Raw genomic sequence first — 57671 nt, forward strand, 5'->3', positions numbered from 1 at the left:
CACATCTTTACAAACAGGTTCGCCCTGGTGCTGATTACAAATGGTCACTACAACTGCTTAAAAAATTCAAAGAGCAACACCCTGAAGTACCAACAAAATCAGGTCTAATGATGGGCTTGGGTGAAACCAATGAAGAGATTGAACAGGTAATAGTGGATCTTAACGCCCATGGTGTGACGATGCTGACCTTAGGCCAATATCTGCAACCTAGCCTTAACCATTTAGCGGTTGAGCGCTACGTGCCACCAGCAGAGTTTGACGAGCTAGGCTTAAAAGCAAAAGCATTAGGCTTTGAGCATGCAGCCTGTGGTCCATTGGTACGTTCTTCATACCATGCAGATCTACAAGCTTCAGGTAAAGAAGTGAAATAGCTTCATATATCAGCTGTCAGTCTTTAGCTGTCAGCTGATAGCTAAAGACTGACAGCTAAAAAGCCTACCAATTCTTCCCTAGTGAGAAAAAGACCGTTATTTCATCCTCTTCTGCACTATTCATCAACGTTGCATAACCCACGCCAATAACAGCAGGACCAAAGGTCGTATCGGTGCCTAAATAAATACTTGCCGAGGCAACTAGCTCCTCGATATCAATTGATTCATTCAACTGCCATACATTACCCGTTTCAAGGCTAGTACCAAGATAAAGCGGTAACCCCGTACCTCCAGGTATATCACGCCCTAAGTCATATTGATAAACAATCACTGCGAGTGCCTTATTGGCACCAATAATAGAGTCTTTTTGGTAACCTGAAAGGTTTAAGAAGCCACCTAATTCAGAGTAACGAATGGAAAGATCATTATCCGTCAACACAGTCCCATAGGAAGCAATACCAACAAAAGTATGATGACCAAGCCCTAAAGCTCCTCGCCAATCAATATTTAGCTCAACAGAGAGTTCCTTTTGATTATCAAATAGGGAATGAGAAAAATCATCTTTACGCGCGGTGACATCAACTTGAAATTTATTACCTTGGGTAGGAAAGTTAATACTATTTAACGTATCATAACCCAAGGAAATATAAGCCCCTAAAGAATCATAACGTAGCTCTTCATAGTCATTACCTTCAAAACTTACATTGCCGACTTCACCTACAATACCCAATTCAGAGATACCATAATCGCTATAATGATAACCAAGCCCCAATCGCAACTCAGCAAAACGGTTACTTAACTCAGAGTGCTGTTGCCCGGTACTAATTTCATTTTCAGTAAACTTATCCTCTTTAAGCTGAAGACGGCTACGAGAAAAAAAGCTTTGGTGCTTATCTAGTGGCTGGTAGAACTCTGTTGAGATAGCACTTTCCCAGCCTAACGACAATTCATTTTTCCATTGCCCACCATTATCGGTAATGTCTGTTAATAGATAAGCAAAGTCGAGCGAAAACATCGAAATTGTGGAGAAATCCCCCTGCCAATTAAAACCAAATTTCAGGTAATTCGGTCCCCAATACTTTGCTTTTGTGGTCAACGTTATTTTTCGTCCTGCAGGGGTATCGGTAAATTCTGCATTGACTGATTCAAAACGATCTAATGCATAAACTTTGTCGATGGCAGATTCGAGCGCCTCTTTGCTAACCACATCACCGATCTCAATAGCAAAATGCTCTTCAATGATAGCAAGGTCAACCTTTGACTGATTGTCGTATTCAATTGCAATAACAGGCTGAAAAAGAGGTTGCATCCAGACTCTACTTTTTTGCTTTTTAGCAAAGAGGTATTGCTCAAATTCTTTATCGGTTACCCCTAATTCACTAAACTTACTTTGACTTGCCAATGCGGCCGCTTCACCCTTTGCTAATGCGACAGCGAGAATAGAAAAATCAGTGGTGCTCAATTCATCAATATCAGGACGAATCAGTATATCTTGATCGCTAAGCAGTGATTTTTGATTATCAGTCGTTGTGATGGTAAGAATATTAGATAATTGATTAAGCACATCGACGGTGCTGTTTATCTGGCTTTGTTCTAATAATGGCGAGCCAATATCGACAGCAATAATGATATCAGCGCCCATTTCACGTGCGACATTAACCGGCATATTATTGATTATTCCACCATCAACTAATAACCGCCCATCAATTTCAGTTGGCTCTAACGCACCAGGGACAGTTGAAGAGGCCTTCATCGCTTGAGTAATACTGCCATGGTCCAAGACCACCGCTTTAGCACTACTGATATCAGTTGCTACCGCACGATAAGGAATCGCTAAGTCATCAAAGCTATCAAACTCTCCTACCGCATCCGTAGAGAGCTTTAGCAGTTGCAATGCGGATTGCCCTAACAATAAGCCTGATGGCATCTTTAAGGTGCCATCACTGTACCCCAAACGTACGGTTATATTGTATTTATCACGCAGCTGTTTATCTTCATAGAGTAGATCTTCACGAGGGATAAAATCGGAGTAACCTTTATCCCATTGTGTATTAAACATGATCTCTTCAATTTGGTCAGGGCTAAACCCCAACGCATACCAACCACCAATATAAGAACCAATGCTGGTACCAACAATATAATCGATCGGTACTTTATTCGCTTCTAATACCCTTAATACACCAATGTGAGCAGCACCTTTCGCTCCACCACCGCTGAGCACCAAGCCCACTTTAGGGCGTTCATTTGCAGACACTGTAGAAAGAGAAAAGAGAAATAAAAAAGCCAGTAAAAAATTCCGTTTTATAATATTAGCCACCTTTCATTGCCCCCATCATATCCCACATAGGGGTAAATATACCTAATGCTAAAATCAGTACCATACCAGCAACAAAGCAGATCAAAATAGGCTCTATTTTAGCGGTCATGTTTTTAAGCTCATAATCTACTTCACGTTCATAAAAGTCAGCGGCTTCATTGAGTAATTCATCAATTTGTCCGGTCTCTTCACCCACGGCGATCATCTGTAATACTAATGGGGTGAACAGCCCTGCTGCCGTTGCGGTTTTGAGTAGCTGCTCACCTGATTCAATGCCACTACGCATACCTAAAATTTTAGTTTTAAGGTAGCTGTTATCGACGGCATTGGCGATTAAATAAAGCGCATTATTGAGGGGCACACCAGCACTAAGCATCATTGCAAAACTACGTGAAAAACGCGCTAATAGTGAACGTTCAACAACACTGCCAATAATAGGAATTTTTAACTTCCATTTATCCCATGAGTAAGCACCTTTAGGTGTATTGAGCCACAATTTTATACCCACAAAAGTTGCAATTAAAATGCCTAACATCCATCCCCAATAATCAACAAAAAAGGAAGAGGTACCTAACAGTACTTGGGTTGTCCAGGGTAACTCGGCATTAAATTTTGCAAACATACCGGCAAAGGTTGGAATAACATAAATATTTAAAATAACCATTGCGATAGCCAATGCAATCAAAACAAAGGTTGGATAGCGCATTGCGCTTTTAACACGCTTACGCGTCTCTACCTCTTGCTCTAAATATTGAGCTAGCTGTAAAAAAACACGATCTAACTGACCGGTATTTTCACCCACCTGAATTAATGAAACGTAAAGTTGTGAAAATACACGCGGATGTGCGCCCATTGCAGCAGAAAGAGAGTTACCGTTACGCATACGGTTCAATACATCTTGTAAAGAATCAGCCAGTAACACAGAGTGAGTTGATTCTGCTAAGCCATTAATCGCGCGTAATATAGGAATACCCGCTTTAGTCAGTGAATATATCTGCCGAGTAAATATAATTAAATCCGTGGCTTTAACCTTGGAGGCAAACACTAAACTGAGATCTAAGCTCTCCCCGCCTGATTTTTGCTCTTTGATAGAATTAGGTAAAATCCCTTTTTGCATCACTTGATCAGCTGCGGCATCCATCGAACTCGCTTCTACGACGCCTTTGACAGTGGCACCTTGTTGATCGCGTCCTGCATACTTAAAAGTCGCCATTAGTTATTAGTATCTGTAGATGAAGCATCACGCGGTGTCAGCGTTAATCCCGCTTCTTTTGATAACGAATCTGTTGCAGGTTGTTGACGTATGCCAGTTGATTTATGTACCTTATCAAAACGGTCAACGAGCTTAAACACCTCAACGAGAGAGGTGATTCCCTGTTTCGCATAATCAAGCGCGGCAATCGCTAGAGGTTGGAAATAAGGAGACTGCTGTGCTGCAATAGAAAAAGCTTCTGTATCATCAAGACGCAATGCAGATACCATGGCATTATCAATCTCAAGTAACTCAAAAACACCGATACGCCCGCGATAGCCTGTAAATTGGCAACGCTGACAACCCGGAGAAGTGTAAAAAGAAGTATCAGTTAACGGTTCATCGGTTAACTGCTCTAATAATATTTGCTGTTCGATAGGTGTTTTCTGTTCTGTCTTACAGTTTTCACATAAACGACGAATCAAACGCTGTGCAACGACGGCACGCAATGCACTTGCGACTAAGTAGCCCGGAGCACCCATATCTAACAGTCTTAATGTACTACTTATGGCATCGTTGGTGTGAAGCGTAGAAAGTACTAAATGACCGGTTAATGCACCACGTAGTCCAATCTCCATCGTTTCACTGTCACGCATCTCACCCACTAATAAGATATCCGGATCTTGACGCAGTGCAGTACGTAAAACGGTAGAGAAATCTAAGCCTATTTTACTGTTAACTTGCACTTGGTTTACCCGTGGTAAACGGTATTCAACCGGATCCTCTACGGTAATAATTTTACTGCCCGGCGCATTTAAGGTATTCAATGCAGAATACAGCGTGGTCGTTTTACCACTCCCCGTCGGACCGGTGACTAAAATTAATCCATTCGGTCTCTTTAGTTGTAACTCTAAGCGTTTTTTAAGATCACTAGGAACACCGATTTCATCAAAGGAGAGGACACCACCCGATTGGTCGAGCAGGCGCATAACAACAGATTCGCCCTCTTGAATCGGCATCGTTGAAACACGAATATCAATACTTTTATTTTTAATTTTGATATTAAATCGTCCATCTTGCGGTAGACGTTTTTCTGAAATATCCAATTGTGCCATTAATTTCAAGCGTAATACTAAGGCGCTCGCGATGCCGCTTTCAGGCAATAACGTTTCCTGTAAAACACCATCTACACGCTGACGAATGCGTAATACTTTTTCATCGGGTTCAATATGGATATCTGACGCACCAACTTGCACGGCATCTTCAAACAGGGATTGTAATAACTTAACTACCGTTGCATCAGAACCTTCGCCGCCTAACTCTAATCCACTGACATCAAACGCGGAGTTTTCACCATGTTCTTCGCTAAGTTTAACCGCGAATGAGGCGATCTCTTTGGTACGACGATAAACGCGATCAAAAGATTCAATGAGCTGATCTTCACGCGCTAACATCAACTCAAACTCTCGTCCTTTTAATAGCGTAGATAATACGTCTAAACTATGAAGATCTGCTGGATCTGAAACGACCAACGTGATCTTGTCACCATTATCATGGATCGCTAAAGCACGTAAACGACGCGCATGTACCTCTGGAATAAGCTGTACTGCATTATGATCTATTTTTACTTTAAGCAGGTCGACAATTTCAATGTCGAGCTGTCTAGAAAGAAAGGTGAGAATCTGCTCTTCACTGATATAACCAAGATGTATGAGTGTCGCGCCTAACTTTAAACCAAGGTTGCGTTGCTCTTTTAATGCATTACCTAACTGTGCTTCACTAATCAACTGCTCTTCTACAAGAAGGTCACCTAAACGTTTTTTGAGTTGCGGTTTCATCGATTCCCTTACTGATTTGCTAAATAGGTTAAGCGTTGATTAATATATTTTTTAGCATTGCTGGAAAGGTCAATCTGTAGCAATGCTTTGCGATAGTTTTCAACCGCCAGCGGCTCTTTACCCAATTTATCTTGGGCAATCGCCAAGGACATTCTCCAACGACCATTATTAGGTCTCTGTGTTAATAACCCTTCAAATAAAACTTCTGAACGCGCATAGTCTTTAAATTTTTGCGCTAAAATGGCATAACTAACATGGTAATCCAGATGCCCTTCAACCGCAGGAGGCGACTGCTGTAAATAAAGATAAGCTTTCTTCTGTTGATCATTTTTTAATGCAATACGCGATAACATTAAATTAAAATCGGAGTGCTCTGGGTACTGAACGGCTCCTTTTTGTAACAAGCTTTTCGCCTGTCCCTGTTCACCAATACTAAAATAATAAAGCGCTAAAGACTCACGTACATGATGCAGATCTGGCTTAACATTTAACGCCTTAATTTTCTCTTGAGAGGCTAATTGCTTATCACCTTTTGCGAGTGCTTTTTCTGCACTTTTTAGATGAATATCAGCGAGCTCTGATGTTGTTAATACCGATTTTTTAATCTCTAAATGCGCTGTTTTTTTAGGCTCAACCTGTGCTTTTGTTTTTTCAGCAACTGGCTTAGCAGGAGTTTGTTTAGCGGGAGTCGTGACTTTGTTAGGGGTTGCTTCCTTAGGTGTCGTAACCTTCGCTGTGACGGGTAATTCAGGTTGAACCACTGGCAAGATTTTTACTGCAACTTTAGGAGTGTCATCCACTTTCTTTTGAGTTACCGCAGTAGAAGTCGTTGCAGGTTCGAGCTCTTTGGTAACAACAGGCTCTGATGTTATTGGTAAAGCGGTATCAACAGGAGTCAAGCGTGTCTGATTCGGCTGTTCGCTATTGTTTGCTGCGCTCTCTTTATCGTAAATAAGAAAAGACAAACCGATCGAAGAAGCCAATAACAGGCTAATCAATGCAAACAGTAATACCTTCTTTTTTTGTTTCTTTACTGGTACAGAAGAGAGCATCGGTGACTCATCATGATTCGCCTGTAACCCTTTATGCATCTTATTTATAATGCTCATAGTAGCCCTTTCCACCATAATAATAGTGTCGTATTAAGCACAATAAATGAGAGTAATAATAACCACCATCCAGTTAAGGTTGGCAGCGCATATGCATCTTCAGTATCAGCAACCGCCTCTTTAACAAGTTTGTTAGTGATTTTATAATGTTGCTCGCCATAACTTAGCATTAATATTTTATGGGAAAGTATATTGATTAAACGTGGAATACCACGACTGGCTTGGCTTATTTTACGGCAAACCCTAGTGCTAAAAAGGCGTGCACCACGGTAACCGGCTTGTTTCAAACGCTCTGAAATGTAATGCTCAATCTCTTGCTCTGACAGTGCACGCAGTTGATAAGAGAAGGTGATACGTTGACGTAATTGGCGTAACTTAGGATCCGCTAGACGCAGATCTAACTCAGGCTGCCCAAACAGAATCACTTGTAATAGTTTATCCGCATCAGTTTCAAGGTTAGAAAACAAACGTAACGCCTCTAAGGTAGAATCAGGTAGCGCTTGCGCCTCATCTACTAATACCAGTACTTTTATCCCTTCATCTCGCAATGTTAATAAGCGTTCTTTTATCTTTTCAGTCAGCAAGAATTGCTCATCAAAATCGGCTTTATCAATGCCTATTTTACTGGCTAATAAACAACGCAATTCATGGGCACTCAAATAGGCATTATCAATAATACAGAGGTGGTATTGCTCAGACAGTTCTTGCTGAAGTTTATTACACAACAACGTTTTGCCTGTGCCTACTTCGCCGGTTATTTTCAGAATACTTTCGCCAAAAGAAAGCGCAGTGGTGATCACCTCTAACGCTTCTTTATGAGGAATAAAATCGATATAAAAATGGGGATCCGCGGTTAAAGAAAAAGGTGCTTTTTCCAATCCGAAATGTGTTAAATAGCTCATTTAGATGGATACCATTTTTCAATTAAATCAGATGATTTTTGAATCTCTTGTTTCCATGTATCCTGCTTGACCACTTGCGGTTTCACCAGAATCACCAACTCGGTTTTATTATTCACTTTCTGTCGATTAGTAAATAACTCGCCTAACCAAGGAATATCACCAAGAAAGGGAACTTGAGAAACAAGATCTTGCTCGATGGTTTTCATCAAACCACCGATAACAATCACTTCACCAGAGTTCGCTTTTACCACCGTATCAGACTCACGGACGTCACTCTTTGCAACAGGAATAACTAAATTGCCATCTGTGCCACCATAACTAATGGTTTTGGTTTGCTCTTCAACATCAATAATTGCCGGGTGAATATGTAATAGTACCGAGTCATCATCATTTATCTTAGGCGTTACATCCACGGAAATACCCGAGAAAAATGGCGTTAATTCAACCGTTGGACTTGAGGTCGTTGCCGTTCCGGTTACCGTTGTGGTTGATATATCGGTAACAAAGTATTCATCGCCACCGACTTTAATAATCGCTTTTTGATTATTCATCGCGGTAATACGTGGTTTCGACAGTACGTTCACATCACCTTGCGTCGCAAGCAAAGAGAGCACACCGCTAAAGTCACCACTTTTTACGGTTAATGCACCACCACCACCAATGGTATTCTGGATAATACTGTCGGCAAGCTGAGAGGTTGTATTAAGTAGCACGTTAGCGCCAGTGTCCGCAGCTGTACTCCAATTGACCCCTTGTTGGTACTCATCACTAAGGGTCACTTCAATCAATTGCATCTCTAAGATAACTTGTCGAGTTAGGTGATCCGTCTCTTTTTCTAAAAACTCACGAATAGTGCGAATTTCATTAGGATAAGCACGAATAGTGATAACACCTGACATCGGGCTAACAATCACATCACGGCCATTTTTATTATCTAATAGCGTATTGATTTTTGTCTCTAGGTAAGCCCAATAGTTTGTACTGGTTACCGTGGTTATTTTAGTGCCATCTTGCAATCCGTTTGATGAAAACTCACCACTAAACTCTTTACTCGTATTATTATCTAACCCTTGAGAATAACCACTTGAACTGTTCGATGAACTATCTGAGTCACTGTCACTACTGTCATCGTCAGTGTCATCCGTTAAATTACCTGCCAGTACCGTAGTACGAGATCCGCCCATACGATTCATAAATAGGTAATCAAGGGTGAAACTTGCAATACGCATCCCAGAAGGATAAATATGGTAAACACGCCCTTTTAATTTAACTTCATAACCATACATATCTTCAATGACACGTATTGCTTCTGGCAAGGTCACCTGTTTCAATGAGAGCGTTATCTCCCCTGAAACATCAGGGTGAATCGCAACGCTAAAATCAGAATCATTAATCAAAGAGGCAAAAAATATACGTGCATCAACATCACGCGCCGAAATATCGATACGTCTCTCTTCGACCGCAATATCTTGACTCAATTCACTTAAATCTGCATACAGCTCATCTTCAATATCTTCAGGAAGAATTAGGTCAGAAATGAGTTGGTCATCGGATGCTTGCAATACCTCTTTCTGTGCAGCAGCATCATTCTTTTTGGTTACTTGGCATGCCGTTAACATTAAAATACAACAGCTAATTGATATGATTTTTTTCATCTTTCTATATTCCATAATACACTCGCCTTAATGACTAAAGCGTTCATTTTGTGAGTATAAGGTTAATGTATAAGTTTTCTTTTGATACACGAGTAATACTTTATCGGTATCTATATGCGTAACTTGATAGCCATTCACCCACTGTCCTTTTTGATATTCTTTATTATTTATAATCGCTTTTGGCTTGCCCGCTTTCATGACAATACTTTGTAATTTAGGTACTGCTGCACGATAGACTTTGCCCTGCTTTTTTTGCTGGAAATTCAGTGGCGCAGTAGGATCAACTAAAGCCTCACTCTGTGCAAATAAATTTAAGCTAACAAATAAACCAAGAAAGATAACTTTAACCACTGACTAAATCCTGTTGATCACTTAATGTGTAAATTTGAATAGTAACTTCCGCGAGTGGATAGTCACTTACCTTGTAATCTAGAGAGTACCAATAAAACTTCTCTTTTAATGTTTCAACATTTAATAAATATTGATAAATAGCGTTGTAATTTCCTTGCAGGGTAATCTCTAACGTATGCTGATAAAACAAACTTGGGTTTACTGCTTCTGTGGCTTTTTTTGAAGCATTAAAAACCTTTACCGGTAATGATTTTAAGCCACTTATTTTCACCCCGGGATTTTTGCTTAGCACTTTAGTGAGTGCAATCGCCATTTGTTGAGCATGAATAAACTTAACTAACTTATCGTCTAACTGTTGATTAAGTTGCGCTAAGGTTGATTCCGCAAAGGCTATTTTATTATTAATCTCTTCTAGTGGGTCCTGCTGTAGACGCCGAGTTATCATCTCTATCTCATTGTCTAGTACATCTTGCTGCTGATAACTTTTCTGTAACTCACTATTAACTCTACGTTGCTGAATTGATGCAGGATCTAATATCCAAAAATAAGTGATTAAAAATGAGCATAAAATCACCGCTACAAACATAATAACTCGTTCACGCAAGCTCAGGTTATTAAATGATTGTGTCATTTCCGCGTAGCTAAATTTACTCATTAGCCGCCCCTTTAGTATCACTATTGGTTAGCTTGAAACTAAACACTCCGTCTGCTTCCTCAATAGATAGTGCTTTGAAGGCGACGCCAGATAACTCTTTGGTCACTTGTAGGTTCGATAGCCACAACGGCACTGAGTTACTGTGCTTTGCATCCCCCCTAATATTTAATACACCTTTGTGCATAGCGAAGTGATTAATGGTTAAATCATCCATATTTGCGTAAGACAAGCCGCGCATTAACGCAGAAAAACTCACTAAATCTTCAACATCAATACCAGCAATACTCGCAAGAAGACGTTGCTTCGCAGTGACTTCATTCTGTAATCGACTATGCAGACGCAATTTATCATCAGGCGCACGCTTTTTTTGTAACTCTACGACTAATTGCTCGAGCTTAACTTGTTGCTCAGAGATAGCTGTTTGCTGATCTGCTAATTTTTCTTGTAGTGATTGAGTCTGATAATTAGCAATAAAGTAACTCGCTAAAGAAACTGAGATGCAGATAATAAAAAAGCCTATAAACTGAGGAAATGTTGCTTTTTCACGTTTCGGGTAACAACTCGGTTGATACAGATTAACCTGTGTTTTCATTATTGTTCCTCCCCCATTAACGCACCATAAGCGATAAGTGAAAGAAAATCATAGCCTTCATCTTCAGCATAAGGGAGTACATTTCGAGCCAAATATACGCCTAACTTTTCCGACAGTAATTTTATATCCGGGCAAACTACGGCAAGATATAACGCTCCAATGGTATTAACACGTAATTGAGAGCTAATATAGTCTAGTGCTCTTTGTATCTCTAAACTTAAGCCGTCGACCAATGCGTCTTCAACTTGTTCTAGCGGCAACGGTAATAGCTCATTAAAACCGCGCAAACGATGCGTAAAGTAAAGTTGCCCTTGTTTAACAACCGTTAATACTAATTCGTTTTGCTGTTGAGATAGCAAAATATTTGCCTCTTCATGCACACCTAATAAATGCGTTAAGGCAACTTCCTCAATAGTGATGCTTTGCAGGTGACAGCCGGCTGCTAAAATCATATCTCGGATCATCAATACACGGGTTCTCGGCAGGCATATCGCAGTAACCTGCTCTCCTTTGCGAGGTTGAAAAGGAACATCAATGTAATCAACAACTTGATCAAAAATACTTTCAGAAATAAGATCTTTAATACTAAAAGGTAAGGTGGTTAATAATTCAGACTCATCAACTTTCGGCTTTTCAATGTCAAATGTTTGGTAAAAATCACGACCTAATACAACACTCACTTGATTACCTGAAAGCTGTAGTTCACTGACCAATGCGCTAAAAATCTCTGCCCATTGTTTTTCCGACTGCACCGTTTTTTTAGCAAGCAGCGTCACCTTGCCCTGATCTAAGTGGCAAATGACAATCTGTTTTTCGCTCAGATAAAGGCTGATTTTGGTTTGATTCTTTTTGGTGAACAAATTTTTAAGCATGATAAAGGTTAATTTCTCTTTGTTTTATTGAGACTTAAACGACAAATAATAGAAGAATAATAATCGAAAAACAGATAAAGTATTATTTTTATTTTTAATATATATAAAGTTCGCCATAAAATGGAACAAAAATCACTTTCTGATTTACAGCAAAAATTACAGGAACTTATCTCTCCTTCTCCTGTTCAGGTCATTAACCACCCAATACTAACCGCTAAGAATATCAATGTCAGTGTAAAAAGGGATGACCTTTTGCATACGCATATTTCAGGTAATAAATGGCGTAAATTAAAATTTAATCTGATCGCAGCAAGAAAATCAGGAATAGATCATATTGTCAGCTTTGGTGGTGCTTACTCAAATCATATTCATGCACTCGCTGCTGCCGGTTATTATTTAGGGTTCAAGACAAGCGCAATCATTCGAGGGGAACCTCACTACGCGAATAATCCAACCCTTAAACAGGCTCAACGATGGGGGATGCAACTGCATTTTGTCACCCGCCAAGAATACAGAGATCGTGCTGATTCAGCCTACCTACAAAAACTACAGCAGCGTTTTTCTGATGCTATCATTGTACCAGAAGGAGGTAGCAACGCGCAGGCGATAACAGGGGTTAGTGAGCTTTGTCATGAAATAAATACTCAGACTGAAAAGAATGTCGATCACATTATCACAGCGACGGGTAGTGGCGGCACCCTAGCCGGCTTAATCGCAGGGTTTTCAGAGGTTAACAACAATCAGACGAAGGTAACCGGTATTGCTGTTTTAAAACAAGCAGAGTATTTGAATCAACAAGTCGTCCAATTATTAGCGCAGGCTAACAAAAAAATAACCGTTCCTTGGCAGCTACATACGCAATACCATGGAGGAGGTTATGCAAAGGTATCACCTCCATTAGCGGAGTTTTGTTTAGCCTTTGAACAACAGACGACCATCCCTATTGAACCAATTTATACAGGCAAGATGTTTTATGCGCTGTTTGAGTTAATTAAACAGGATTACTTTAGTGCTGGAGACAATATTATCGCCTTGCATACCGGTGGTCTGCAAGGACTCCAAGGGTTACAGCAACAAAAAGATAAACGTAATAAAAAATAGCCCAACTAGTGCTTACTCTTTGCACAGATACAATGGCCTCGCGATAGAAAAAAGCGGGCCTTGCCCTGCAAAAATGCCCATTTTAAGCAAACATTTCCATTCATCAATATTCTCAACCCCAACTGCGATCACTTTAGTTGGGCTGTTTAAGCAACTGGCCATTAAGCTTTGTAACGCGGTTTGATTGGTTTTACGAAGATTAATATCACGCACTAAACCAGGGTGAAGTTTTAAGTAATCTATTGAAAAATCTATAATATATGCGGTATTCACAATCGATTTTCCGACATTATCGATAGCGATTTTACAGCCAACTTTCTGTAACCCAATTAAGACATTACGCAGGGTGTCGTAATTATCGACGACAACTTGTTCAGCGATCTCCACGACGAGGTTAGATCTTAATACTTTACGTAATTGCAATAATTCAAAGGTAAACCATTTCATCCGTCTTCTATCTAATAGAATGGCACTACTCAGGTTAATCGCAATCGGCGCACTTCTATCGCCACGATCAGATAACAAGGTCAGCACTTTTTGCAGCATTAAATGTTCAAAGTGATGCTGTAAACCACACTTTTCAGCCATCGGAAGGAATACACCCGCAGCAATCACCTCGCCATCATAACCTGTAATACGTGGCCACAGCTCAGAGTAAAGTTCTCTGTTACCATCTCTCAAAACAAGGGGTTGGCGATAAATTAATAATGTATCTTTCTCCAGAACCCCTTCTAATAATGATCGCCATCTCACCGTCCCTTTTAGCAAACTGGTCTGTTTAACTTCTTGTTCCTCTAAGAACCACCCGCTACTTTTCTGGTGTTTAGCAATTAAAGAGGCACGATTTAGATCTTCCATAATCGACTGCGGTTTTTCACCATAATAAAAATTAACCACACCAATATGGAAAAATTCATCAATATCGAACTCTTCAGGCAACTGTAATTGCAGCAGTAATTTAGTTAACTGTTTTGCCGATACCTCCGCCTCTTCATAGGACATTTGTGGAAGAATGAGTGAGAACTCCGCTTTATCGGTTCGCCCATAAAAAGGGTCGACATAGCGAGTCGTAAACTCCTTCAATAATTCCGTCACCTGCAATAAGAATTTATTACGCTTTTCTTTCCCGTAACGCTCCTGAATCGCTTCTAATTCATTAAGTTTAATTTGCAATAATGCACTTGAAAAGATAACCGCATCAACCGCCGTGGCGTCTAATTGATTTTCAAAGGCTAAGCGGTTACCGATACCAGTAGTTTCATCTAAAAATGCTTTACTACGAATATGTTCATCGAAATAGCTACGCTCCTTCTTACTTTCATCAAGCTTTTTGTTAAGTATATCAAGTGCTTTACTTGCTGATTTTGGCCACTCACCTGCGGAACCAACTCGCGCAGTTGAGTTATTTTGCAAAATATACTTAGCTCTCTTTTCCAATAATTCAGCACCTCTAAACTGCTTTTTTATCCAATGCATAGAAAAGCCGAGTAGTAATAAGCTAATTAAAATAGCGGCGCTAACGCCCAATAGGGGAACAACAGTAAACTTCAATGAATCGAAGGGTTGGCGGGTATGTAAAATAAGCGCGACATCTGGATAACGGTCCAGTTCATATTGATAACGTATTAGTAAATTATCAGGGAAAAAGTGGCGATTTTCATAATAGTTTTGAAATAATACTTTATCTTTATGCTTGATCTGCAAACGGACAATGCCTGATGCATCTAAAAGATCTGGCAACCAAACATCGAACTCTTTTCTTTCGACATGCTTATCAAGCTGCGACTCAATCACCTGAACCACACCATCAATTTTATTATGGTGATACTGCAGAGTGAGTGATCGTAGGCTAAAAAGTCCTCCGACTAAAATAAGCGCGATACAGCTTAATACCACCGTGGTGGTGATAAAGGTAAATTTATCCGTAAATTTCATTTAATCCCTGAACGCTATAATAAAATATTGTGTTTAATAATAAGTTTGACAAATTAATCTTGTGAAAAGTGTACACTATCATGAACTAGAAAAAGTCAATAACAGGAACAGTAAATGTCAGTCACAAATAACGTATATTCAAACCCAAGCCAGCTATTACAGCGTAATGAAGCACTTTTTGAGGGTAAAAATATTTTAGTCGCGGGTAACATCGATGATAACTACCCGCTGCATTTACAATCTCTTGCTAACTCAAGTACCTTTTGCTTTAGCGACTATCGTTACTTTAGTGCACTTAATGATCGCCTGTCAGAATCAACTCGATTATTTACCGATAACTACCAAGGCACTGAAGATAAAAATAAAAAATTTAATTTGCTTCTTATCTTTGTCCCTAAAGCCAAGCAAGAAGTTCAATACCTTCTTGCAAATTTAACGCCTCACCTAGAGCAAGGCGCCGCAATTATTTTAGTTGGCGAGAAGAAAGTTGGCATTAAAAGCGCAGGTTCGTTACTAAAACCCTATGCTAATAACGTTAATATTATCGATTCTGCCCGCCATTGTTCACTACTATATTGTGAATTAGCGCAGCAAGTTGCCCCGTTTAAACAAAGCGATTGGGTTAAAAACTATACCGTTACAGTAAATGATACAGCACTACAGATCTGCTCTCTACCCGGTGTATTTAGTCATGGTGAGCTTGATAAAGGGACTGAACTATTATTACAAAATTTGCCTAAGAACCTAAAAGGAAAAGTACTTGATTTTGGTTGTGGTGCGGGTGTTATTGGCTGTTATATCAAAAGCTGCTTCCCTGATTCCGAGATAGATATGGTTGACATAAATGCTTATGCTTTAGCCAGTGCCAAATTAACGCTGACAAAAAATAAACTTAACGCTAATGTTTTTGCTTCAAACGTCTTTTCAAACATAGAAAAAGTTTATAACACGCTGATTTCTAACCCTCCTTTCCATTCGGGTAAGAAAACCAATTACGTAGCAGCAGAAACTTTTATCAATCAATCACCTAGCCACCTAACCAAGCAAGGGACATTGTTGATCGTAGCCAATAAATTCCTTCGTTATGAGCCTTTGTTGACAACTGCTTATAGTTCACTTAACACACATCAACAAAACAATAAGTTTAAACTCTTGATGTGCATCAATAAATAATCAAATGTTACGATTCATTTCACTTTAATAATTTTATATTTTTTGATACTGTTTCTAGGCTTCAAGTAGATTAAGTTGCAAACACAATTTCTGACACCTTATTCCTTTTATTCTGGAGACATTTATGTCTGGCATTCTTGCTATGATTCTTGCGGGCGGGGAAGGTTCGCGCCTTTACCCGTTAACGTCCACGAGAACAAAACCTGCTGTACCTTTTGGCGGTAACTACCGACTTGTTGATTTTGCATTAAATAACTTTGTTAATGCAGATTTAATGAAAATATATGTGTTAACGCAGTTTAAATCTCAATCATTAAATATCCATCTACGTAAAGCTTGGCGTTTATCTGGCATCTCTAACCGATTCATCGAACCTATCCCAGCTCAGCAACGTGTTAATAAAAACTGGTACAGCGGCACCGCTGATGCCATCTATCAAAATGCACGTTTCATAGAAAAAAGCGCGCCTGACCATGTTTGTATTTTTGGTAGTGATCACATCTATAAAATGGATGTGCAGCAGATGGTCGAATTCCATAAAGAAAAACAGGGCTCTTTAACCGTTGCCGCTATTCGAGTATTAAAATCTGAAGCTTATCATTTTGGCATTATCGAAATTGATGAAGAGGGTCGCATGATTGGTTTTGAAGAAAAACCAAAAGTAGAAGATGCGAAAACAATCCCAGGTGACCCTGAGCATGTACTTGCTTCAATGGGTAACTATATTTTCAAATCTGACGTATTACTCAAAGAGTTATATGAAGATGCCAAAGATGAAGATTCAAGTCATGACTTCGGTAAAGATATTATTGGTAAGCTTTACCCTAAAGGTGACGTATTCATCTACAAGCTGAGTGATAACTATATTGAAGGCGAGCCAAAAACGGCTTACTGGCGTGATGTAGGTACTATCGACTCATACTGGGATGCACACATGGACCTAATCGCAGATGATACGCCGTTTTCGTTATATAACAAAAAATGGCCACTGCATACCTATCATCCACCACTGCCACCAGCAACATTCCGTGACACTTCTGATACAGTAAGTGATGTTTCGAAATCGTTAATTGGAGCAGGTTCATATATTAATGGTGCAAAGATTGAGAACTCAATTCTTGGTTTCCGTTCACATCTATGTAAAGGCGTGGTTGTTAAAGATAGCGTTTTCTTAGGCAATGCAAAAATAGGTGCGGGCTCTCGACTTTACAAAGTTATTCTCGATAAAAATGTTGAAATTGCTCCCGGTACAGTCATTGGTGAAAACCTAGAAGAAGATAGAAAGCATTTCACCGTCTCTGATAATGGTGTTGTTGTTATCGCGAAAAACACAAGAGTTGGTTTTTAACCCCCACTACTTATATAGGTTTTAATATGGCAAAAGTTTTATCTATGATTTTAGCGGGTGGCGAAGGCTCTCGACTTTATCCTTTAACGCAGTCTCGCACTAAACCTTCTGTGCCTTTTGGCGGAAGTTATCGTTTAGTGGATTGTGTATTAAACAATTTCGTGAACTCTTCTCTGTTACGTATTTATGTATTAACACAGTTCAAATCACAATCACTTAATGAACACCTTAATAAAGCATGGGCATTAAACAGTATTACCGATACCTTTATTGATGCGATTCCTGCGCAAATGCGTACAGGCAAGCACTGGTATAGCGGTACAGCAGATGCGATTTACCAAAATCTACAGTTTATTGCGTCAGACGAAGCTGATTTAGTGTGTATTTTTGGTAGTGATCATATCTACAAAATGGATATCCGCCAGAAAATAGCTTATCACCAAGAAAAAGAAGCGGTATTGACCGTTTCAGCGATTCGCTTACCAAAAGAGCAAGCGTACCACTTTGGTATTATCGAAGTAGATGCTGAAGGACGCATGATCGGTTTTGAAGAAAAACCATCAGTTGCAGACGCAAAAACAATTCCTGGTGATCCTGACCATGTATTAGCATCAATGGGCAACTATGTATTTGACTCACAAGCACTACAAGCAGAGTTAATTCGTGATGCTGCAGATGCAAATTCAAGCCATGATTTCGGTAAAGATATCATTCCACAACTTTACCCACAGGGTAAAGTGTTTGTATATGACTTCACAACGAATACGATTGATGGCGAAGTAGGTGAAACTTACTGGCGTGATGTAGGTACTATCGAGTCATACTGGGAAGCAAATATGGATCTGGTTAAAGCAGAGCCAGCAATCTCTCTTTATAACCGTAAATGGCCGATGCATACTCACTACCCGGCTCTACCACCAGCAAGCTTCCGTGATAGTGAGCAGTTTATCTGTACGATCCGCCAATCTTTGATCTCTGATGGCTGTCACATTTCAGGTGCAACGATTAAAAAATCAGTACTTGGCTCTAACTGTTTTGTTGGTACAAATACCAATATTTATGAGTCTGTCTTATTAGGCGATACGAAGGTAGGCAGCAACTGTATTTTGACAAAAGTAATTGTCGATAAAGATGTGAAAATTGCTGATAACATACAAATTGGTGTTAATTTAGAAGAAGATAGAAAACGTTTCACTGTTTCCGATGAGGGCATTGTTGTTATCCCGAAAGGCGCTAGGATTGGTTTTTAATCAATAACAAATTTTACACTCAATAAGCCACAGTTCACTGTGGCTTTTATTTTTTATCCCAAAAAATATTTTTATCTCTGTATTAGCATTTATCACCCAATTAGGTGATACATCATATTAATTTTATAACCTTACTAACCTACGTTATAATCGCTAGCACATGAATTTATTAATCTTATTTGGTACTAGAAGGAGTTTCCGTTGGATAATCGTAAATTAAAGATTCTTTTTGTCTCGTCAGAAGTAGAAGAGTTCTCAAAAACAGGGGGGCTTGCTGATGTTGCAAAATCTCTGCCTATCGAATTACGCAACCTAGGCCATGAAGTTAAAATCATCACCCCTTTCTACCGTACTATTAATCATCGTGAACATGCCCAACACCGCTTCAATTTAACCCTCAATACTGATTACTCTCGTCCTGATGTACAATTTCAAGTACAACAATTAGATCTTGACGGTATCCCAGTGTTAGCTATTGATAATGAGCACTATTTTGATCGTGCTGGATTATATGGTGAAGATAATCATGCTTACCAAGATAACGGCGAACGTTTTGCTTTTTTCTGTTTAGCTGCGTTACAAACCTGTGAAGCGGATGATTTCACTCCCGACATTATCCACTGTAATGATTGGCATACCGGCTTAATTCCTTACCTGCTTAAAACACGCTACCATGATCATTACCGTTTTACGCATACAAAAACCGTACTAACAACACACAACGCATGCTATCAAGGGATTTTTGATAAATCACAACTTAACCTCATTCCCGAAGTAAGTTCTTGCATGGACGAGCGTGTTCTAGAAAATTATAACTACATCAATTACCTTAAAGTTGGCCTTACTTACAGTGATAAAATTAATACCGTTAGCCCTAATTATGCTAGCGAATTACTTACGACCTTAGGTTCACACGGTATGTCGAATCACTTCTTATCACGCATACACGATTTCGAGGGTATATTAAACGGCTGTGATTATAATGATTGGAATCCTGAAACCGATACCTATATCCCCGCTAATTTCAGTGCCGATGATTTAAGTGGCAAAGCAATCTGTAAAGAAGCACTACAGAAAGAGGTCGGGTTACCGGTTAGTGATCATCCTGTATTTGGTATGGTATGTCGTTTAACAGACCAAAAAGGCTTTGGTTTAATCATTCCTATGCTAGATAGATTATTAAAACATAACCTACAGCTGGTCATTGTTGGCTCCGGAGATCCTGCAATCACAGGGCAACTTAATGCCATTATGAGTCACTACCCAGATAAATTTAAATTTATCGATATCTACAGTAACAAACTGTCACATATGGTTGAGGCTGGCGCCGATTTCTTCATGATGCCTTCTATTTTTGAACCCTGCGGTTTGAATCAATTATATAGCCTTGCGTACGGTACGTTACCGATTGTACGTGGTGTAGGTGGTCTAAAAGATACCGTACTCGATTATGATCAAGATCCAGAGCATGCAAATGGCTTTGTATTTTATGATCCAAATCCTAATCAATTACTCAATCTATTACGCCGTGTTTTACTGCTTTACGTCGAGCACCCAGAAGAGATGTTGCGCCTGAAAACACAAGCGATGCGATCACATTTCTACTGGTCTGATGCAGCTAAACATTATGCTCATCTTTACTACAATGCACTTTATAAGCACCAGAACTGGTAATCACAGCAGAGCGAATAAGCGATAGCAATCCAAAAGCCAATCATTTGTTGATTGGCTTTTTCGTTTATATTTTATAAAAAAAACAATTCTTATTCCCCCCTATCCGTAACACAAAAAATAGATAGCTAAAATAATAGCTTATCGATTAATTAACAATAATTGAATATTTTCAACGCTTATCAATATTGATTTTTTGTTCAAAAAAACAACTTATTTTGATCCATTTGAAAGAAAAGTGCGTATCCAATTAGACACTAATCAATGGAGAGAGAAGATGAGAAATGCAACTAAATTAATTTTAGCGTCGGTTATAGCAACGACATTAACCGCGTGTAACAGTAGCAACAGTAATGATGACGGTATGAGTTATTTACGTGTATTTCACGCTTCTCCAGATGCACCCAAAGTAGATGTTTGGTTAGATGGTGAAAAAGCATTAGAGGGCGTTGATTATCAACAGAGTTCTGGTCAAGTTAGTGTTTCCTCTGGCGCACATACTGTACAGATAGAAGCGATTTTACCCGATAAAACCACTGTGACGGTATTACCAGAGACGGCTTTAGATTTAATGGCTGATACTGAATACAACGTCATTGCGACTGGCAAAGCGGCATTGCTAGGTAGTGGTGAAGAGATGGCATTTATGCCATTAATTGTAACGCGTGACTACATGGTACCAACAGGTGCACGAGTACAAGCCATCCATAGTGCTCCCGATGCTCCCATGGTTGATGTATTTATCACCGCCTTTAATGCAGAGTTGAGCGCTGCAACCCCATTCGCAGATGATATTGTCTATAAAGACAGTACAGAAGCCGTCGAAGTACCCGCTGGCGACTACCAAATTCGAATTACTGACCCGAATGATAGCAGTGTTGTTTATTATGACTCTGGAGAAGTTAATGTACCTGCAGGCTCAGACTGGGTCGCATTAGCAACCAATAATACCGCAGGTGGAGATGCACCTGTTGCACTAGTCATTGATACAGGTAGTAGCACAGTCGTTGCCCATGACATTAATACAGGCAGTGATATACGTGTGGTACACACTATTTCCGATGCGCCCGCAGTTGATGTGTGGGTAAATGGCGATGTACCAGCAATGGATAGTGCGCTGTATAATTTAGACTTCAAAGCATTTACTGACTATCTAACACTTCCTGCAGCTGAATATACCTTTAATGCTGCGCCTACTGGTACAACGGATGTTGTTGATGCATTAACGTTAACCACAACATTAGATAATGCAATGAGTTACACGGCAATTGCCATTGGCAATTTAGGAGATGCAACTGAAAATGATGAGTTATACGTAGTTGTAGATGATAAACGTCGCGTTGCAACAGAAGCAAAAGTACGTGCTATTCACGCATCGACGCTAGCAGGTAATGTTGATATTTATGTTAGTAGTGATGATATGGTAAGTGATGATGATACGATGATTGCTGATATAGCCTATAAAGGTGATACCACTCTTTTATCTATCATGGCTGGAGAAGCTTACGTGATGGTAACCCCTGCTGGTGATATGAGCACAATCGCTATTGGTCCTGTGATGTTAGATTTTAAAGCAGGCACCATTACAACATTAGTCGCAATCGATGATCCTGATTCATCAACTGATGTTAGTGTAATTAGTATCGACGATTAGTTTTTACTTTATTAATAAACAGCCCGATCGGGCTGTTTATTAGCACGACCTTTACTTTCAATATCACCTTCCTACCTTTCGACAATATACAATCCCGGTCACTGTTTCGCTTGACTGAAAAATGACCGATAATTGCATTGTCGTTATTGCACAAAGACGTGACATATTTAAGTAACGTAAAACAGCGAATAACATTTTAACTATTATCTATTTAACAAAAAAAGGCAGTAACACATACTATGTGTCACTGCCTTTGTATTATTTAAGCTTTTATTACATTGAAAACTAAGCAGCTACCGCCAGTTTTGCATCCGCACTTTTTTTCAAGAACGCGTAACTAAAGCCAGTTACTGCAGTACCCGCTGCAATCGCCACTAAGTACATTAATACCGGTGAAATAGCATTTGGAATCAACAGTACAAATAGGCCACCATGAGGTGCTAATAACTCTGCACCAAACAACATAGATAAACCACCTGTTAGTGCACCACCCGCCATACAAGCAGGAATAACACGCATTGGGTCTTTAGCCGCAAATGGAATAGCACCTTCAGAGATGAAACATAAACCTAATACAAAGGATGCTTTACCCGCTTCCTGTTCGCTCGCTTCAAACTTTTTCTTTGCAAGGAAAGTTGCTAAGCCCATGCCTAATGCAGGCACCATACCCGCCGCCATGATTGCCGCCATCGGGCCGTAAGACTGAGAAGCTAATAGACCAACACCAAATGTGTAAGCGGCCTTATTAACTGGACCACCCAAATCGAAACACATCATGCAACCAAGTACCACACCTAACATCACTGCATTGGCAGATCCCATGTTGGTTAAGAACTCAGTCAATCCAGTCATAATCGCAGCAACCGGGCCACCAACAACATAAATCATCACTAAGCCAGTAAACAAACTCGCGACAAAAGGAATAATTAATATCGGTTTAAGTGCTTCCATCGATTGTGGAAGTGAGACTTTATCAGCGATAAATTTTGCTGCATAACCGGCAATGAAACCTGCCGCAATACCACCTAAGAAACCAGCACCTAATTGGCTTGCTAACATACCGCCAATCAAACCAGGAGCTAAACCAGGACGATCCGCAATAGAGAATGCAATAAAACCAGCTAATACAGGAATCATTAATGCAAAGGCAGCACCGCCACCGATATCCATTAAGGTTGCAGCAATAGAACCTTCCTCTTTAAACGCTTCAATACCAAATACAAATGATAAGGCGATTAATAGACCGCCCGCGATAACCACCGGTAACATGTGCGAAACACCCGTCATAAGGTGTTTATAGACACCTTTTTTCTCTTCTGTTTGCGCTGAACTTGAGTTACCTGTCGCTTGAAATGGTGTCGCTTCAGCAAAGGCTTTATTAATCTCTTGCTGAGTTTTCTTAAGCGCTAAACTGGTACTTGTTTTATACAGGCGCTTGCCATTAAAACGATCTAATGGCACTTCAATATCAGCAGCGATAATCACTAAATCGGCATCGCTAATATCTTGGTCTGTTAATTGGTTTTTCGCGCCTACCGAACCACGTGTTTCTACTTTAATAATATGACCAAGTGCTTTGGCTTGGTCATTTAATGCTTCAGCCGCCATAAAGGTATGAGCTACACCGGTTGGACAAGCAGTAATCGCTACGATTTTTTTAGGGCCATCAGTATCTCCACTTGCAAGTACAACAGCACCACGACTTGCATTAGCAGCGGTTAATGGTTTTGCTGCGTCAATCGCATTTTGTAGCCATGCTTGTGGATCGCTTGTGCAATCAGAAATCGCACTTTGATATACTTTTTTACCGATAAAACGAGTGCTATCAATATCGCTGTTTGTTGCAATAATAATGACATCGGCGGCCTCTATTTGTGCCACAGTTAAAACCTCGACGGGCATCACTGTAGATTGACACTCAATCGTTGCTTGCAGATTTAATTTCGCACTTGCTTGCTTTAATAGTCCAGCAGCAATAATACTGTTTGCAACGCCACTTGGGCATGCAGTTACAATAGCTATGTTTTTCATAATAAGTCCTTTAGGTATTTATTAAACGTCATTACACGTTTGATGAAATAGGATTAATTTGCGTTATCTGTTTTTGTAATTCTGTTACTGCATCAATACTGGGTACGCCAACGCCTACCTGTGAAACAGCGAGTGCTGAAAGTGCGGTGGAAAAAGTGAGTGTTCGCTCCGCTTGCCATCCTTTCATATGACCCCAACACAAACCTGCTACTAACGTATCACCAGCGCCAACCGTGCTCACAACTTTCATTTTTGGGGGCTGTGCGTAACGCCATAAATCATTCGCTTGCTCATCTTTTGTCAACCACATCACGCCTTGTGAGCCTAATGAAACAACAATATTTTCAATACCTTTATCAGCAAGATCCGTCGCTGCTTGCTGACAAGCTGCAGGTGACGCTAAATCACGACCAACAAATTCAGCAAGTTCTTCATCATTAGGTTTAATTAACCAAGGATGCGCTTCTAAACCCGCTGCCAACGCAGCACGGCTACTGTCAAAAATAACTTTCTTACCCATGTTATGCAGTTTGGATATCCAGCTTGCACACAACTCAGGAGAAATACCCTTTGGTAAACTACCCGCCAAGACAAAAAACTGATGCGTTTTGGCAAGCTCAAATAAGCACGTTTCAAATTCAGAAATCGCTTCTGCAGAAACGTCAACACCCGGGAAATTAATATCGCTTACTTGACCGCTTTGCTCGACCAGTTTGACGTTAATGCGCGTCGCGCCATCGACACGAATAAACGCATCATTTACATTAAGATCCGAAAATAACTGACAAAAACTTTGTTGGTTATCGCGACCTAAAAAACCAGTTACGGTTACTTCAGCACCCAACTCAGAAAGTACCTTGGCAACATTCACCCCTTTACCTGCAGGGTGTAAAGAACCTTTATTGGCTAAGCTCACTGAACCAACGTTTAGCGTATCAAGACTTCCCGTTAAATCTAAAGCGGGATTAAGCGTGATTGTGACGACCTTATTGGTCGCGGACTCTAACTGACTCATAATAATTACCCCTCACTCAAGCCTGAAGCGATCGCTTCACCGATACCAGCAAGTGCCTGTTGTGCATCATCGCCATCGGCACTAAATGTTAAGGTATCTCCATGTTTAACGCCTAAGCCAATCACTTTCATTAAGCTCTTCGCATCCACAAATTTTGCTTCACCATCAACATTCTTAACGGTAATTTTTGAGTTATATTTCTTAACCGCAGCCACTAACATTGCACTTGGGCGAGCATGTAAACCGTGAGCGTTATTGATTTTAAATGAGCGGACATTAGCGTCATCAACCTCAGTTAATAAGGCATCTTCTTCCTGTTCGAACAGCTCAACTAACTGCTCTGCAGTAGAGGTTAATAATTTAGCCTGCTGTTGTTCAAAAACGAGCTGACTAATTGTTGTTAGCAATGAACGGTGGGTGCCATTACAAGCAGCAATAGCAATTAATCCAACGATTGGTAAATCATTAAACTCACATGACTCAGACGTTGTTAGAATAGACATCCCCGAACGCTTAACACCTTTATTGCTACTTACTAGCCAAACCCCCTGACCTAAATGAGTGGGTGCTTTAGTCACGATCTCCGCAACAAATTTACTTTCTACATTGCCACTATTTTTTAATAAGCCACCAGCTACCGCGCTCATCTGAATCATGTCAGTTACCGGAAAGTTTAATTGCACTAATTCACTATTAAAATCTGCTTCAAACTGCACATCGCCATTTAACAGTGCGATGATGTCATCTTTGCTTTTAGCCTGTTTTAACTTCTCCTCTACCCCATCAGAGGAAAGCACCTTAGTGAGTTGCTTTAATATTCCCAGATGCTGATCGGATTTTGCTGCAATACCAATCGCGACATAGGCGATGTTTCCATCTCCCCAATTCACTCCTTCTGGAAAATGATGTACTGCAACACCGGTTTTATTCACTAAATCTCGAGTATCAGTAGTGCCATGAGGGATGGCAATACCATTACCCAAAAATGTCGAGTTTTGTTGTTCACGGTTTAGCATGCCTTTAACGTACTGTTCAGACACTAAGCCGTTGTTGGTAAGTTGCTTCGCAATCGCTTCAATCGCGCTTGTTTTGTCATTAGCAACCTGTTGTAACGTAATGTCATTGTTGGTTAATTTCAGCATCGGGTTTAGCCTCTCGCTTGGTTTGTAAATGGTTTCAGGTTTGCTTTATCCGTTACGCTTAATTAGGTGTTTACATGCTACCAACATCAAGCTGAATCGTTTCAGCAAATAATCCAAAAAAATTTCAGCAAATGTTTTCTATTAAAAAAAGTAGCACTAACTGACTATTTTTCAATAAAAGCAGCATAAATATCACGCTTTCAAACTTTGCTGAATCCTTTCAGCTACAATACTGAATCGATTCAGCGTATAATGCAAGTGATAATTCATTTAGATCTAAATTTGTATGATCTAGCCGACAAAAAAGGATCTTCATCATGACGTTAGATCAAATAGCCAAACTTGCAGGTGTCTCTAAAACGACAGCAAGTTATGTGATTAATGGCAAAGCAAAGAAATACCGTATTAGTGAAAAAACCCAATTAAGGGTAATGGCCGTTGTTGATAAACACAATTATCAACCTGACCACGCAGCCTCAGCATTACGAGCAGGTAGCAGTCGATCTTTTGGATTGATCATTCCAGATCTTGAAAACAGCAGCTATGCAAAACTAGCTAAGCTATTAGAAAGTAACTCACGAAAAGCAGGTTATCAGATCTTGATCGGTTGTTCTGACGATGATCCTGAAACAGAGAAAAATGTCGTTAAAGCATTACTCAGTCGCCGTATTGACGCCCTATTTGTGGCTAGCGCACTACCCGATGGCAGTGACTACTATCAGAAAATACAGCAACAAGGCACGCCGATCATCGCACTGGATAGAGCCTTAGATGACGAATACTTTGGTTGTGTGATCAGTGAAGATTTTGATGGATCCTATGAGTTAACAGGATCACTTATTAACCAAGAAGTTAAATCGATCGGCTTGATCGGTGCCCTACCAGAATTAAATATTTCACGTCAGCGTCATGCTGGTTTTGAAGCGCAGGCGAAACAACAGGGGCTATTAAGCATTAGCGGCTATGGCGATCACTTTAATAGTGAAACGGGCAAAGCTATTTTTGAACAGTGGGTAAAAGAAGGCACCCTGCCAGACGCTATTATTACCACATCATATATATTACTCGAAGGTATTTTAGATGTGCTGATTGAGCAACCAGAATTAATGACTAAGGTAAAGCTAGGTACTTTTGGTGATAATCGTTTATTAGATTTTTTACCTATAAAGATTAATTCATTATCGCAACAATATGAATTAATTGCAGATAGTGCGCTTGAACTGGGTTTAAATGCATCAGCAAAACGTTATCAAGCGGGCATTGAGTTAATACCACGCAAACTTATTATTCGTTAAAGATAAGCTAAACAAAAAAGTCGCGATAGCATTACCTGCCATTGCGACTTTTTAATTAGCCCGATATATCTGTGAAAAGAGCTAAGGTTAACCTTTATTTAGCAGGAACAAGGCGATAATTTGGGCCAACCTGATCAGCCGTTAATAGCTTCAGCTTGCTCACATCAGCACCAGCCCCTTCAAATTGGTAAAAACCGTTTACCATTTTATAACTTGGCTTTTCTGTTGAAATACCCTCAGGCAATACTTCAAAACCTTCTGTACTACCAAAATAATGTTCATTGCTATAGGTAGGGTTAGTTAACTCAGCCGCCGGATCTGCACGTAATGCTTGCAAAGAACTTTCCTCATTGAAAACAACATTATCGGCAAATGTTACTTTGTCACCGCTATAGATCGTTTCAACAGTACTGTTATCAAATAAACTAACACGATGGCTTTGGTTTCCGTGCACCATACCAAACTCCACATCAACCAGAGTATTGTTTGTTACGTTAATATTTTTTGGCGTCCACTGTTTATTAAGCTCTTTGCCCTTTACTGACTGATCAAGTTTCTCGTTATTTGCAACATCAATAATACCCGTATTGATTACTACACCACCACGCACATCAGCATTACCAGCGATCTTACCGCCAGAACCACGTAAACCAGTTAGGTAATTATTACGAACGATATGATTTTCATCATAAACTCGAATGCCACCGGTATCATCTTTCAGGTTACCAATAACCACATTATCTTCAACGACATTCCCTTTACCGTGGCGTAGTGAGATCATCGATGCACTTTCGAAAATGGTGTTACCCGCAATACGGTTCTCGCTAGACTTTATTGAGATCAACTCACGCTCACCGTCTGAATCTACCAGTAAGTTATTGATGAATTGAGTACGTGAAGGCCACTGGCTACTTTTAGAGTCGCCGATACGAATCGCTTCCCAACTATTACCGTTGTAACGGATCGCTTTTTTAATATCTAACTCGTTATATTGATTTTTTTTCTGAGAGTAAAAGATATTGTCCGAAATAATATGATTATCGGCTTTATCATCAATATTTTTTTGCACACCAATCAAAGTGCCACGCTTATGCTTACCTTCGAAACGGTTATTGGTTACTTGTGCATCTTTACCCCACAGCGATACCCATAAATACTTTGGATACTCACTACGGCGCTGATCAGGCTGATACGCGTAATCTTCATTAAAATAATAGAACGTTGAATTCTTTAGGCTGTTTTTGTTGCCTTGTAATCTAACCGCACCAAAACGTTCAGCAGGACCGCCATCAGTAAAGACTAAGCTATCAAGGGTAATGCCATCACCTTTTGCGACTATCTGAATAAGCCCTGTAAATAATGTTTCACCCGCTTGCTCTGCTTTAATTGTTACATTATCGGCATTAATAGTAACAATACCGAGATCCGCAAAGCGACCCGTTGGGATGGTAATTGTTTCACCATCTTGTGCATTACTCATCGCTAATTTTAATTGTGCAACGGCTTCTGGCGTTGCAAGTTGAATAGACTCAAGATCAATCGCAGGACGGTTTAAGCCTGCAACTAACTGTTCGCTACTTAAGGTACTAAAATCGGTGATTGAATCAGACAGAGGTATCGCAAGCAGTGTTGGTTTTACAGCACTATCTGCTTGTACATAAAAACTAGAGAGTGACATTGCAGTGGCTAAAGCAAGTGCAATAGGGGTAAATTTTTTCATGGGGAGGCGCTCCTGATATAGGGTTGCTTTGGGCAACCCTAATAATATTAAAACCAGTTTGCGCTAATTAATCTAACAGCCTAAAAAAGCTATTTCATCCTTAAAATTTTTGTAAAAGAGTAACCCTTTACAGAAAACTATTCCTTGTCCTTCTTAATGACTGATATTTACGTAATTAATTAGGCAACTAGTATCACGATAAATTAAAGTTTTGGGTAGATTAGGTAAGCGTCACGCTCAGCCCAAACTTGAGAAAGATTATCGATGCCAGCGTTGCTGAAACCAATCTCTTTAATCACTTCATCATAGTGGTTAGTACCCCAAGCAAGATCCGCTTTTCTGTATACTGTAAGCATACGGTATTTCTGGAAACGACCTTTCTTCACGTCATTATCTTTATGTGGCCAATCTTTTGCGTCTGAGAACTGAGCAATGTAGTCAATACCTACTTTAATGCTACGTCCTTTATATTCATGGTTCCAAATATCGATATCTAACTTAGCACCTAACTGTGCAAGGTAAGACATTGCATCTAGGTTGAAGTAGCTGTAATGGTAACCACGTGTACGTGCTAACTCTTCCGATTGTTGACCTTTACGGTTTAACTGATCACGGATACGCCATTTAGTTGTTGCAACCGCCATACGCGCTATATCTTCACGACCAATGTAGTAGGCAATACCAGCAATTTGAGCTTGCATCCACGTACCGTGGTTGTTTGGAGAGTATAGCTCTGCAGTACCTTGCTCTGATGTGATTAACCAGTCTAGGAATTCACCTAACCAAGCTTTCATCGCAACATCATCAGCTTCAGTCCAATGCTCAGAAGTTTCAAGTAATGCTAAGGCATCAACAAGACGATCTGAAAAACTACGAGAATCGATCATGCCACTACGACGTTGATCATCAACACCAGGTACAACCTGTGCGTAACGTACATGTGGGTTCATACGTGTTTCTGGATTAATAAACCAATGGCGTAACATTTTAGCTGCTTGTTCTGCGTACTTTTCTTCATCAGAGAAGTAGTAAGCAACACCTAAAGCACGTACAGAACGAGTAAATAGACCGATACGTACAGTATCTGTTTCATCTGTTTTAGAAGCAGGGTTAGTTTTGCCATCTATACGTAACCATGGAAGGCCATCTTCAGTATCTGGGTTTGGCCACCAGTATGGGCTGATCGCGTAATAATCATTCATGTCACCACTTGGCGGCACCATGGTTTTATCTGTCACTGACATCAAGCCAACTTTCATTGCGCTATCAGCTTCTTCTAATAGACGTTGGTAGCTTGATTTTGCTTCAGTCGTTGCAGTGCCATTTTCAATGCGTGCTTTACTTTCAGCAATCAATTCAGCATCAAAATAAACGGTTTTAATTGCATCAGCTGCAGCAAAAAGAGGAGTCGAAATTATTGCGCTAGCTAGTGCTAATGCGGTGATTGTTTTTTTAAACATGTTAAGGTCCGTAGGTTGAATAAACTATAAACTTAATTAATTTCTCTAACGCTAACTCTGGCGCTTAACCTTCATGCCCGTAGCTTAAATAAACGCAGTATGGTAATAAAAGTAATTGTCAAGACAGTTCAAATGAAAGATGTCTCAAATCAGCTTAGATAGTGTAAACATTCCCCTACCCTCCACACCAATGATGCGGCTAGTCCCTTTTCTAGTAGTGGTCATGATGCGCTAACTATAACCTTTCACTGGAAAATATTTGTACTACAATAAGCTTTATGTGTGATCTATCACTCAGCAAAAAAAAGGACAAAAATAGTTAACAAAACAGATAGATAGCAAATAAAAAACACATACCATGAAAAGCAAAACAACGCAGCACCAACAAAAACAAAGGTTTAAAATACAGCAACCCTTATAAAGCGCACGCACACATAAAAACCTCATCAACCACACTACATTTTAAGTTAATATGTTTAGGTCTTAATAATATTAAAAATTGCCCCGCAACATTTGTATTATTTATTGCAAAATGGATTTATCAAACTAGAGGCGAGTCATTCACAGGGCTAGATTTAAAAAATAAAAAATTACGCGACCGTTAAACAGTACAAAAAATATAATCTACAATGAATTAATTTAAACAAAGCTCACAATAAAAAATTCATTAAACGCTAGTCTATAGAGAAACAAATTCTCTACTTTCATAAAGATATAATCTTGTGCACAGGCTATTCAATCTTGTTACAATAACCTTTACCCCACTAAATCTCATTATTTAATAAAAGAGTCAATGTTATGTCTGCTGCGGAAACATCATCTCGTAAATTAAGCTTTTATATCATCACAGTCGTCCTTGCTGTGTGGTTATATAGTCTTTGGGCAGATAGGGTCACGCCAATGACAGGCGATGCCAGGGTACACTCCTATTTGGTCAGGGTGGCCAGCCAAGTGACAGGTAATATCGTTGATGTAAATATCAAAAATAACCAAGTGGTTGAAGCTGACGAACTGCTCTTTAAAATTGACCCTCGAAACTATCAAATAGCCTTACAATCAGCACAAGCTAACTTAGCATTAGCAGGACAAAGCATTGGTGCAAACACTGCAGCCGTTGAAGTTGCACAAGCAAAAGTAACTGATGCATTGGCAGCACGTAATAATGCCAAAGAGCAATCGAATCGTATCGCTGAGCTCGCAGAACGAGGTGTCTTAAGCCAGTCTGATTTGGACAATGCAATCGAGTCGAGAGACAGAACACAAGCTAGCTACAAAGTTGCCGAAGCATCGTTAGTACAAGCGAAACAAAACCTTGGCCCTGAAGGTGAGAATAACCCACAAATCCTTGCGGCTATGGCAAACCTTGAAAAAACACAATTAGATCTACAGCGTACCGAAGTGCGTGCTCCCTCAAAAGGTATAGTGACCAATTTGCAACTGACCGTAGGTCAAAAGGCCAGTGTCGGCTCTCCGGTGTTAACTTTTATCGATCCTCGCAGTGTATGGATTTCTGCGCTAGTCAGAGAAAATTCACTTGAGCATATAAAAAATGGTCAAAAAGTTGAAATTGTACTCGATGCCCTACCGGGTAGAGTCCTAAAGGGGAAAGTAGATAGCATCGGTTGGGGAACAGGCGGCAGTAATAATATCGATCAAACGACCGGTTTTTTAAGTGCAGACACTAGTTCACTGAGCGCACAACGTTACCCGGTTAATATTATTTTCGAAAATGGAGAGTTACCACATAACATTCGTTTTGGCTCTCAAGCGACGGTGGCATTTTTTACTGAGCAAAGCAGTGTAGGAGAGTTATTAGCAAAACTTTGGATACGCATCGTCAGTGTGTGGACCTATGTTTCGTAGCGCTGCCAATCCAATAATACGACTGGTACTTTTTCCAGTCCTATTGCTGTTTTATTTTCAAAGCAATGGCGATCCAGTACCTATTCTCACGCCGATGTTTGTGGTTATTTTTTTAACCATGATGCCCTCTAAGCCGCCCTTAAAAATGTTGCTTAACCTCTTGGTCATATTATTTTTTATCAGTTTTCTTTTAGTCACTATTGGCAGCATACTGAAAGATACGCCTACCGGATATGCACTGTTTTGTTGGTCGCTATTATTTTGGGGCTTTTATCGTAGCCATGCTAACCCCAAAGATATTTTAGCAACCTTGAGCTTAATGGTGGTGATAATGATGACGGTCATGAACTTCCAAATGGGTATTTCAACCAGCTTTTTACCCTCGCTAATGTTTAAAGGCGTCATTATTGCCATTATTTTTACCTACCTAAGTTTTTTATTATTCCCTGGCGATGAGCAGGACATTAAAGCAGACCAAACCAGTAAAGTTGGCGCACAAGAAAATGTCGCATTAATTGCGTTTAAAGCCACAACAATGTGCATTGTGCTATTTGTATTAATGTCTACAGGCAGTTCACAAACAATGCTGATCGCAATTACAATTGTAAATATCATCAAGATCCCTATCGCTGAAGATAATCGTATTTATAGTCAAAACAAAGTTATCACAACAGTAGTTGGCATATTCTTTACGCTACCTGTGTTAGCGCTATTTAGCTTTGGCGTACCCACTTGGGTATTGATTGGTGTGACGCTGTTCTGTGGATTGCAATTAGCAGGTTATGCAATTCGTCGCCAATGTAGTTTTAGCATTTATCAACTGCTATTTACCAACTTCACAGTGCTTACTTACCAAGTGATAAAACATCAAGGAATAACCTCATTAGATGCCGAATTTTGGCGTTTACTGTCAATTGTCATTGCCATTTTAGTCAGTGTATTAATTCTCAATTTAACCAAACATTCAGCCAAACCTTTGGTTAATATTAAAAAACAAAACCAACATTAATAAATCAAAAGGAAAAACAATGAACCCAATTATACAAACACTTAAAGAGCAAAATATCAGTGATTTTAAAATCGCAGAACTATTTCAAACACTAACAGAAAACCCATTAGCCGCAATGGCAACGATTCAAAGTTTGGGTATTCCAGAGGAAAAATTGAAGCCGTTAATGATGATGGTAATGACGAATCCAGCACTCATTAAGCAAGCTGTTGAAGAGTTAGGATTAGATTTTTCGAAAGTGGAAGCAGCCAAAGCAACACTGCAAGAAAAGCAATAATAAAAAAGTCAGATGTTGTCTCAAAATAACATCTGACTTTGACACCAGCAATGCCTCAATAATCCCCCCACATTACTTAATCGCAAGCCCCTGTTTAGCAAGAAACTCTTTCATATGCTGACGAGCCGGTTTACTGACCATTGACGCAATTTGATGGGTCCAGGTTTCAGTTCGCGCGCTTGTCGAACGACTAAGATAATAGGCATGGCAGGTATCATTATAGGCTTTCATGTAACTAACATCCTCCTGATAACGTTCTTGCATCAGAACAACATCTACTGGTAACCGGGGTTTCTGCTCTGGCTGTGCAGCAGGATAGCCCAAACACATGCCAAATATAGGAGTGACTTGCTTAGGAATATTGAGCAGCTCGCAAACCGCTTGTGGGTTATTACGAATACCACCAATAAATACACCGCCAAGCCCGAGAGACTCAGCAGCTATCATGGCATTTTGCGCAGCAAGAGACACATCCACCGTACTCACCATAAATTGCTCGGTATAACCTGAGTCCATGTTTATATTTTCAAACTCACAGGCTGACTGGGCACGCTTTAGATCCGCACAAAAAACTAAAAAGATAGGACTTTCTAGTACCCACTTCTGCCCACCAGCTAGCTCAGATAAGTGTTGGCGAGTGATGTTGTTAGTCACATTGATGACGCTATACGCTTGAATGAAATTCGAGGTCGACGCCGCACCTGCCGCTTCAATTATCGCGCGTAATTGATCCTGTGTGACAGACTCATCGGTAAACTGGCGAATTGAACGGTGGTTTTTTAATAATTCGATAACTTGGTTCATAATATTGCGTCCATGATAATTATATCTAGCTAATCAGTTGAGTATACTAACAAGAGTAACGCCACTGATTAGCCGATCATTTATACTTGTTTCGCAGTGAGTTAACTCACTTATTTGTTAACGAAAAAAAGAACCTAGATTTATCGATTGATCATAGGTTTTAGTAAACATAGGGGTCGTCACCTCAAACTTTAATGGCAATTCAGGGCTAAGTAATAACGAAAAGACATTATTGAATAGATCACTAGGTTTAATTGTTAACGGCAGTTGAATCGTATTTTTACCCTGTGCTATTTTTTGACTTTCAAGTCCGCCTTGGAATAACTTTTTCCCCTGCGAAGAGACCGAGTAGCTGACATCTTCTAGCGGTAAGCTAAATTCATTTTTATTATCGATATCAATACTTAACACAATATCTAACTCGTTAAATGTCGCACTGTTAACCTGTAAATCATTAATGGTCACATCAGGTACATATAACGTCGCTGATTTCTCAAAGGGGATAGTGAATCCCATCGCCTTAACGCCACCTTTAATCTGATAATCCAACTTTTTATCTTTAAATAATAGTTGTTGCAGTGAAACGATTGTTTCCTTGGTGAGATCCAATGATAGGCTGACATCTTGTTCAGCATTGGCAGATAACGTGCCTATATCATCACTTTCACCCATTAGCATTTTTTTATTATTAAGCGAAAGCTCATAGGTAATAGCGCTGATTGGCAGTGAAAAGTCATTTTTATTCACTACGTTAAAAGTAGGAATAAGCTCTATAGCTTCCATCGACATTTTTCCAACCGCAATCGACTTGTAAGTCACCTCGGGCTCTTTCACATAATTGCTTAACTCTTTCTGTAGCGTTGAACACGCTGAGATAATTACCACCATGGTAACGACCAATAATTTTTTAATCATAATCACTCCTGTTAATTAATGTAATGCACTGTTTTAAGAGTAGGTTAAATAATAAAGGTAGGTTTAACTTAGCTAAAATTAATCAGCAAACAAATCCTCCGCTACTATCATTCCATCGCTTTCAGAGGATAAATTTAAATATAAATAAAAACCCCTCATACTTAATGAAGTATGAGGGGTTTTAGGTAGATAATCTATAACGAAAAATATCGCTTAATAAAACGCATTTAAATGCGCTTTAAACAAGTACTATCACTAAACACAATTCGCTAATGCAGTTTCTGGCGCAACAAATTGCATATCATGCGCAATAGCGACACTTTCACAAGTCAATTGCCCAGCAATCACATTCAAGCCATTCAATAAACCTTTATCATTTTGCAGTGCAGCTTGGTAGCCTTGGTTAGCTAGCTTAATAATATAAGGCAGGGTTGCATTATTAAGTGCAAAGGTTGATGTGCGCGCAACCGCCCCGGGCATATTTGCGACACAGTAGTGAACGACTTCATCGACAACATAGGTTGGGTCTTGATGGGTTGTTGCGTGTGATGTTTCAAAACAGCCACCTTGGTCAATCGCCACATCAACAATCGCAGAGCCCGCTTTCATCTTCTTAATGTGCTCTTTAGTCACTAATTTAGGGGCTGCAGCACCAGGGATAAGCACCGCACCGATAACCAGATCTGCGGCTAAAACTTCACTTTCTAAGGCATCAGCCGTAGAGTAGATAACCTTAGCGGTATTACCAAACTGAATATTAAGACTGCGTAATACGTCAATATTTCGATCTAAGATAGTCACATCGGCGCCTAAACCTACCGCCATTTGTGCGGCATTATTACCTACCATGCCGCCGCCAATCACGACGACTTTAGCAGGTGCAACACCCGGTACGCCGCCTAATAACATACCACTGCCTTGATTCGATTTTTCCAGTGTTTGTGCCCCGGCTTGAATCGCCATACGTCCTGCTACTTCAGACATTGGTGCTAACAAAGGTAATCCACCATGTGTATCGGTAACGGTTTCATAGGCGATACAAACAGCTTTCGAAGCAACGAGATCAACTGTTTGCGGAAGGTCTGGGGCGAGATGTAAATAAGTAAATAGAATCTGCCCTTCGCGTAACATTGCACGTTCAACCGCTTGCGGCTCTTTCACCTTAACAATCATATCTGCTTTTGCGAAAATAGTAGCCGCCTCTGCTTCAATGCTTGCTCCTACGGCAATATAGTCTTGATCACTAAAGCCAATACCCATACCGCCATCTTTTTCTACGATAACATCATGACCATTTTGTACTAATTCACGTACACTCGCAGGAACCATACCGATACGATATTCATGGTTTTTAATTTCTTTAGGTACACCGATAAGCATAATTCTTTCCTTTTAATTGATTGTCAGCAGTTGTTATAGGTTTGTTAACAAATAACTCTTCAATGGAAATAGTATAGGTATTTTTGTGTAGTTTTTTTGACTGTATTTTTTTGTTTATCATGCCACTTTCAGTTATTCTGACTAATATACAACCAAAAAACAGTCAATAACACTATTGCAAAAAGGAATGGCAGTTAATGTCACTAGACAGAATAGATCGTAATATATTACGAGAGCTACAAAAAAATGGCCGTATTTCTAATGTAGAACTCTCTCAAAAGATAGGATTGAGCCCTACCCCTTGCCTAGAAAGAGTAAAGCGACTTGAAAAACAGGGCGTCATTAAGTCCTATACTGCGCTGCTTGACCCTCAGTATTTAAATGCTTCACTACTGGTCTATATTGAGTTAACGCTACAACGCTCAAGTCCGGATGTATTTGAACGCTTTAATGAAGCAGCCAAGCAACTCGACTCTATCTTAGAATGTCATTTGGTCTCTGGTGATTTTGATTATCTATTAAAAACCCGAGTCGCAGATATGTCGGCCTATCGCAAAGTACTCAGCGAAACCCTGCTTTCACTACCCGATATTAAAAGCTCTCGCACCTACGTGGTAATGGAAGAAGTTAAATATTTAACTTCTATCAATATTGACAACTAGCCCCTAAAAATAAAAATCTCCCTCTCCCTTAATTTATGACCCTTCAGCTAAAAACAGCAGGGTCATAAAGACAATAAAGTCTATTGACGCTATTTCCTTACTTTAAATATGGCAATAGCTATTTACTATCAATCCAATTGAAACTAACAATTTTACCTATCATAACTTTTCTCACATAATGCTTGCCATGGATGAGCAACAAGCTCCCAACTTAACTAACCAATGACTTAATAGGAATACAAAATGATTAATACTGAAATTAAACCGTTTAACGCAACTGCTTTCAAACAAGGCGAATTCGTAGAGATCTCTGAGCAAGATGTTAAAGGCAAATGGTCTATCTTCTTCTTCTACCCTGCTGACTTTACTTTTGTATGCCCTACTGAGCTTGGTGACGTTGCAGACCATTACGAAGAGCTTCAAAAACGTGGCGTAGAAGTTTTCTCTGTATCTACTGATACACACTTCACACACAAAGCATGGCACGATAGCTCTGAAACAATCGGTAAAATCAACTACTTCATGGTTGGTGACCAATCAGGCAACCTAACAAATAACTTCAACGTAATGCGTGAAGGTCAAGGCCTTGCTGACCGTGCTACTTTCTTAGTTGACCCAGAAGGTATCATCCAAGCAATGGAAATTACTGCTGAAGGCATTGGCCGTGATGCTGAAGACCTAATGCGTAAAGTGAAAGCAGCACAATATGTTGCAGCTAACCCAGGTGAAGTATGCCCAGCTAAATGGAAAGAAGGCGAAGCAACACTTGCTCCTTCACTAGACTTAGTAGGCAAAATCTAATTTAAAGTCTCCTTAAAGGAATCTTAAATTAGATTGAAATAATGCCTCAGTCTTGTTTAACAAGGTCTGAGGCCATTTAATAATCGTTTTTCATTCTCTATAAATTTTTTTGAAAGTCGATTTTTAAATGAAATAAATTGCTAATAACGTATCGATAAGCGACTGCCATTTAGCAGCAAGTAAGAGATAAGGTGACACTATGTTAGATCAAAATATGAAAGCACAACTAAAAGCGTACTTAGAAAACTTAAAAACAGAAGTACACCTTGTTCTTAGCCTTGATGAAAGTGATACAGCGCAAAAATTATTAACCTTAGCCAATGATATCGCTTCATTACATGACAAAATCATCGTTATTGAAGACGCAACAGCAAGTACGCGTAAGCCAATTATGCAAGTAGTCAACCCTACTAAACAAACAGCGATTGGTTTTGCAGGTTTACCGATGGGCCACGAATTCACTTCATTAGTATTAGCGCTATTACATAGCGGTGGTCACCCAATGAAGTTAGAAGCAGAGGTAATTGAGCAAATTGCTAATCTAGAAGATGCAATGAACTTTGAAGTATTTATCTCATTGAGCTGCCAAAACTGCCCGGATGTTGTTCAAGCCCTCAATATGATGGCTGCGACTAATCCAAAAATTAAAACCACCATGATTGATGGCGCCGCATTCCAAGATGAAGTGGCTGAGCGTAACATCATGGCAGTACCAAGCGTTTACCTAAACGGTGAAGTGTTTACGCAGGGGCGTATTTCATTAACTGAAATATTAAACAAAGTAGATACTGGTGCAGGCAAAAAGAAAGCTGCGGCATTGAATGAAAAAGAACCTTACGAAGTGCTCGTTGTTGGCGGCGGGCCAGCGGGTGCATCCGCAGCAATCTATGCAGCACGTAAAGGTATTCGTACTGGCGTAGTCGCTGAGCGTTTCGGCGGGCAAGTAATGGATACGATGAGTATCGAAAATTTTATATCTGTTAAAGAAACACAAGGTCCAAAATTAGCAGCGGCACTGGAAGAGCACGTTAAGCAATACAACGTCGATATCATGAGCGAACAGCGTGCTGACGGATTAGTCAGTGCAGAAAAAACAGAAGATGGTTACATTCATGTTGAACTTGAAAGTGGCGCAACCTTAAAAAGCCGTAGCGTTATCTTATCTACCGGTGCGCGCTGGAGAGAGATGAATGTACCCGGTGAGCAAGAATACCGTAACAAAGGCGTTGCTTACTGCCCACACTGTGATGGCCCACTATTTAAAGGCAAAAAAGTTGCTGTAATCGGTGGTGGTAACTCTGGTATCGAAGCGGCTATCGATTTAGCAGGCATTGTTGAACAGGTAACAGTTTTAGAATTTGCTGATACGCTACGCGCCGACCAAGTGTTAGTCGACAAAGCAAATAGCATGAATAATATTTCTATTATCAAAAGCGCACAAACAACCGAAGTGATTGGTGATGGTACACGTGTTAATGCACTTAACTATATTGACCGTGTTACTGGTGAAGCAAAACAGATTGAACTTGCTGGTATTTTTGTACAGATTGGCTTGATACCAAACAGTGACTTCTTAAAAACAAGTGGTGTAACTTTATCATCACGTGGTGAGATTGAAGTAAACGCAAAAGGTGAAACCTCAGTAGCGGGTGTATTTGCAGCTGGCGATGTAACCACTGTGCCTTACAAACAGATCATCATTGCAATGGGTGAAGGGTCAAAAGCAAGCTTAAGTGCATTTGACCACCTAATCCGCACACCAGCACCAACAGTAAAAGCTAAAGAAGCTGTATTCGCGTAAAACAGTTAAAATAAGCAACTAAAAAAGCCTAATCAGTTCATACTGACTAGGCTTTTTTTTACCTCAAGAAAAATGAGAAAATAGAATGCGTTAAAACAGATAAATTCCCACCTACATCAGCCTAGCCTGTCACTGAAACTACCCCAAAAGCCACTTTTGTGTATAATGCCGCACCTTTTAAATCATATAATATGATTATTTTTCAAAAATATTTTCTCGGAAAACTTATGCAACAAAAATCCATTAGTCAGGCCATCTTATTATTAGTGCTGGCTAATCTGCTTGCCTCTCTTTCAGACGTATCACTGAAAGTACTGAATGGTGAAGTGCCTACCTTTCAATACGTATTCATTCGCCAATTTATAAGTTTATTTTTTATTCTTCCATTTTGGCTAAAACTACCCAAAGAGAAATATAGAGAGGGTTGTTGTAAAATTACATTTTGGCGTGCACAGTTTATCGTTGGAGGAAGTGCCTGCGCAATGGTAGCGATTACTCACTTAACTTTGGCAACGGCTAACGCGATGTTCTATGTTGCACCGTTGATGATGTTACCAATGTCGATTTTTTTACTCAAAGAGACGCCACCACTGGGTAAATATATTGCAACTGGTATTGGTTTTATTGGTGTATTGATTGTGTTGCGACCCGATCAGTTTCATTGGGCAGCTATTTTTGCATTAGGTAGTGCACTAACCATGGCGGTGTGTAATATTTTTATTCGTCGTTTACCACCAGAGCAGCACCTCATTTCCACCCTATTTTGGACAACTATAATGACTTTGCCGGTCGCATTTTTACTCGCACTAACACAATGGGAAAGTGTTTCTTGGACCAATATTATGTGGATAGTGGCGATCAATATATTTGTACTGGGTTATCACGCATTAGTGGTTATCGCTTATAAAAAATCAGCGGTAAGCAATATTGCATTAGCAGAATACTCTGGCCTCGCTTTTGTCACGCTATTTGGTATTTTATGGTTTGATGAGATTCCAGATCTGTTAACTGCGATCGGTATTCTATTAATTGTGATTCCGATGATGCCACTGCCATGGAAAAAATGGCTTAGTAAAAAAGGCTCAACAAGTGAAACTCCTCTATAGATATTGAGTTAGCGATGGCAAAAAAGCACAATCTGATCTTGTACTGAATAGAGTAAAAAGTGATGAGCTATTATCTTTAAGTCATCAGAACAGATCTTTTATCATTCAACTAGCACCCCACAATATTTCATGAGAGGTAAATATCCTCTCATGACTCATTAAAGTACCTAATAAAACTCATATTCAGTTATAACGCGCAATTCTTCAAAATAAGCATTTTGTATAAAACAACAAGGTTAATTTCAACTAATATAAGATGATGATGGATCATTTTTTAACTAAAATATATTCTATCTCTTTACTTTTCTCCCCCTTGCCGCTGAATTAATATAAACCAATACAAATGAAACTATCTATTTTAACGAGGTGATAATTCATGTCTTCTGACCAAGTATATTATTTAACGGTAGCACTAATAAATCTTATATTAGCCTTTGCCGGCACACGAATTAAACCTACAGAAGGGAAGGTAAAGGCAACTCTCTTTTTAATCGGCTCATTTTTTGCCTTTGCTATTAGTTGGTTTTTATACTCTTTACCTTTAACCCTTTTTATTGAAATTACATCGACAATATTTTCCACTATTTTTGTCTGGGGGATAACCATTTTTAGCTTTAAACGTTGTGCGGTTAAGACCCCATGGCGGTTCATTAGTCTTTTATTTTTACTCAATATCATCGCTCAAACATTTTTTACCCTTGAAGGTAAATTAAGCTACGTAATGCATACTGGCAGTCTATTCATTCCCATCGCTTTTTGTTTATGTGGCTACCTTTTCTTACATAAAAAAGCACAGAGAACTCCGTCTGATATTATCGTTGCCTACACCTTTTTTTTCTTGGTCATCGTACTGATCACCCGATCCATACTTTTAGAGACATCCTCAGAACTGTTTAGCCTAACAATTGCCTCAACTCAGATTATATGGCCTATTTTTTCGGTGATATTAGGTGTTTTTTTATTACTCAGTTATACAGAGGAAGTGCAACAGAAGTTAACCAAAGAGTCGATAACAGACTCTTTAACTGGATTATTTAATCGTCGTATGTTCGATAATCAATTTAAATCACTATTGACCGCACTTTCCCGCAACAAAAAATTTGGAGCCTTAATTTATATTGATTTAGATAAATTTAAAGCGATAAATGATAAGTATGGGCATAGTGTTGGTGATGGTGTATTGATTGAATTTTCCTTACGCCTTAAGCAATCATCACGGGGTGAGGAGAGCATCGCAAGAGTGGGCGGTGACGAATTTACCCTGTTAGCAGAGGATATGGGTCAAGATCAGGAAAATGCTTATAAAAATGCCCAACATTTAGCGTTACGGATACAGGAGATGATGAAAAAGCCGATCGATATTAATGGGCTTATATTGGAAATGAGTTGCAGCATCGGGGTTCATATTTTAACACCAGATTCAAAGGATACGCAGCGGGAGGTTAGTGCGGCAGATACCGCAATGTATCAAGCTAAAAAAAGCAAACAAGGCGGTATCGTATTTTCGCATCAATCAAAGCAGGCAATAGTACTTGTATAGCGACATAGGTTGCTTAACTTAAAATAATCTATATTGATGCTACCTTATAATTTGAATTCAATAATATCGCTTATCAGTGATAACCGTCACTCTATTTGAGTAACATTAATTATCTTTAACTTCTTCCAGTATAAAATCTCGAAAGACCTGATTTGCTCTAGACAGATAACTATCGCGTCGCCACGCTAAACTAAGGTCAATAAAAAAAGGCTCAACAAAGGGACGAGTAATGATGCCATCATCATCTTGAATGGTTACTTTCCACATTGGTGAAACGGCATAACCTTTGCGTATAACAGATTTAATTAACGGTAAAAGATTACTGGTAAAAGCAACCCTAGGGCGCTCTTTCTCTTTTTGACTAATTTTTTCAATCAACGAGTGATGGTAGTAACCTTTTCCAAATAGGATCAGCTCATGTTTAAGTAGATCTTTATACTCGATCTGCTCAAACGCCGCGAGAGGATGATCCACTGACATAGCAACCACCATCTCTTCACGCATCAATTTACCACTTTCAAATTCTGGTGGTAAGTCATGGTCGGCAACAACCCCCAGCTCAAGCTCTCCATCAAGCAGTTTCTGGCGAATACTACGCGTACCAGAATCGATAATATTTAATTTCAATGCAGGATATTGGTGTTTAAATGCCATTAATAACGGCGGGAAAAAATAAGAACCGAGCATAGGTGGTACGGCAATTTCGACCTCACCTTGGTCAAGCCCCTCAATCGCCTGCATCGCTAATTTAGCATCTTTAGCTTGCTGAAGAATTTGTCGCGCATGTTGTAAAAATTGCTGCCCTGCTTCCGTCAGGCTTACCCCTCTTTCGCGACGATGCAATAACGGCATGTTTAATTCAGTTTCTAGTTTTTTAATACTGGCACTGATTGCCGGTTGCGCTAAAAATAGGTGTCGAGCTGCTGCTGAAATACTACCCGTTTCAACAATAGTAACAAAATGCTGTAGCTGCCTAAATTCCATCTTCCCTCCAATTCAGTCTATTGACTATATCCATACTCACACGCATAAATTATATCTATGGATACCATAAAAACAATATAATTTATTTATTGAAGGCAGATAGCTACTATTAGTTTATTCCTTACCAAGCAGATACGCCCATGAAAAATTTAACCCACTACACGCGATTAGTTTTCTCCGTCTGCCTTTGCTCAGTAGTTACTTTTTCCAATATTTATTGGCTACAACCTTTATTGCCTGCATTGCAACGTAGCTTTGATATAACCCTGCTAGGTGCCAATCTCGCGATGTCTGCGCCACTATTAGGTATGGGCTTAGGGCTATTAGTTTTTGCAAGTATCTCTGACTCTATTGGTCGCCGTTCGATTCTATTGGTCGGAATGATTGCCGGGCTTGCTGTCTCTCTTCTCCTACCAGTGGTGGAAAACTACACGTTATTTTTAACACTACGGTTTATACAAGGCGCCCTACTCTCCGTTTGCCCTGCAGTCGCTATTCCACTGCTCGGAGAAGAGTTACGAAAAAGTTGGTTACCAGCCGCAGTTGGTTATTACATTGCAGCAAATACGCTGGGTGGGATCAGTAGCCGCCTTATTGCAGGAACAGGTGCTGACTTGTTAGGTAGCTGGCAAGCAACGGGTTATGTAATTGCTGCGATCACCGCTATTTTATTTACTATTGTGTTTTTCATTATCCCTAAACAACGTCATTTCTCGGTACAAAAATTTAAACTAAAAAACAGTTTAAATACTTATTTCACGCATCTACAACGCCCACAGTTATTGCTGATATATATCATCATCGGCTTAGCATTTGGTTGCTTTGTAAATTTATTTAGTTATTTAATGAGCGTATTAGAAGCGGCACCTTATCAACTCCCAAGCTCATTACGTAGTTTGATATTTGTTACTTTTCTCGGCGGCACCACCAGCGCTTCATTAGCAGGTAAATTTTCTAAAAAACATGGACAAGTAGCAGGGATCGCGATGGGGATATTTATTATGATCGCTGCAAATATGTTATTGAGTCATAGCAACCTATCGGTGATGATAATCGGTATGATCATGATCTCTTTTGGCTTCTTTTTCTGTCATGCTCAAGCAAGCACTTTAGTCAGCCGTAGTGTCAAAAAAGGTAAGGGTAGCGCGCAAGCACTATATAGTCTGTTTTATTACAGCGGCGCAAGTTTAGGTGTGTTTTTCATCGCCCCTTTTTATGAACAATGGGGCTGGCAAGGGGTAATAGCCAGTACAACAACGGCACTCATTATCTGCTTAGGTTTACTGGCACTGTATCAGGTGAAATTCACTACTCACCATAAGCTGATAACGCCATCTACTTAATTGTTCACCACTTTCATTTTAAATTAACAGTGAGTCGCCATCACTCACTGTTAAACACATTAATATGAAAATTGATCCATAGAAGCGTTATCAATAATCGCCTGCAATTTTAGAAGATCACTCTCAGTACTATCAATTAATTCACTGTTGAAGATAAATGCAGGTACATTTCCGGAGGGATCAATCCAAGTTTTATAATTTATTTCGACTAATGAATTGCTTATTTTTCTGATCGTCCAACTTGATTCAACGTCCGATAGGCGCACATATTGAGTATTTTCAGGCACTCGGTCACTGCAAGAGGATATATTAATGGTGGTCTTTTTTTCTTCAAAATGGGTATTAACACAGGTGATTAATTCACGGTTTTTAAAGGGCCACGGGCTATTAATAACGGTACGTAATAAATATTGCTGGTTATTATAGGCAGTTAACACTTCTAAACTTTCTACACGCTCTAGCCATTGCGATGTTTGCTCAATATTCGATAACACTCTAAAGACAAGCTCTTTAGATTGATGAGTAAAAAATGTTGCCTCAACTTGCTTAAAATTGCTATCCTTAAATGGGCTTAATTCAAACTCAAAATCACCCACTGATTGTGGCTGTTTTTTCTGCTCTGGTGGGATAATTTTACAACCAGATATCAATTGTGTAGAGATTAAGGCAACGCAGATTATTAATGGCTTTAGGTTATATTTCATATATGTTCCTTATTATAGAAATAATATTTATAGGTTACCCTTTCACCTTTACCACGCTCAATATCAAAACATGGCAGTTAATCAACTTTCATCGAGCGCCAAAACAGCTCAAAACTTGCTTGGCGTTGACTAACATCATCGCCCCATTGAGGGTGATCAGTGAAATAACGAATGGCAGCAAGGTATTGGCCATGACAATTTGCTAGCATCAATGGAATCGGGAAATCGGCAATAATTCCCTGTTGCTGCCCCTTTTCAATCAATACCACTACAAAATGTAAAACGCTATTCATCGCTTGTTCGCGAATCGTTGCATCAACCTCTGAGGACATCGAATATTGTAAAAAGAAGCGCTGCTTAATCGGGTTCTGTAACGCCCAATCTATCGCATGCTGCCAAAGATGTTCAGCATCTGACTTTAAATCTTTACCGGTTTGCCCCCTCGTTAAGATACCTTGAGAGATATCCTCAGCAAACTCCAGTTTAACCGCCATAAATAGATGGTTAAGTAACGCATCTTTGCTGGCAAAATGATGAAACAAGGTGCCAGTAGCGACACCTGCTTTTTTAGCGATTGATGCCGTAGAGGTAGCATGGAAACCTTGGTCAACAAATAAAGCTAACGCACTATCTAAGAGCGCTTGCTTCTTATCTTTCTTGGGAACTTTATTCACTACGGTTTTACTTATCATACTGTTTTTAACTCGCTAGCCTTTATAAATGACAGAGATTTAGTTAATTAGTTTAGCAGCAAGCAGGTTGCCACACACTGTTATTTTAACGTAGGAATAGCTTCATCAACAATGCTTGTAATTTAGTGCCATAGGGCGGCTGAATAAATAAACCAGCATTAAACTTGCCACTTTTTAAAACCGTTTTAGCGTGACTAAACGTCAGAAAACCTTCTTTACCGTGATAACTTCCCATGCCTGATGGGCCAATACCACCAAAAGGGGCATCTTCGGCAGCCACATGAAAAATAGTCTCGTTGATACATACTCCACCCGAGTGCGTTTGCTGAATGATAGACTGTTGGGTTTGTGTATCAAAACTCATAATATATAACGCTAATGGACGATCGTTATTATTAATATGATCAATCGCTTCTCCAAGATCTTTATAAGCGATTATCGGCAGTAGCGGGCCAAATATTTCATCTTGTAAAATGGTCATATCGGCGCGCACATTTGTCACTAATTGCGTTGGCATTTTACGTCCCTCGCTATCGAGAGCATATTCAGTTGCCGAGGTAATCGTTGCGCCTTTTTGTTTGGCATCATCAAGCACCGATAATAAACGACTGTATTGGCGCTGATTAATGACATTGCCGTAATCACTATTACTAGCAAAGTCTGGGTACATTTTATTAAAACGGGCTTGGTAAGCAGCAATCAATGCTTCAACTTTCTCTTCGGGACATAAAACATAATCCGGTGAGACACAGATTTGTCCCGCATTTAAACACTTACCATAAATTAAGCGCTGTACAGCGATCTCAACATCCATATCAGGGGCAATAATAACCGGAGATTTTCCGCCTAGTTCAAGTGTCACTGGGGTTAGGTTCTCAGCAGCAGATCGCATTACATGACGACCAATGGTGGTCGAGCCAGTAAACAGTAAATGATCAAAAGGCAGTGAAGAAAATTGCGCGGCAATATTCGCCTCACCTTCAACAACAGCAACCTCCTCCTGGCTAAATATCTCAGCGAGTAACGCGATTAACACCTTGTTGGTGGCAGGTGTAAACTCAGACATTTTCAACATCGCGCGATTACCCGCTGCAATGGCTGTAATTAATGGTCCAATGGCTAACATCACAGGGAAGTTCCACGGCACAATAATACCCACTACACCAAGTGGTTGATAATGTACTGCCACTGATGATGGCGCTAATAATAATCCGGCATGACGACGATCTGGTTTCATCCACGATTTAAGGTTTTTAACTGTGTAATTAATATTTGTCACGCAGGGTAAAATATCTGCAATGATAGTGTCGTTACCAGAACGGTGCCCATAATCACTCGCTAATGCACTAACCAGCCTGTCTTTATAATTCATTAACTCCGCTTTTAATTGATTAAGTTTATCAACCCTTGATTGATAACTAGGAGCAGGCATCGACTTATACGCCGAGCGCTGTGTCGCCAATAATTGCTCTAATGAGATTTGCTGAGCGTTGTTGTTTACCGTATTCATAAATATCTCCCGAATGAAATAATAAATTGATTTCATTCGCACAAATTAAAACCGACTGATTAGTCGGTTTAGTATCTGTTAAATAAACATCAATTGCAAGTGGTAGGAGTTTTGTCACTAAATAGGTAATTCATTTGAATTTAGGAAGAGATGCTTAAGGTAATAAATAGGTGTTATTTATTACATAAAAAAAGGCCATAAAATTTCTCTTTTATGGCCTCTTAAAAATTATGTTTTTATGCAAAACTTAGTCATTAAGTAAACTAGCTTTTCGCGATGAATAAAAACCTTATTTTACAGCATCTGTTGGCCCATAAATCTTATACTCGCCAGACATTTGCAATACTGAAAACATATACAATACACCGTCATAATAACGCCATTTCCCGGTAGGTACCGCTTGATCCCATAGACGTTCCGTAAACTCTTGAGCTTCTGAACTAGCCGTGATCATTGCTGCGGTTCCGTTCATTGCATTTTGACCCGAACTCGCCCATTTAGAAGCAATAGCGCCATCCATTTCATGTACCGCATAGTTTTGACCTTTGCGAGCGTACTCATTAGTAAAGAACCCAATCATACGATCTGCTAATTCCTGCTGTCTTGGATCGACATTAAACCAGTGATTATCCATCGCCATATTACCAATCACTCGATGTGCATCGTAGCCAGATTTATGGCTAATATCATTGAACGATGTGATTTGTGGCGTACCATCAAAGGCAGCATATTCAGAAAATAGTCCTGTCTTCGGATGTGAAGCATTATATAGGTAATCACGACTCACCTTTGCTGCATCTAGCCATAACTGCTTATCTTGGTCAGCCCAACGCCCTAACAGCTCATAAAAGGCAGCAACGTGGTAAGAGGGATCGGTATAAATACCTAAGCTTTTTTCGGTAACAAACAGTATTTGTTTCTCATCACGACTAAACATCGTTACTTGCGAATCTGTTTCGGGTTTATTCACCATCGCTTGTAATATTCGATTGGCTTCAACTTTGTATTGATTAATGCCTTCTCCCGCGCCCCAACGATGCTCAGCGAAGAATAACGCCATTGCAAAATACAGTTCACCGTCCGGTGCAGGGTTTTCAGATTTATGAGCAAATGGCGCGTCAGGATTTAGGTGCCACGCGAAATAATCTTTGTACCAGCCCTCTTTATGCTGCATATAGGTTTTAGAGAACTTCCATAACTTATTAAACATTGCTTGGTCATTCATTTGCACAGCGATCATCATGCCATAAGACATGCCTTCTGAACGGATATCGTTGCTACCAATGTCTTTAATAAATCCCATATCTTGACCAACAGGGAAAAATACAGATTTTCCATTTTCACTGCGTGAGCTTGAATAAAAAAGCTGCTTATAAGTATCATTCACTTTTCGGCTCACCTTTTCTGGGCTAGCAATGCCAAATTCAACAAATGCATTACGATACTCCCCCGTGTAAAAAGCACCAGGTGTCGTATTAGGCGTTACTATTTTAGCCGTATCCGACTCATCCATAGAAGATGAGCAAGCTGCTAAGCTAAGCGGTAAGACACAAAAAACCATGGTTTTTACACGCTTTAATAAACTATCGTGTTGAATATTTGAAATGAAACTTTTCATACTGACTGAACCCCTTCGACTCTAAGTCATTGCTTTAATTGACGAGTTAAGTTGAAATAAAACAACTTAATGTTAGTCAGCCTATTGCAGTTAAAAGGCCTTTACCACTGCAATGCTTAATTTTCTAATGAATTGAGAAGTCGCTACAAAAGCACCGATAGAATTAAAAAGACATCATCTAAATCAATGTTTTATATTGGAACCTTATTGTTTAATTTTGCCATTATAACGATTCAGAGATAGCTTCATAGATAATCTAAGCAAGGGTATTTAAAACGTAATGAAGCAAAATAAATAATGATAATTTATTCGGTTTTCGAAAAGATGAATGCATTTTGATGGCAACAATATCAACATAAAGAGTCAATCAAAATTAAAAAATGCAGTACATAAAGGGATGTTTATCGTAAATGTATAAACCTGGGGATAGTTAGATGACGATTGAAATGACTAACCTAAATAGCACTACAAGCAACAGTGAATACTGTCACTCGTAGTGCTTTATTCGTTTACTCTTTGCCGTAAACGTTATTTTCTTGCTCTAAAACGCGAATAAAAGTAGTACGTTTTGTTAGCTCTTTTAGTTTAGCAGCGCCAACATAAGTACAAGTTGAACGTACGCCACCCATGATATCTTGAATCGTATTACCGACTTCACCGCGGAAAGGTAATAAAACCGTTTTACCTTCAGCTGCACGGTAGTTAGCAACACCACCAGAGTGTTTATCCATCGCGCTTTTAGATGACATTCCATAGAACTTCATGAATTTTTTGCCATCTTTCTCTATAACGTCGCCACCACTTTCTGTGTGACCAGCTAGCATACCGCCTAGCATCACGAAATCAGCACCGCCACCAAAGGCTTTAGCTACATCACCAGCACAGCTACAACCACCGTCACCGATAATGCTTCCGCCTAAACCATGCGCTGCATCTGCACACTCAATGATTGCTGATAATTGTGGGTAGCCAACACCGGTTTTAACACGTGTTGTACAAACAGAACCTGGGCCGATACCTACTTTTACGATATCCGCACCGGCTAAAATTAGCTCTTCCACCATATCGCCAGTAACAACGTTACCTGCAGTGATGACTTTATCTGGGAACGCCGCACGTACTTTAGCCACGTATTCAACAAGCTGCTCTGAGTATCCATTTGCAATATCAACACAGATGAACGTAATCTCTTCAGATAATGCCATGATATCGAATGTTTTTTGGAAGTCTTTATCTGATGTGCCGGTAGAAACCATCACATTTTGAATTACTTTGCTGTCAGCTGTTGCAACAAAATCAGCCCAGTCAGCGACTGTATAATGTTTGTGGATTGCAGTTAATGCACCATGCTCTGCAAGTGATGCAGCCATAGCAAAACTACCAACTGAATCCATATTAGCAGCAACGATAGGTACACCGCTCCACTTACGACCGCTATGCTTGAACGTGTATTCTCGAGCTAACTCAACCTGTGAGCGACTCTTCAGAGTAGAACGTTTTGGACGGAAAAGGACATCTTTAAAACCTAATTTTAAATCTTGTTCAATACGCATAACTGTTTCCTAAATTTATCTCAAAAAATATAAACAATATGGTTTTTATTCACAGGCAAAATGGCAGGCAAAAAAAAACCGGAGAACTTTTACAAGCGCCCCGGTTGAAAACAGTATAGGGAGAAAATGTTTTAACACAAGCAACTTCTTTGATAAAAAATAAGCACATAAAAAACACAAAAACAGCAAATAAAAAATGACAACCGTCATTAACAGTGGCTTAAATTATTTTAATATACTTGTCTCAATGAATAAAAAAATCAGCTTAGGGAGTAACGTTGCAACAAAATAAAGCTATTTTTTTCAGTAGGATAATATTGGTATTATTATTTAATTACTGAAGCTTAAATTTTCAAATAACCCGTAAAGAAATTTTTATAGGCAGCTATCCAATATCACTAAATATAAATAACACGCTTAAATAGCAGTAAAAAAGTCACTATTTCAGTGCAATCAATAACAGTAAAAGATCTACTTTTTACATTTAATCATTCACTGAATGATGTTTTTTCATACAACTAATCCTATCCTATCAAAGATTCAATTAATCTCAGGAGAGAGTTCATGAAAGGCAATCAGAAAGTTATCGACAGTTTTAACCATTTATTAGCGAATGAATTAGCCGCTATTGACCAATACTTTATTCATTCACGTATGTATGAAGATTGGGGTTTCAATGAACTATATGAACGTCTGGAACATGAAAGAGAAGAGGAAACAGAGCATGCTGATTTTTTAATTAAACGCATCTTGTTTTTAGAGGGTAAGCCAAATATGGTAAACCGCCGCGACCTTATTATTGGTAATGATATCAAGCAGATGATGGAAAATGATCTGATATTAGAGATGGAAGTAGTCGTTGCTTTACGTGACGCAATTGCAATCTGCGAACAACAACAGGACTACCAATCTAGAGAAATATTAGAAAAATTATTATTCGATACTGAAGAGGATCATGTTTATTGGTTAGAGCAACAACTTGGCTTGATTGGAAGAATTGGTATCGAGAATTACAGCCAATCAAAAATGGGTACAAGTAGCTCAGCAACCTAATAATGGAGTCGGACATGAAAAGTAACAAAGACCTTATAAAGCAACTAAATAGTGTTTTAGCTAATGAATTAATTGCGATCAATCAGTATTTTTTACATGCTCGAATGCATAAAAATTGGGGCTTTGAAGCACTCAATAAAGCGGATTATAAACGTTCTATTAAAGTAATGAAAAATGCCGATGAGTTAATAGAGCGGATCCTATTTTTAGAAGGCTTGCCTAATGTGCAATCACTAGGACGCCTTCGTATTGGGCAACATTGTGAAGAGATGCTACAGGCTAACTTAGACTTTGAAATGGAGTCCCATGCAACATTGGTCGCTACCATAACGTACTGTGAAAAATCGCAAGACTACGTTAGCCGAGATCTATTAGAAGATATTCTCGAAGCGCAAGAGGAGCAAATTGATTGGTTAGAAGCACAACAATATTTGCTAGAAAAAACAGGAATACAAAACTACTTACAACAACAGATGTAAATCATCAGCAATAATTTCATTAATGCCCTGTATAACCCAACCTGCCTTAACGAATCATCGTTATACAGCGCATTATTGTGATGGTTAAACTAACTCTACCGCTAAATCATAACGCTCTGAAGCGCTCTCTAAAGTACTTTTTACAAACTGCGTGCAACGTCCACACTGATTGGTGACATCCAGTTGACTGCGTAATTTTTGCATCGAGTTAAGTCCCTGAGCCACAGCAGTTTCGATATCTTCTTCTGTGATACCGTGACAGATACATGCAAACATAACTTTCCTATTAATATAAATGACTTACCAAAAGCGTGATAAGTTCGGATACCTAAGTGATCTTTACAATAAAACAAATGATAACCATTATCAAACAAATAAAGGTAAATTATTTGTGCTTATTATCAACGCCATTAACTATTGTGATACCACAGTCCAGCACTGAAAATAAATTATGGGTCAACCGCAACTCCCTCCACATAAAAACATTTTAAATAACAATACGTTGCAAAATCCCATCACAAGCAGATTGCTCTACTTGGTATATACTAAGTGCAGCACTGCTATTTCAATGGAAATTGACAATGATAATAAAAATTAAAATAATTTTACAAATCATACTGATAACCAACTTACTTCTCTCCTCCGTAAACGCTTCAGCACTAACCGTTTCTATATTAATTGCGCCTAAGCAGCGCTCAGTATTTTCTGAAACATTCAAACAGTTTACACAAAAAACAGGTATTGAAATAACAACAATAGCAAGAACAGATACTGATTATAAAAACGATTTACCAACCTGGTTATTAGACGGGATAGATACCCCTGACGTTCTTTACTGGCAAGCCTCCCAACGTCTTTTTGATTATGTAAAAAAAGACGCTATTCAGCCCATTACTCATCTATGGAATGAAGGTGATTTAGATGAAAATTTTTTACACTTAAAAGATTCCGTTACTTATGAAGGTGCTGTTTACGCTCTTCCTATCTCTTATTATTACTGGGGCATTTTTTACAAACGGTCATTGCTTGAAAAATATGGAGAAATACCAAAAACATGGCAAGAATTTATCGATATATGTGAGAGTATGAAAAGAGATGGTATTACCCCAATAGGTATTGGCCTAAAGAACAATTGGCCTGCAGCAGCTTGGTTTGACTATCTTAATTTACGTATAAATGGTTATCAGTTTCACCAAAAAACCCTTCAAGGTAAGGTCTCTTTCTACGATAAACGCCTACAAAATGTGATGATTGAGTGGAAAAAATTAATTGATAACTCCTTTTTTAACAAAAATAATAAGCGATTAAAATGGAACGAGTTATTACCTAGCCTATACCGAGATAAAATTGGATTTATGTTAATAGGTAGCTTTTCTAGTAAATATTTTCCAGTGAGAATGTCAGAGGAATTAGCGGTTATGGCTTTTCCTAAAATGGCGATGTTATCTGTATCTGAAGAAGCGCCATTAGAAGTTTTCATGATTGCTAAAAACACTAAGAATTTATCAGAGGCAGAAATTTTCATTAAGTTTATGGCTGATGCAAAAGTACAGGCAGACCACAACCAACGTATCGGCTATATTCCTGCAAATAATAAAGCTAAAATTGGTACAGATCACTTCACTCAAGCAGGTGTAAAAATATTAAATCAGGCAAATTCAATTACACAATATTTTGACAGAGACTCTTTGCCTGAATTTGAAAAAAAAGTGATCCCACTCCTCGCAGAGTTCATTAACACAGGCGATATTAAAAGCACGACCCAAGACTTAGAGCAAGCCAGAAAGGAGGCGTTTATAAACACATTGCAATAAATGCCGACAGCAAATAGAAAGACTTGATCTCTTCTCTTAATATAAATGACTTACCAACGAGTGCTAAGCTGGAGACCTAAGTGATTTTTACAACAAAAAAAGTAAATTATTTATGCTTATAGCAACGCAATTAATACTCTTTCTCATTAGGCAGTAAAAAATGTGATTAAGAGGACCGTGACTGTAAATATTTACTTATTTTACAAAGAAAATCATCAATATTAACCAATAAGGAGAGTGTTTAGTTAAGCTCTTTTTAGATAATAGAAAGTACTAACTTTAACCCTATTTTAACCAGTAAAATGATATTCTATTGGTCACCTTTCTCTTGGCCTATATAAAGTCAGTTAAACCTTTATATTCAGCCTCGCTGCAAAAACGTCTTATCGTCTAACATTAATCTGGAATCCTATTTTGACACAAGAACAACCTATACTAGGAAAAACGGGCACATTGATATTTTTAATCGTGATCAGCGCTTTCCCACCATTAACAATGGATCTCTACTTACCCGCGTTACCACAAATGGTCGACCTCCTAAATACTAACCAATCGATGGTCAACCTGACATTAAGTGCCTATTTTGTAACCTACGCGATAGGTTTACTTTTTTGGGGTCCTTTAAGTGAAAAGTTTGGACGTAAACCTATTTTAATGACGGGTATTACAATTTATGTGCTTGCAAGTGCATTTTGCGCCTTAGCCACCAATATTGAACACCTGATTTTTTATCGTGTTATCCAAGCCTTTGGTGGCAGTGCTGTAACCGTTGTGGCGACCGCTATCGTCAAAGATCTTTATACCGGGAGGGAGCGAGAAAAAATAATGGCAACGGTTATGTCCCTTGTGATCATCGCACCAATGGTTGCACCCGTTTTAGGTGCATTTTTACTCAACGTTTACTCTTGGCACATGATGTTTGTAGCGTTGGCTATTTTTGGTACTGCATCGGGATTATTTGCTTTATGTTATCGTGAAACCTTAGCGCAGCGTTATACCGGTTCTGTATTACGTTCATGGGGACGCTTAGGGGTGGTACTGAAAAATCCGCGCTTTACTTCTCTATTGTGTATATTTTCTATTGTACCGATGGCGTTAATGTCGTTTTTAGCCGCTGGCGCTTATATCTATATCGACGGGTTTGGTCTCACGGAGCAAGAGTTTAGTTATGCATTTGCATTTAATGCCTTTAGCGCTTCATTTGGACCAGTCATTTATATGAAACTATCTAAGATTATTTCGGTAAAAAAAATAATCTCTTTATCCTTTTTAGTACTGGTTATTTGCGGCTGTTTAACCCTGACCATTGGACACACCTCACCATGGGTATTTGCCATGATCGCAGCCCCAGCAACCATGGCGGTTATCATCCCCCGTATTCCTGGTACTAATTTAATGTTAGAACAGCAGGATACCGATACCGGTTCAGCGGTGGCTATCATACAATTTGTTGCCATGATCTTTGGCGCATTAGGCATGACCTTAGTTACCCTTCGCCCCGAAACCTTGATTGAAAATCTAGGTACAATACAACTCATTATCGGTTTAACCGGTGGTGGTTTATGGCTATTAGCCAAAAACCGTGAACACGTAACAGCTAAGTTATTAAAGATGGCGAGTTAAAACAGTAAATGGGGTTATCTAGGATGACCAATGATTGACCCCATTAATCATGCTATTGCTGACATCCAAAGAACTTAGGTACGAATGTTCATCTGTCACATCCGAGCTCAAGATAAAACTAAAATTCACGCATCTGATAAGCTAAATTGAAGAAAAGGTTACCTACCACTCTTTTTCAGTTCGTACTTTATGTTACTTTATATCGCTAAGCATTGAGCCTAATAACGACTAAGCATGAATAAAACGCAACTATTACATTAAGACACTTAAAAAATAAATATAAAAAATAAGACTCTATTATTACCTGTTCATTACACGCCACCGAAGAAAACCAACCCGCTCAGCAAACAATAAAATCACACAAAACAACCTGAAAAATCAACCTACCACAGCACCACTTCGATAAACAATTAATCACCAAAAAGCCTGTTATCATAGCCGCCTTATTTTTTTATAAAATCCACATCCAAGAGAAAGCATGAGAAAATCTAACGACAAATATAGTATTGAAAATACTGACTATGAAATAGGTCGGGACAACATAAAGAAATGGGGATTTGATGTTCATAATCAGGTTTTTGGGATTAGTGCAGGCTTGATTTTTTTGTTTGTTATCGCTTTATTAGCCGTTGATCCAGGAACAGCAAAAGATGCCCTTGATGGTGTAAAATGGAAAATAATTGAACATTTTGATCTGCTATTCATGTGGTCTGCAAACTTTTTCGTTCTATTCTGTCTCGTATTAATTATATCTCCCTTCAGAAATATTCGTATCGGTGGGGTAGATAGCGTACCTGATTACCCATTATTATCGTGGATGGCAATGCTATTTTCAGCAGGCATGGGTATTGGCCTGATGTTTTGGGGTATTGCTGAGCCTGCTGCTTATTACTCAGCGTGGTTTGAAACACCACTCGGCGTAGAACCTTATACTGATGAAGCGGTAAAAATGGCATTGGGTGCAACGATGTTCCACTGGGGTTTTCATGGTTGGGCAATCTATGCGGTTGTTGCGCTATCAATGGCATTCTTTGCATATAATAAAGGCTTACCACTTTCCATGCGCTCAGTGTTCTATCCTCTTTTAGGTGACAGAACATGGGGTTGGTTTGGCCACTGTATTGATATACTTGCAGTACTTGCCACGATGTTCGGTCTAGCAACATCATTAGGCTTAGGTGCCCAACAAGCAGCCAGTGGTCTCAGCCATGTATTTGGCATAGATAACGGCATTACCACACAATTATTATTCATTGTTTTTGTTACTGTATTGGCAATAATATCCGTTATTAGAGGCATCAATGGTGGTGTTAAACTGTTGAGTAATATCAACATGCTAGCGGCTTTTGCACTGTTAATGTTTGTTTTAATTACGACCTTTACTATCGTATTAAAATATATGCCAGTGACCATAATGGGTTACATAGAAAACTTCATCCCTTTAAGTATCCCCAACGGTCGAGAAGATGATGCCTGGATGCATGGATGGAC

The 57671-nt window shown here is 39.3% G+C and carries 48 protein-coding genes (2 of these 48 running past the window's edge); 22 read left to right on the forward strand and 26 right to left on the reverse strand.

Translation table 11 applies throughout. The annotated features are described in order from the left end of the window. Positions 1-371 carry the 3' portion of a lipoyl synthase gene (gene lipA, locus QQK09_RS02790; RefSeq protein WP_284202592.1) on the forward strand. Its footprint begins 598 nt before the window's first position, so only the last 371 of its 969 coding nucleotides appear in the window; its start codon lies beyond the left edge, outside the window; its stop codon occupies positions 369-371. A 64-nt stretch (positions 372-435) separates the two neighbouring features. Here the strand turns inward: lipA and QQK09_RS02795 are convergent, their stop codons facing one another. Genes QQK09_RS02795 through QQK09_RS02840 form a run of 10 tightly spaced genes read right to left on the reverse strand, consistent with a single transcriptional unit; the run spans position 436 to position 11854 of the window. Then, a complete protein-coding gene (locus QQK09_RS02795) occupies positions 436-2688 on the reverse strand; it encodes a patatin-like phospholipase family protein (RefSeq protein ID WP_284202593.1) in 2253 nt (750 codons plus the stop codon). Beyond that, positions 2681-3901, reverse strand: coding sequence for a type II secretion system F family protein (locus QQK09_RS02800; protein ID WP_284202594.1), 1221 nt, complete (start codon positions 3899-3901; stop codon positions 2681-2683). Before QQK09_RS02800 ends, QQK09_RS02795 begins: the two co-directional genes overlap by 8 nt. Continuing rightward, a complete protein-coding gene (locus QQK09_RS02805) occupies positions 3901-5718 on the reverse strand; it encodes a GspE/PulE family protein (RefSeq protein ID WP_284202595.1) in 1818 nt (605 codons plus the stop codon). Before QQK09_RS02805 ends, QQK09_RS02800 begins: the two co-directional genes overlap by 1 nt. 8 nt (positions 5719-5726) lie before the next feature. Further along, positions 5727-6827, reverse strand: a complete 1101-nt coding sequence (locus QQK09_RS02810; RefSeq protein WP_284202596.1) for a tetratricopeptide repeat protein — start codon at positions 6825-6827, stop codon at positions 5727-5729. After that, a complete protein-coding gene (locus QQK09_RS02815) occupies positions 6824-7729 on the reverse strand; it encodes an ExeA family protein (RefSeq protein ID WP_284202597.1) in 906 nt (301 codons plus the stop codon). The genes QQK09_RS02810 and QQK09_RS02815 overlap by 4 nt, the downstream gene beginning before the upstream one ends. Further along, on the reverse strand, positions 7726-9384 hold the full coding sequence (mshL, locus tag QQK09_RS02820; protein WP_284202598.1) for a pilus (MSHA type) biogenesis protein MshL: 1659 nt from the start codon (positions 9382-9384) through the stop codon (positions 7726-7728). The genes QQK09_RS02815 and mshL overlap by 4 nt, the downstream gene beginning before the upstream one ends. 27 nt (positions 9385-9411) lie before the next feature. Further along, positions 9412-9735 (reverse strand): hypothetical protein, encoded by a 324-nt coding sequence (locus QQK09_RS02825; protein ID WP_284202599.1) that lies wholly within the window; start codon positions 9733-9735, stop codon positions 9412-9414. After that, positions 9728-10390 carry a type II secretion system protein GspM gene (locus QQK09_RS02830; RefSeq protein WP_284202600.1) on the reverse strand — a complete coding sequence of 221 codons (663 nt, stop codon included), beginning with the start codon at positions 10388-10390 and terminating at the stop codon, positions 9728-9730. The genes QQK09_RS02825 and QQK09_RS02830 overlap by 8 nt, the downstream gene beginning before the upstream one ends. After that, entirely contained in the window at positions 10383-10982 is a 600-nt protein-coding gene (locus tag QQK09_RS02835) for a hypothetical protein (protein WP_284202601.1), read from the reverse strand. Before QQK09_RS02835 ends, QQK09_RS02830 begins: the two co-directional genes overlap by 8 nt. Then, positions 10982-11854, reverse strand: coding sequence for a hypothetical protein (locus QQK09_RS02840; RefSeq protein WP_284202602.1), 873 nt, complete (start codon positions 11852-11854; stop codon positions 10982-10984). The genes QQK09_RS02835 and QQK09_RS02840 overlap by 1 nt, the downstream gene beginning before the upstream one ends. 120 nt (positions 11855-11974) lie before the next feature. Here QQK09_RS02840 and QQK09_RS02845 point away from each other — a divergent pair, with 120 nt between their 5' ends. After that, positions 11975-12955, forward strand: coding sequence for a 1-aminocyclopropane-1-carboxylate deaminase/D-cysteine desulfhydrase (locus tag QQK09_RS02845; RefSeq protein ID WP_284202603.1), 981 nt, complete (start codon positions 11975-11977; stop codon positions 12953-12955). A gap of 12 nt (positions 12956-12967) precedes the next feature. Here the strand turns inward: QQK09_RS02845 and QQK09_RS02850 are convergent, their stop codons facing one another. Then, positions 12968-14890 carry an EAL domain-containing protein gene (locus QQK09_RS02850; RefSeq protein WP_284202604.1) on the reverse strand — a complete coding sequence of 641 codons (1923 nt, stop codon included), beginning with the start codon at positions 14888-14890 and terminating at the stop codon, positions 12968-12970. A 114-nt stretch (positions 14891-15004) separates the two neighbouring features. Here QQK09_RS02850 and rsmC point away from each other — a divergent pair, with 114 nt between their 5' ends. From rsmC to QQK09_RS02875, 5 genes are all read left to right on the forward strand, one after another. Beyond that, positions 15005-16063 carry a 16S rRNA (guanine(1207)-N(2))-methyltransferase RsmC gene (gene rsmC / locus QQK09_RS02855; protein WP_284202605.1) on the forward strand — a complete coding sequence of 353 codons (1059 nt, stop codon included), beginning with the start codon at positions 15005-15007 and terminating at the stop codon, positions 16061-16063. Positions 16064-16187: 124 nt separating this feature from the next. Further along, on the forward strand, positions 16188-17411 hold the full coding sequence (gene glgC, locus QQK09_RS02860; protein ID WP_284202606.1) for a glucose-1-phosphate adenylyltransferase: 1224 nt from the start codon (positions 16188-16190) through the stop codon (positions 17409-17411). A 26-nt stretch (positions 17412-17437) separates the two neighbouring features. Beyond that, positions 17438-18661: a glucose-1-phosphate adenylyltransferase gene (glgC, locus tag QQK09_RS02865; protein WP_284202607.1), complete on the forward strand. Its 1224-nt coding sequence runs from the start codon at positions 17438-17440 to the stop codon at positions 18659-18661. Between the two features lie 201 nt (positions 18662-18862). After that, positions 18863-20335, forward strand: a complete 1473-nt coding sequence (gene glgA, locus QQK09_RS02870; protein ID WP_284202608.1) for a glycogen synthase GlgA — start codon at positions 18863-18865, stop codon at positions 20333-20335. Between the two features lie 274 nt (positions 20336-20609). Then, on the forward strand, positions 20610-21986 hold the full coding sequence (locus QQK09_RS02875) for a DUF4397 domain-containing protein (RefSeq protein ID WP_284202609.1): 1377 nt from the start codon (positions 20610-20612) through the stop codon (positions 21984-21986). Between the two features lie 285 nt (positions 21987-22271). Here QQK09_RS02875 and fruA read toward each other — a convergent pair whose 3' ends face one another. The 3 genes from fruA to fruB are packed head-to-tail and all read right to left on the reverse strand — an operon-like array spanning position 22272 to position 26174. Then, a complete protein-coding gene (gene fruA, locus QQK09_RS02880; protein WP_284202610.1) occupies positions 22272-24017 on the reverse strand; it encodes a PTS fructose transporter subunit IIBC in 1746 nt (581 codons plus the stop codon). 31 nt (positions 24018-24048) lie between these two features. Beyond that, positions 24049-25032 carry a 1-phosphofructokinase gene (pfkB, locus tag QQK09_RS02885; protein ID WP_284202611.1) on the reverse strand — a complete coding sequence of 328 codons (984 nt, stop codon included), beginning with the start codon at positions 25030-25032 and terminating at the stop codon, positions 24049-24051. Between the two features lie 5 nt (positions 25033-25037). Next, positions 25038-26174 (reverse strand): fused PTS fructose transporter subunit IIA/HPr protein, encoded by a 1137-nt coding sequence (fruB, locus tag QQK09_RS02890; protein WP_284202612.1) that lies wholly within the window; start codon positions 26172-26174, stop codon positions 25038-25040. A gap of 317 nt (positions 26175-26491) precedes the next feature. Between fruB and cra the strand changes: the two genes are divergently transcribed. Continuing rightward, positions 26492-27469, forward strand: a complete 978-nt coding sequence (cra, locus tag QQK09_RS02895) for a catabolite repressor/activator (protein ID WP_284202613.1) — start codon at positions 26492-26494, stop codon at positions 27467-27469. A gap of 94 nt (positions 27470-27563) precedes the next feature. On the opposite strand, the gene QQK09_RS02900 is transcribed toward cra, so the two are convergent. Together QQK09_RS02900 and QQK09_RS02905 are read right to left on the reverse strand one after the other, a co-directional pair. Next, a complete protein-coding gene (locus QQK09_RS02900; RefSeq protein ID WP_284202614.1) occupies positions 27564-29189 on the reverse strand; it encodes a polysaccharide lyase 6 family protein in 1626 nt (541 codons plus the stop codon). 203 nt (positions 29190-29392) lie between these two features. Then, on the reverse strand, positions 29393-30649 hold the full coding sequence (locus QQK09_RS02905; protein ID WP_284202615.1) for an alginate lyase family protein: 1257 nt from the start codon (positions 30647-30649) through the stop codon (positions 29393-29395). Positions 30650-31447: 798 nt separating this feature from the next. Between QQK09_RS02905 and QQK09_RS02910 the strand changes: the two genes are divergently transcribed. The 3 genes from QQK09_RS02910 to QQK09_RS02920 are packed head-to-tail and all read left to right on the forward strand — an operon-like array spanning position 31448 to position 33798. Further along, on the forward strand, positions 31448-32512 hold the full coding sequence (locus QQK09_RS02910) for an HlyD family secretion protein (RefSeq protein ID WP_284202616.1): 1065 nt from the start codon (positions 31448-31450) through the stop codon (positions 32510-32512). Next, complete coding sequence (locus tag QQK09_RS02915) at positions 32502-33521, forward strand: DUF2955 domain-containing protein (protein ID WP_284202617.1); 1020 nt, start codon at positions 32502-32504, stop codon at positions 33519-33521. The genes QQK09_RS02910 and QQK09_RS02915 overlap by 11 nt, the downstream gene beginning before the upstream one ends. Positions 33522-33540: 19 nt before the next feature. Beyond that, positions 33541-33798 carry a DUF2999 family protein gene (locus QQK09_RS02920; protein WP_284202618.1) on the forward strand — a complete coding sequence of 86 codons (258 nt, stop codon included), beginning with the start codon at positions 33541-33543 and terminating at the stop codon, positions 33796-33798. A gap of 72 nt (positions 33799-33870) precedes the next feature. Here QQK09_RS02920 and nfsA read toward each other — a convergent pair whose 3' ends face one another. From nfsA to ald, 3 genes are all read right to left on the reverse strand, one after another. Continuing rightward, positions 33871-34602, reverse strand: coding sequence for an oxygen-insensitive NADPH nitroreductase (gene nfsA, locus QQK09_RS02925; RefSeq protein ID WP_284202619.1), 732 nt, complete (start codon positions 34600-34602; stop codon positions 33871-33873). 117 nt (positions 34603-34719) lie between these two features. Then, the gene (locus QQK09_RS02930; protein WP_284202620.1) at positions 34720-35517 is read right to left on the reverse strand and encodes an LEA/WHy family protein; all 798 of its coding nucleotides are present in this window, start codon (positions 35515-35517) and stop codon (positions 34720-34722) included. 255 nt (positions 35518-35772) lie between these two features. After that, positions 35773-36897 carry an alanine dehydrogenase gene (gene ald / locus QQK09_RS02935; RefSeq protein WP_284202621.1) on the reverse strand — a complete coding sequence of 375 codons (1125 nt, stop codon included), beginning with the start codon at positions 36895-36897 and terminating at the stop codon, positions 35773-35775. Between the two features lie 197 nt (positions 36898-37094). Here ald and lrp point away from each other — a divergent pair, with 197 nt between their 5' ends. The 5 genes from lrp to QQK09_RS02960 all read left to right on the forward strand — a co-directional run bounded on the left by lrp (position 37095) and on the right by QQK09_RS02960 (position 42807). Further along, positions 37095-37559 carry a leucine-responsive transcriptional regulator Lrp gene (gene lrp / locus QQK09_RS02940; protein WP_284202622.1) on the forward strand — a complete coding sequence of 155 codons (465 nt, stop codon included), beginning with the start codon at positions 37095-37097 and terminating at the stop codon, positions 37557-37559. 243 nt (positions 37560-37802) lie between these two features. Then, on the forward strand, positions 37803-38360 hold the full coding sequence (gene ahpC, locus QQK09_RS02945; protein ID WP_284202623.1) for an alkyl hydroperoxide reductase subunit C: 558 nt from the start codon (positions 37803-37805) through the stop codon (positions 38358-38360). A 199-nt stretch (positions 38361-38559) separates the two neighbouring features. Further along, the gene (gene ahpF / locus QQK09_RS02950) at positions 38560-40161 is read left to right on the forward strand and encodes an alkyl hydroperoxide reductase subunit F (protein ID WP_284202624.1); all 1602 of its coding nucleotides are present in this window, start codon (positions 38560-38562) and stop codon (positions 40159-40161) included. Between the two features lie 227 nt (positions 40162-40388). Continuing rightward, positions 40389-41267: a DMT family transporter gene (locus tag QQK09_RS02955; protein ID WP_284202625.1), complete on the forward strand. Its 879-nt coding sequence runs from the start codon at positions 40389-40391 to the stop codon at positions 41265-41267. Positions 41268-41643: 376 nt separating this feature from the next. Next, on the forward strand, positions 41644-42807 hold the full coding sequence (locus QQK09_RS02960; protein ID WP_284202626.1) for a GGDEF domain-containing protein: 1164 nt from the start codon (positions 41644-41646) through the stop codon (positions 42805-42807). A 105-nt stretch (positions 42808-42912) separates the two neighbouring features. On the opposite strand, the gene QQK09_RS02965 is transcribed toward QQK09_RS02960, so the two are convergent. After that, positions 42913-43791 (reverse strand): LysR family transcriptional regulator, encoded by an 879-nt coding sequence (locus tag QQK09_RS02965; protein WP_284202627.1) that lies wholly within the window; start codon positions 43789-43791, stop codon positions 42913-42915. A 140-nt stretch (positions 43792-43931) separates the two neighbouring features. Between QQK09_RS02965 and QQK09_RS02970 the strand changes: the two genes are divergently transcribed. Next, positions 43932-45134: an MFS transporter gene (locus QQK09_RS02970; RefSeq protein WP_284202628.1), complete on the forward strand. Its 1203-nt coding sequence runs from the start codon at positions 43932-43934 to the stop codon at positions 45132-45134. Positions 45135-45193: 59 nt separating this feature from the next. Here QQK09_RS02970 and QQK09_RS02975 read toward each other — a convergent pair whose 3' ends face one another. The 5 genes from QQK09_RS02975 to QQK09_RS02995 all read right to left on the reverse strand — a co-directional run bounded on the left by QQK09_RS02975 (position 45194) and on the right by QQK09_RS02995 (position 51211). Further along, positions 45194-45838 carry an SRPBCC family protein gene (locus QQK09_RS02975; RefSeq protein ID WP_284202629.1) on the reverse strand — a complete coding sequence of 215 codons (645 nt, stop codon included), beginning with the start codon at positions 45836-45838 and terminating at the stop codon, positions 45194-45196. Between the two features lie 77 nt (positions 45839-45915). Continuing rightward, on the reverse strand, positions 45916-46530 hold the full coding sequence (locus QQK09_RS02980; RefSeq protein WP_284202630.1) for a TetR/AcrR family transcriptional regulator: 615 nt from the start codon (positions 46528-46530) through the stop codon (positions 45916-45918). A gap of 85 nt (positions 46531-46615) precedes the next feature. Further along, on the reverse strand, positions 46616-48040 hold the full coding sequence (locus QQK09_RS02985) for a coniferyl aldehyde dehydrogenase (RefSeq protein ID WP_284202631.1): 1425 nt from the start codon (positions 48038-48040) through the stop codon (positions 46616-46618). Between the two features lie 289 nt (positions 48041-48329). Next, a complete protein-coding gene (locus QQK09_RS02990; protein ID WP_284202632.1) occupies positions 48330-49658 on the reverse strand; it encodes a family 8 glycosyl hydrolase in 1329 nt (442 codons plus the stop codon). Positions 49659-50167: 509 nt separating this feature from the next. Further along, a complete protein-coding gene (locus QQK09_RS02995; protein WP_284202633.1) occupies positions 50168-51211 on the reverse strand; it encodes a GMP reductase in 1044 nt (347 codons plus the stop codon). Between the two features lie 564 nt (positions 51212-51775). Here QQK09_RS02995 and bfr (QQK09_RS03000) point away from each other — a divergent pair. Both bfr (QQK09_RS03000) and bfr (QQK09_RS03005) read left to right on the forward strand, forming a co-directional pair. Continuing rightward, positions 51776-52264, forward strand: coding sequence for a bacterioferritin (gene bfr / locus QQK09_RS03000; RefSeq protein ID WP_284202634.1), 489 nt, complete (start codon positions 51776-51778; stop codon positions 52262-52264). A 14-nt stretch (positions 52265-52278) separates the two neighbouring features. Then, on the forward strand, positions 52279-52743 hold the full coding sequence (gene bfr, locus QQK09_RS03005; RefSeq protein ID WP_284202635.1) for a bacterioferritin: 465 nt from the start codon (positions 52279-52281) through the stop codon (positions 52741-52743). Positions 52744-52827: 84 nt separating this feature from the next. Here bfr (QQK09_RS03005) and QQK09_RS03010 read toward each other — a convergent pair whose 3' ends face one another. Then, on the reverse strand, positions 52828-53019 hold the full coding sequence (locus QQK09_RS03010; protein ID WP_284202636.1) for a (2Fe-2S)-binding protein: 192 nt from the start codon (positions 53017-53019) through the stop codon (positions 52828-52830). A gap of 305 nt (positions 53020-53324) precedes the next feature. Here QQK09_RS03010 and QQK09_RS03015 point away from each other — a divergent pair, with 305 nt between their 5' ends. The 3 genes from QQK09_RS03015 to QQK09_RS03025 all read left to right on the forward strand — a co-directional run. Further along, complete coding sequence (locus tag QQK09_RS03015; protein WP_284202637.1) at positions 53325-54557, forward strand: ABC transporter substrate-binding protein; 1233 nt, start codon at positions 53325-53327, stop codon at positions 54555-54557. Between the two features lie 414 nt (positions 54558-54971). Then, entirely contained in the window at positions 54972-56180 is a 1209-nt protein-coding gene (locus QQK09_RS03020) for a multidrug effflux MFS transporter (RefSeq protein WP_284202638.1), read from the forward strand. Between the two features lie 478 nt (positions 56181-56658). Next, positions 56659-57671: the 5' portion of a BCCT family transporter gene (locus QQK09_RS03025; RefSeq protein ID WP_284202639.1), read on the forward strand. It continues 595 nt past the right edge of the window; 1013 of the gene's 1608 nt are visible here — the first part of the coding sequence; the start codon lies at positions 56659-56661; its stop codon lies off the right edge, out of view.

Source organism: Psychromonas marina (genome assembly GCF_030161115.1).
GTDB classification, from domain to species: Bacteria; Pseudomonadota; Gammaproteobacteria; order Enterobacterales; family Psychromonadaceae; genus Psychromonas; species Psychromonas marina.

What these genes read in the sequence shown, in the direction of transcription:
- QQK09_RS02800 (WP_284202594.1), bottom strand. Translation starts at nt 3,901, where the DNA reads ATGGCGACTTTTAAGTATGCAGGACGCGATCAACAAGGTGCCACTGTC.
- QQK09_RS02805 (WP_284202595.1), bottom strand. Translation starts at nt 5,718, where the DNA reads ATGAAACCGCAACTCAAAAAACGTTTAGGTGACCTTCTTGTAGAAGAG.
- QQK09_RS02810 (WP_284202596.1), bottom strand. Translation starts at nt 6,827, where the DNA reads ATGAGCATTATAAATAAGATGCATAAAGGGTTACAGGCGAATCATGAT.
- QQK09_RS02815 (WP_284202597.1), bottom strand. Translation starts at nt 7,729, where the DNA reads ATGAGCTATTTAACACATTTCGGATTGGAAAAAGCACCTTTTTCTTTA.
- mshL (WP_284202598.1), bottom strand. Translation starts at nt 9,384, where the DNA reads ATGAAAAAAATCATATCAATTAGCTGTTGTATTTTAATGTTAACGGCA.
- QQK09_RS02830 (WP_284202600.1), bottom strand. Translation starts at nt 10,390, where the DNA reads ATGAGTAAATTTAGCTACGCGGAAATGACACAATCATTTAATAACCTG.
- QQK09_RS02835 (WP_284202601.1), bottom strand. Translation starts at nt 10,982, where the DNA reads ATGAAAACACAGGTTAATCTGTATCAACCGAGTTGTTACCCGAAACGT.
- QQK09_RS02840 (WP_284202602.1), bottom strand. Translation starts at nt 11,854, where the DNA reads ATGCTTAAAAATTTGTTCACCAAAAAGAATCAAACCAAAATCAGCCTT.
- QQK09_RS02845 (WP_284202603.1), top strand. Translation starts at nt 11,975, where the DNA reads ATGGAACAAAAATCACTTTCTGATTTACAGCAAAAATTACAGGAACTT.
- QQK09_RS02850 (WP_284202604.1), bottom strand. Translation starts at nt 14,890, where the DNA reads ATGAAATTTACGGATAAATTTACCTTTATCACCACCACGGTGGTATTA.
- rsmC (WP_284202605.1), top strand. Translation starts at nt 15,005, where the DNA reads ATGTCAGTCACAAATAACGTATATTCAAACCCAAGCCAGCTATTACAG.
- glgC (WP_284202606.1), top strand. Translation starts at nt 16,188, where the DNA reads ATGTCTGGCATTCTTGCTATGATTCTTGCGGGCGGGGAAGGTTCGCGC.
- glgC (WP_284202607.1), top strand. Translation starts at nt 17,438, where the DNA reads ATGGCAAAAGTTTTATCTATGATTTTAGCGGGTGGCGAAGGCTCTCGA.
- QQK09_RS02875 (WP_284202609.1), top strand. Translation starts at nt 20,610, where the DNA reads ATGAGAAATGCAACTAAATTAATTTTAGCGTCGGTTATAGCAACGACA.
- fruA (WP_284202610.1), bottom strand. Translation starts at nt 24,017, where the DNA reads ATGAAAAACATAGCTATTGTAACTGCATGCCCAAGTGGCGTTGCAAAC.
- pfkB (WP_284202611.1), bottom strand. Translation starts at nt 25,032, where the DNA reads ATGAGTCAGTTAGAGTCCGCGACCAATAAGGTCGTCACAATCACGCTT.
- fruB (WP_284202612.1), bottom strand. Translation starts at nt 26,174, where the DNA reads ATGCTGAAATTAACCAACAATGACATTACGTTACAACAGGTTGCTAAT.
- cra (WP_284202613.1), top strand. Translation starts at nt 26,492, where the DNA reads ATGACGTTAGATCAAATAGCCAAACTTGCAGGTGTCTCTAAAACGACA.
- QQK09_RS02900 (WP_284202614.1), bottom strand. Translation starts at nt 29,189, where the DNA reads ATGAAAAAATTTACCCCTATTGCACTTGCTTTAGCCACTGCAATGTCA.
- QQK09_RS02905 (WP_284202615.1), bottom strand. Translation starts at nt 30,649, where the DNA reads ATGTTTAAAAAAACAATCACCGCATTAGCACTAGCTAGCGCAATAATT.
- QQK09_RS02910 (WP_284202616.1), top strand. Translation starts at nt 31,448, where the DNA reads ATGTCTGCTGCGGAAACATCATCTCGTAAATTAAGCTTTTATATCATC.
- QQK09_RS02915 (WP_284202617.1), top strand. Translation starts at nt 32,502, where the DNA reads ATGTTTCGTAGCGCTGCCAATCCAATAATACGACTGGTACTTTTTCCA.
- QQK09_RS02920 (WP_284202618.1), top strand. Translation starts at nt 33,541, where the DNA reads ATGAACCCAATTATACAAACACTTAAAGAGCAAAATATCAGTGATTTT.
- nfsA (WP_284202619.1), bottom strand. Translation starts at nt 34,602, where the DNA reads ATGAACCAAGTTATCGAATTATTAAAAAACCACCGTTCAATTCGCCAG.
- QQK09_RS02930 (WP_284202620.1), bottom strand. Translation starts at nt 35,517, where the DNA reads ATGATTAAAAAATTATTGGTCGTTACCATGGTGGTAATTATCTCAGCG.
- ald (WP_284202621.1), bottom strand. Translation starts at nt 36,897, where the DNA reads ATGCTTATCGGTGTACCTAAAGAAATTAAAAACCATGAATATCGTATC.
- lrp (WP_284202622.1), top strand. Translation starts at nt 37,095, where the DNA reads ATGTCACTAGACAGAATAGATCGTAATATATTACGAGAGCTACAAAAA.
- ahpC (WP_284202623.1), top strand. Translation starts at nt 37,803, where the DNA reads ATGATTAATACTGAAATTAAACCGTTTAACGCAACTGCTTTCAAACAA.
- ahpF (WP_284202624.1), top strand. Translation starts at nt 38,560, where the DNA reads ATGTTAGATCAAAATATGAAAGCACAACTAAAAGCGTACTTAGAAAAC.
- QQK09_RS02955 (WP_284202625.1), top strand. Translation starts at nt 40,389, where the DNA reads ATGCAACAAAAATCCATTAGTCAGGCCATCTTATTATTAGTGCTGGCT.
- QQK09_RS02960 (WP_284202626.1), top strand. Translation starts at nt 41,644, where the DNA reads ATGTCTTCTGACCAAGTATATTATTTAACGGTAGCACTAATAAATCTT.
- QQK09_RS02965 (WP_284202627.1), bottom strand. Translation starts at nt 43,791, where the DNA reads ATGGAATTTAGGCAGCTACAGCATTTTGTTACTATTGTTGAAACGGGT.
- QQK09_RS02970 (WP_284202628.1), top strand. Translation starts at nt 43,932, where the DNA reads ATGAAAAATTTAACCCACTACACGCGATTAGTTTTCTCCGTCTGCCTT.
- QQK09_RS02975 (WP_284202629.1), bottom strand. Translation starts at nt 45,838, where the DNA reads ATGAAATATAACCTAAAGCCATTAATAATCTGCGTTGCCTTAATCTCT.
- QQK09_RS02980 (WP_284202630.1), bottom strand. Translation starts at nt 46,530, where the DNA reads ATGATAAGTAAAACCGTAGTGAATAAAGTTCCCAAGAAAGATAAGAAG.
- QQK09_RS02985 (WP_284202631.1), bottom strand. Translation starts at nt 48,040, where the DNA reads ATGAATACGGTAAACAACAACGCTCAGCAAATCTCATTAGAGCAATTA.
- QQK09_RS02990 (WP_284202632.1), bottom strand. Translation starts at nt 49,658, where the DNA reads ATGAAAAGTTTCATTTCAAATATTCAACACGATAGTTTATTAAAGCGT.
- QQK09_RS02995 (WP_284202633.1), bottom strand. Translation starts at nt 51,211, where the DNA reads ATGCGTATTGAACAAGATTTAAAATTAGGTTTTAAAGATGTCCTTTTC.
- bfr (WP_284202634.1), top strand. Translation starts at nt 51,776, where the DNA reads ATGAAAGGCAATCAGAAAGTTATCGACAGTTTTAACCATTTATTAGCG.
- bfr (WP_284202635.1), top strand. Translation starts at nt 52,279, where the DNA reads ATGAAAAGTAACAAAGACCTTATAAAGCAACTAAATAGTGTTTTAGCT.
- QQK09_RS03010 (WP_284202636.1), bottom strand. Translation starts at nt 53,019, where the DNA reads ATGTTTGCATGTATCTGTCACGGTATCACAGAAGAAGATATCGAAACT.
- QQK09_RS03015 (WP_284202637.1), top strand. Translation starts at nt 53,325, where the DNA reads ATGATAATAAAAATTAAAATAATTTTACAAATCATACTGATAACCAAC.